Here is a 56526-nt window from a genome sequence, read left to right as displayed (position 1 = left end):
TTGGGCGTTCGATGAAGCCCTTTAAGACGTCAATGTTACACGACTTTGAAAACGGTCGGCCTTTGGAATTGGATCCAATATGTGGCTCGGTTGTAGAGCTAGCTGAACGCAGCGGCGTGGAAGTTCCGCTGATCAAGCAAGTCATGAACCTCACCCGTTACAAAAGTGCAGCGCGGTCTGTTCGGATGGCTGCATAAGCCCAGGTTTGATTGATCGAGGTGCGGCTCGACGCAGCGCGCCGCGGTGACTTCAAAAAAGGCGCGACCTTTTCAGGAAATCGACCATGAGAACGCGGCGCGATCTGAAAACAAGGCCGTTTACAACGGCCGGCTCGATAATCGCGGCTATTATCTGCGCATTGCTGACAATAAGATCGGTTCAAGTCGAGATCGTAAACCACGCGGTACTTGATGAGCTACGTGCTATAGAACTCAACAGTGCGTCCCTGCAGCGCGATGTACTGCGCGTCAGGGCTGGCCAAAAAAATGGTCATATTGCCCTTTCAAATTCTTTGGCATCTCTCCGACAAAATGCAGCTTTTCTAGGACGGCTTTTGCTAAACAGTGAGGGACGATTTCGTAACGAGATCGAGGGCATCCGGAAATCGATTGCCCTAGACGAGTTTGATGTGGAAACGTTCACAACGAAGAATGCATTGCTTTGCGATTCGATCCAGGCGTTCATCGGCTCTTTGAATAGAATTGGAGACAGTTCATCGCGCTTGCAGGGCGATCGCAACGTCGCTCATCTGGCCACCCTAATGATGCAGTATGCACTGCAGAACGACGTCCTCCTGCGAGCCTCGATCGACCGTGAACTCTTGGCGCTGCAGGATGCCGAAAGCGATCCGAATTTGCTCCTGCTGAAACAGCAGGGTCTGATCATACTTGCCGTCTCGCCGCAGGTGGAGACGGCACTTGCAAAGCTTCAAGGCTCTGACGTCAACTCTCGCGCGCGACGTCTTCGGCGCGACTTCGACCTCTACGGCGTCAACATTGGGCTTCTTTCCTGGGGCTCCCTGATTTCCGGATGTATTTCGCTCCTGCTATTTTCATACACCGCTGGCCTATTCTACACCCAACGTCAACAAGCTCACCGGTTAGCAAAACGGCTTGAATTCGAGAAGATGACCAGACGGTTCCAAGCGTACTTCGTGCAGGAGAGGCTTTCGATAGAAAGTCTCGAAGAGGCTACGCGAACTGCCACGGAATGCATCAAGGAATATTTTGGAGCGAGCCGTTTTGGTTTGGCCTTGGTGAACACGGCAACACTGGAAGTCGAGACCTATCTTGGAGATCAAATAGCGGAACTTGTCGACACGCAGAACATGGGCAATTTCTTCGGCGGCGGCGAAACGGCTTTCTATCGAATGCTGCAAGCCGTCGATGCACACGGCGCGGTGCAAGGTGCGAGATTTTTCGGTGGCGCTCTCGGATTTCGGGTATCAGACAAAAGGGCGCTGCTATGCGCCATTGCTTTTCGCGACCATCAGCCTCGTTGCTGCCAAGACGAACCGATATTTCTGGAAGAAGCGGTCCGCCTCCTGTTCCAGACGATCGACGACTGTCGCAAGGATTTGGAGCTCGAAATGCTCGGCCGGCGGCTCGATCATGCCGAACGTCTGCAGTCGGTAGGCGCGCTCGCGGGTGGCATAGCGCATGAATTCAATAATATCCTGGTTGCCATACTCGGCTATGCTGAGATGGTTCTCGACCATACCAAACGTCGACCGACGGTCAGAACGTATGTGGAAGAGATCGTCAAGGCCGCCGAACGTGCGCAACTCAGTATTGAACAAATACTGGCCTTCAGCCGCAAGCGCGAGCGGGCCGTTCGGCCGATCGACCTTGCAGAGGTTATCAATGACTTCGCTGCATTGTTGCAAGTCTCTCTGCCAAAGGGAACCGATCTTGACCTCGGAGAGATTGCCGAAAATTTGATTATCGACGGCAACCCCGTGGAAATCCAACAGATTCTCTTGAACCTTTGCAGAAATGCATCGGAAGCTATGAACGATGGCGGCTCAGTATCGATACGTGCTCGGAATGCAACCATCGTGTCAAAGTTGGCAACATCGCACGGCGTGTTGCCTGAAGGAAACTATGCGGTGCTCTCTGTAGCCGATACAGGCAGAGGTATTCCGACCGAGGTAATGCCCAAAATATTTGAGCCTTTTTTCACCACCCGCAGTACTTCCGGCGGGACAGGCCTGGGTCTCGCCGCCGTACTCGCAAATGTCGAGGCGCATGGCGGACATATTGACGTGATAACTCGACCTCGCGAGGGAACCCGGTTTGATGTCTACCTGCCCAACTCTCGAGCGGGGCAACCCGTTCCCCTGCAAGAGTTTTTCAAGGGCGATCCAGTTCCACTTGGAAGTGGAGAAACTATAGTTGTCTTTGAGCTAGATGATCTGACTCGCGTTTCGTATGAGGACCGGCTCGCAGCGCTCGGATATGAGCCGGTTGGTTTCTCGGATTGGGCTAGGCTGGAGGACTGGCTGTCTAGCAATTTGCGAGATATCGACCTGGTCTTGATCGACGAAAGAATCATCGGTGAAATCCTGCTCAATGACATAAGGCGGATTTTGGGACCAGTGCCGCTTCTGGTTATGACAGAAACTCCTGAGAGGTTCGTGTTGGATGGCTCGATCCGGAGTAGTGAACTTGTACATATCTCCATGGGCTCGAAAGCGCTCGCTACAGCTATCCGTTCAAGCATCGATAATTTTGCCAGGGACGGAAATGTCAGATCGCGGGGCGTAAGATCCACCATCAGCATCCGAAAGGGCGACACGATCTGACGTCGTTGGTTTCCGATGTAACCATCTCCGGCGGGTTCGAAATCAAGGAGTAGAATACGGGGAGCCAAATCCTAAGGTCTCAAGAGAGATCGAGGAAAGGAGTTTCGATGAGAAACGTAATAGGCATTGTAGCCACTTTATTGCTATCTAACAGTGTTGCGTGCGCTATGGAAACACAGGTTACTTCAGTATTTAAATCGGAACTAACCATTTCCGGCCAGCAGCTGAAGTTGCCTGGGGGAGATGTAGAGGTTGCAGTCTCCGTCTACGACATTCCGCCGGGGGCGGCATTGCCGGAACATAGACATGCCAGCCCGCGGTACGGCTATGTCCTCTCGGGAAAACTACGGGTATCAAATAGTGAGACTGGCAAAACTCAGGATTTTGAAGTCGGTGATTTCGTCATTGAGTCTGTTGGTCAATGGCATCGGGGGAGTAATCCCTCAACGGAACCACTGAAGCTTCTTGTTATCGATCAATCCCCGAACGGAGAGGCGAATGTCGAACTCCGGAAATGATCTTACACCAAATCCGGCATCACAAAGCTCGTGATCGGTCTCCAAGAGATTCTGGTTGCCGGCCGCATATTGACGTGCCGGTGGGCGGGATTCCGATAACAATGAAACGTAGTGTCTGTGCATGTCAGTGACGGCTCGGTAGTTGTAAATGACGCGGCCTTCGTTCCGGATGGGGTCCATAAGCAAGGTGCAAATGATCGGACTTCAATTCTCACGTGACGTGCTTCCGGGACCTTTTTCGCAGACATACAATTTATCATCTAACGGATGGCGCCGTTTTGTATTGCGCCATCCGAAATGTTACGGACAGGTTGACAATACCTCAGCCGCCTTGCTGGCCGCCATCCAGCGTCAGATTCACACCATTTGCGGCTCGGTTTTCCATTAGAAACCTGCAACCGTCCACGATATCCGCCATCTGCGGAAAGCGACCACTGCGTATGCTTGGCCGCATCTGCGCGAAAAGGCCCTTATTGTCACGCCAGTGAGGACTGTCCTCCACCATTCCAGGATGAATGGCATTAACGCGGATCGGCGCTAATTCCACGCTAAGCGTTCTCACGAGACCCATCACGGCGTTGTTTACAACTGTGACCGTCGTCGAGCCAGGGTAGGGAATATCTTTTGCCAGACCGCCAAAAATCAGCACCGAACCTAGTGGAGACAGTCGGTCCAGCACAGAGCTAATAGCGGTTGGATATCCAACCGCTTTAGTGGTTGCGAGCTTCATCGCCCCTGCCACGTTATAATTCTTAATGGAATTGGCGTCTCTCACCATGCCGACTAGTACCAGATGGTCTATCGGTTCCACGAGGGCAAGCGATGCCGGAAGTAGTTCAGGAGTAGATAGATCTGCAGCGATGCCGTCTATTGCCCCCGGAGCGTCGATGGAGCTCAGGATCTCGGAAGCCACGCTTCGTGCCCGCTCTGCATCACGGCCCGCTATCGTGACTTTCCCACCATCCTGGTAAAGACTTATAGCAAGCTCGCGGCCGATTCCTGCCGTTCCGCCGATGATTAAAGTATGTTTCATCATTCCACCTTGGCAAATTTTGTTGGACATTCGAACGTCACGACGACGGTTTCGATTGCCGCCAATGAAAGCGACGCAGCTACATGAAGATTGCCGAAAATGACTTTCGGGTTGCATTTGTAACAGAGCTGTTCAAATTGATCAGATCGGTTCAGCATACCGCTTTGATCATTCATTGGGCATTAGGCGCTTGCTCTGATGATTGCCGCCGCTGCGGCTTTTTTTCGCGCCATGGCAAGATGTTTGATGTCGATGCCGGCCGTCCACGATAGCGCGGCGAGCTCATTGAAGTCACAACGGACTTAAGACCGCGGCTTCCCGGCCTGGCTCATGGACGACTTGTCTATGCGCCGGAGCCGAAATCTCACGAACGCCCATGGTTGACCGGTTTTTAAACCCGATGTCGCGAAGCTGGCGGGCGCTCATCGCCGCTCCTCTATCTTTGGCGCAGGCCAGTCAGCCAGATCGAGGTCGCGTTTATCCACTCGCGGAACCTACTATAATGTTCGCCGGGGCGGCTGGTGCGAAGAGGGCTGCTCGACTGCATCAGAACCCCGTAGTCACGGAGGGATCGGTAGAACACGATGATGGCGCAAGGCATGGTCACGGAAGCCCGTGTGATGCCTCGGTTTTGCTTCTGACTGACTTTGGAAGAAGGAGTTCTGCGCGGAATACTGATTGGTTGGCAACATTTGCTGTTTTCAAGGTTGTTGCTTTTCACTAGGCTACCCTTCAGCCTTCGGGTCGCTATTGCGCGCGCGGAATGCCTTGCGGATGTGGTGTGTTTGCGATCTCTGAGACCATCCTGTTGGTTTCGATCTGGGTGTGCGAGTTTCAGACACAGGAGTATCAATGAGTGGTCGGAACCTGACATCGCAACTCCGAGAACTTCTTTCGGATCCCGCTATGCTCATCCTCAGCACTGAAAACTCCACGCTCTGGCCTTCGATCGGACGGGGGTTAGGTCTGCGCGCTTTCGACGACCACACATTGGATGTGTTTTTTTCACAAAGCCGCTATCCAGAAGTCTTCCCAGAACTCCCCCGTAAATCCAGAATGGCAGTGACTGTGACGCGCCTTCGCGATTATCGTTCTTATCAGTTCAAGGGACCTGCTTTGTTGCTGGGGCTGGATCCCGCAGATATTTCTTTCGTGTCAGATTATCGAACAACGATCTCGCATTTTTTTCAGGCTGCAGGAGCTACCCCCAATGCTATCGACGAGTGGATTGGTGGCAAAGCCTTGCTGAAGGCAAGGATAGCAGTCTCAGAGATGTATGAGCAAACGCCGGGCCTGCGCGCCGGGAAGGCCGTGAATCAAATCAATGACGATTACACTTTCTGATATTGCGAGCTGCTTCGAAGGCATCTATCCGTCGATCATCGCCACCCGTAGTGCCGATGGAATGCCGAATATATCATATCTCTCGCATATTCTTCCGGTCGATCTCGAGCGGATCGCTATTTCGAACCAGTTTTTCGCCAAAACTGCGGCGAATATCCGATCGGACCCGCATGTCACTTTTCTCGTCGTGGATCCGCAGAGTGGCCAGCAATACCAACTCCTAGCCACCTGGGAGTCGTCTGCTGATCATGGCCCGGTCTTTGACACGATCGCCATGCAGTTGAAGGTCAGTAGCGCTCAAGCCGGCCTAAGCGATGTGATGCGTCTCCGGACGATTGAGCTATTCAATGTCAACGAGATCGTAACGGTAGGCAACCCGCATTTACCGCGAACGCAGGCCAAGATTAAGCCCGACATTTCGATGGTGGCGGCGGTCACTCACCAACTTGCTGACCTAAGCGATCCCGGCGAAATAGTTGCCAAGTTGCTAGATGCAGTGCTGTCTGTGTTTGAGTTTCAGCACGCGATGATATTGCTGAGTGACGCAGCGCGCGGTGTTTTAGCTGCAGCGGACGCGATTGGGTACAATCAAAACCTCGTTGGTGCGGAAGTTCCTCTGTCCGTTGGGCTGATAGGTCAAGCAGCCGCTTCGGGCTCAACATTACGGATTAATGACCTCAGCCGTATGCGACGCATGGGCGAGGCGATAACTGAAACATCGCCCGAAGACCCTTTCACGCGAGAAGTTCCGCTTCCAGGCCTAGCCGATGCAATGAGTCAAATTGCCATCCCTCTCATCGTGTCCTCAGCCATACAAGGTGTTTTGTTTGTCGAGAGTAAAAAACGCTTTGCATTCGATAATGCAGTGACATCCGGCCTTGAGATTCTCGCTCGTCACGCAGCTTTGTTGCTTGCGTTAAATGAGCTACTCGCCGACGAAGCAGTTGCGTTGCCTTCGCGCCGAGCGCCTGCAACGACAGATACCTCAGACCTCAGCATTGATGCTGTATACCATAGCTTTGACCACAGCATCTTTATTGCTCGGCGCTATGTAATAAAAGGTGTTGCCGCGAGAATTCTACTTCATATGCTGCAGCGCGGGCTCGCATCTACCGACTTCGAATTTACAAATCGTGAGCTTCGGGCCTCCCTTTCGAACGTACTTCCGGAATTCAAAGACAACCTGGAAACACGACTTCTTCTGCTGCGTCGTCGGCTGGATGAGCTTGAACTACCTTTGCGACTTTTGCGTACTGGGCGAGGGAAGCTACTCTTGGAGATCCGAGGCCGGCTTAACCTCGTTGTTGAAAATTAGGAAAGGCGCGAAGACGAAATCGACGACTTAGGAAGTATTTAGTAACCAGCCTGCCTTTTAGGATACAATTAGGTATCGTTTCCAGCCCGCTCGCCTATGCATGTGACGCTCTACAAATCCAAATTGGATCAGGAGGCAGTCATTAAGCACGTTATGGTCGTCGATGACGATGAATCAGTTCGAAATTTCCTCACGGACTATCTTGTAGCGCATGAGCTCCGCGTAACAGCAACGGCAACGGGTCGGGCTGCTACGGAAGTTCTTCGCAATGACGATGTCGACTTGGTCCTGATCGATCTCAACCTCGGGCATGAAGACGGCCTAGACCTAGTAAAGGCCACATCAGAGGCATTTGCAGTTCCGATCATCATCATCAGCGGTTCCCGTCTCGATGAAACCGATAAGGTTGTAGGTCTCGAGCTTGGCGCTGCCGACTACATCACTAAGCCATTTGGAAATAAAGAGCTTCTTGCTCGTATTCGGGTAAGCCTCCGCAGCAGCCTTGAGCCTTCCGTTGGCCGAGACAACCGAGTTTTCAGTTTCATGGGGTGGGCGCTGCTCCCCGCACAGCGGCAACTTATCAGTCCAAGTGGTAACGAGATAAAACTTACCGCGGGAGAGTTCAATCTTCTCGCCGCATTCCTTAGTTCGCCTAAGAGAGTGCTTTCTCGCGAGCAATTGATATCAGCAATTCGAATGCATGATGATGAGATATTCGACCGCACCATTGACGTGCATATTCTACGTTTGAGACGAAAGTTACAACGAGAGTCGTCACCCTCCCAGTTTATAAAGACAGAGCGAGGCGCTGGATACTTTTTCGATGCCGATGTGACGATGAAGTGAGCGACCGGAGTCACACTGACTTCGTCCGTGCGCTGAGGGCATTGAGGCTCGTTACAGTTGTAGGCAAATCCGGGTTCGGATCCACCGATCTGTAACAGGGACTTCATAGCAAGGGACTGCAAAGTCACTTTCGGAGATCAAAATGTTTCCACCCTTGCTGCCTTCAACGTCGACCGGCCAGCCGGTCCACCTAAAACTCGTCATAGACAATAGCAGCGCTTCGGATGTCATCGAGTATGAAAGGCTGCTTACTTACGCAGATTTCTTTCACGTTCCAGAAACCTCGCCCAAGGCGGGATTTATCAGCCGCCTCTGGCAATCGTTCGGACTGGCCGCCGACGCATTTTACGTTGGGGCGATTACGGTTGAGGCAATGGACACCCTATTCGCGGAGCAGGAAACCAGGAAGAGTTCTGCGCAGGCCTGCATTGTGAGCCGCAGATGCGGTTTGCCAAAGTGAGGAACCGTCCCAAAACTGTACGCGGACTTTCCCGCGACGTCGGACCAGCAATTGCTAGGCATCGGCGTCAATCGCCGGACGCTAGACGGGACGCGCAACACATGGCTCCCGTGAACGTATATTTCGAAGCGACAGTCGAGCCATTCAGGATGGCCGAGATTTGTGAGGCAATGTCAGATATGGAGGTGATCGAATTTTTTTGGTCTGGCGTCCGCGTCTATCACGGGAGTTCGCCATCCTTGCATCGGCGCGGAATCGAATGCGAGTGCGATTTCAGAGACATGATTCGTATTGAGGTCATATGCGATGGTGCAACGGCATTCGCTGTGGCTGATCTTATTGATGAGACGGCCAGGGTTCGCTGCCCGGGCGCGGATCGAGCGATAATTCGACCTATCACCGTAACGTTCGGATCCGGGTCGCGATTTCCTGTGGATCAGACCGCTAGCAATCGCATCACCCACGGTTAGCCAACCGTAGAAGCCTCGGTATCAATCATTGTCTTACAGCGGATTTATCCAGTCCGGAATACTTCAGCGGTTCTGCCTAAGGCTTAGACACAGTGCCACAGTTGACAGGCGACTGAGTGCAGGGCCGCCGCGTGGGCCAGGCGTCGAGCGACTACGCTATGTGATGTAACTTTTGAGGTCCACCGCGTCGTTCAGTCTTTACCGGCGCCGACCACAAAGTGGCGGGATATTGCAGATGTAGTCGAATGCCAGAAACAGAAACAAAACGAGAAATTCGCTCCTCCATAATCGACTCGTCCATCCGGGGTGTTTCCCTTGATTCGAACCGTTGAGCAACGTCAACTAACCAACAAAGAGAGTAACATGAAAATTCTAGACGGCATGCAAACCCGTGACTTAATCGTCGATCGACCCTCCGATGAGGGCATAGCAATGACGTCATGGGGTGAGATGGGCCGTATCCGATTGGCGTCAGAAACCGCCACGGGCTCGCTTGTCGTGATGGATTATCGCGCACCGGCAGGTTTCGGTCCTCCACGTCATATTCATCGTAACGACGACGAGATCTTCTTGGTGCAACGAGGCCGTATCGCATTGTGGTCCCCCCATCAGTGCGGGACGGCGCTTCCAGGTGACCTGGTAATGCTGCCGAAGGGCATTGCGCATACTTGGCGCTCCTCCGGCGATGAAGATGTGCAGTTGCAGGTCATCACGTCACCTGGTGAGTTTAAGACCTTCTTTTCTGAGATCGTTCGGCGAGGGCTAACTGCGAGCGATATCGAGGATCTGACAGCCGTCGCCGACAGTGCCGGGATGGACATCGTCGGACCGCCTTTGACCGCCGATGAAGCGGATGCGATCTTCCGTGGCGAGCGGATCGCCTAGCGTCAGATGCACAGAGCATGGTCGAGCCGCATCAGTGGCGGCCGGCCGTCGCAACCATGATCCGTAACGACGAGTACTGAAGGCCGATATTCGCAAGGGTAGGTATTGAATTCCAGCCCCCTGCAGAATATTTTTTTGGCGTCCATATCTAGTGAAGTTGACTTGAGGAGTTGGTAACTTCGACCATCTCCGGCACACGTCGATTTTCAGCTTTCAACAGCCACGCTGGCGGCTTAGCGAACGGTTTGGTGGTACCACGGGTCGTTACCCCGGCCATAGCTTTGTCGCCAATGCTCTTAACCAGCAAGCCCAATCGAATACCGGATCCGCAGGCTGGCGATCATGCGGTTTGCAGTCTGGTGATGGCGCGAGGTCGCTTCTCAATCAAACGGAGAACATGGCGCTCGAGTGTGCGGACAGCTTCATCGAAGTTGCCGGACCGGAGATGCTGGAGCACCGCGTGGTGGTCTGCGTCAAACCTCGGCGCGACGAAATCCATATGCCCCTCCAGGAACAGGAATCGGGAGCCTACCATGTGAAGATCGTCGATCTCGGCGAGCAATCTCGGCATCTCGCAAGGCGTCAGCAGCAAGCTGTGAAACTTTCGATTTGCTGCCTCATGCTGAACGATATCGCTCGCCTGATCGCATGATCGCGCAGCGGCCTCTGCTCGGTCCAGGATATGTGAAGTCAGGTGCGGTGTAGCCTGTCGAAGCGCCAGCCCTTCTAGGACAGATCGCATGCGTGTTGCTTCCTCGACGGCAGCCGAATTGAAAGATGCTACCCTTACACCTCGACGCGCTTCACTAACCGCCAGGCCTTGAGCTTCAAGGCGGCGTAGCGCCTCACGAACCGGAACGTGGCTCACTCCGAACTCGTCGGCGATATGCTCCTGTCTCAGCCGTGTATCAGGCTGCAGAACGCCTGTGACAATCCTGTCGGCCAGGACGCGGCTGATGCGGTATGCGATCGTATCTTCGGTGGTGATCATGTTTCTGTAGATAAATTCTTCCCGTGGCACTGTCGAGCGCCGATCGCGGTCCCATACAACAATCATAAGTCCATTGCCGGATATGGTACGCTAATGGCCGTCGTCACGAGAGACCGTCCAGGCGAGGGCAAGGGTAATATTCTACGCGTGAAGGGCAAAAGCGTTGCGACTTCAGCTTCGAGATAGGTTTTCCGCCCTGTACCACTGAACGTCCGAGGTTCGAGACAGGTATCGATTGCGTTTTTCCAATTTGGCTATCTTCACAGATCAAGAATTAAATGCCTACCCTTAGTCCGTAATCACGTTCGTCGTTAGCGTGGAGAGGTGCCGCTCTGCAACGCCGGTCCAGGCGAAATCGGAAGGTATCTGAGATTTCAAATGAAACACTCTCGAGCCTTCCAGTAATCAAGCTCATAATTCGGCACGATATTGCCCGAACGGAATACCAAAATCTCCGGGTCAACTTAGCAGGACGATCATGCCGATATTTCTTCCCAAAGTTCACAAGATGACTGCCATTATTTTCCTTGCCATATGCACACTACCATCACTTGTGCATGCCACTGGCGATATCAAACGAGGGAAGTATCTCGTGCAGCTTGGCGGCTGCAACGACTGTCATACTCCCGGTTATTTCCTCGGGAAACCTGATACAAGTAGATATCTCGGCGGCTCCGATGTGGGCTTTTTCGTACCCAATCTCGGGACATTTGTAGGTCCGAACATCACTTCCGATGCAGAAACCGGAATCGGGAAATGGTCCGAAGATGACATCGTGAATGCTCTCCAAAAGGGATTGACTCCAGACGGCAGAGAACTTGCTCCGGTTATGCCATGGCCAGCATTTGTCAATTTGACGAAAGCGGACGCTCAAGCAATAGCAGCTTACCTTAAATCACTACCACCAGTTCACAGCGCTGTACCCGGCCCCTTTGGCCCATCAGAGCGCGTCACGGTACCCACTCTAAGAGTTGTGGCGCCGGATCCTTCGGCGAATTAACCGGTGCGATAAACCACGGGCGTCGGGCTGTCTTGCGCGCGAATCTGTGGGTGACGAACGGCAGATGGATGCCCCTCGCGCTCGTCACTCGATGTGAAGTTGAACTAGCCAGTTTGCCCATATTCGACGCGACCCAAGCCCTGATCCCACAATGGGCTTGCGCGCCGATAAATAATAGATAATTTTAGACGGATATCTATTTTGATTCGATTTGTATGAGGATACGTAATGCATTCCACCGAGATGGAGCGAGAAATTAGGTTTCGTAGGCAATCGCCGTTAGAATTCACGTTAGAAGATGCGATAATTATCTACAATTTGCCGTTTGCCGATCTGCTTTTTCGCGCGCATCTGGTTCATCGTGAGAATTCTGATCCTAATGCCATTCAGTTGAGCCGGCTCCTCTCGATCAAGACTGGGGGATGCGCAGAGGATTGCGGTTATTGCAGCCAGTCGGCCCATTCTCCGACCGGGCTCAAAGCATCCAAACTGATGCAGATCGACCACGTCCTTTCGGAGGCGCGGAAAGCCAAGGAGGCTGGTGCATCGCGCTACTGTATGGGCGCCGCATGGCGCAGTCCGAAGGATCGCGACATGGACGCTCTGGTTGCCATGGTTGAAGGCGTGAAGGCGCTTGGTCTGGAAACTTGCATGACGCTTGGCATGCTGACGCCGGAGCAGTCCGCTAGGCTTTACGATGCGGGCCTCGATTACTACAACCACAATATCGATACGTCCGAGCGCTATTACTCGCAGATCATCACCACCCGGACTTTCGATGATCGGCTGGAGACGCTAGCCAATGTCCGGGACGCCGGCATAAAGGTCTGCGCTGGCGGCATTCTCGGCATGGGCGAAACGTTTGAAGACCGGATCTCGATGCTGGTGACGCTTGCTAACCTGCCGTCGCCGCCGGAAAGCGTGCCGGTCAACATGCTGATCCCTATCCCCGGCACGAAACTCCATGACACAGCGCCCATTGATCCGTTTGATTTCGTCCGCATCATCGCGCTGGCACGTATCCTCATGCCGAGATCGTATGTCCGGCTCTCGGCTGGTCGGTCCGGCATGAGCGACGAGATGCAGGCGCTCTGTTTCTTTGCCGGGGCCAATTCCATCTTTGTCGGCGATACGCTTCTGACGGCGGGCAATCCCGGCGAAGATCACGACACCACTCTCTTCCGCCGGCTCGGTCTAAAGCCGATGGAACTGGAGCCGACACGGTGAGGTTATCGGGGCTCGTCCGCTATGAGGACACGCTTGCCGCTCTTGGGCGAAAATCGCGGCTACGGGCGTTGTCGCAGCAGCAGGGGATCGACTTCACTTCCAACGATTATCTCGGACTTTCCGGCTCGCCGCGTCTTGCGGCTGCGATACTGGCCGCCATTGAAGAGGGCATCCCTGCCGGGGCCGGTGGATCGCGCCTATTGAGGGGCAATCATTGGATGCATGAGGCGCTTGAGGCGGAGGCGGCCGCCTTCTTCGGCGCCGAAAAGGCTCTCTATTTCTCGAGCGGGTTTGCTGCAAACGTCGCGCTGTTTTCATGTCTGCCACAACGTGGTGATCTTGTTGTCCACGACGAGTTGATCCATGCAAGTGTCCACGCCGGCGTCTCGGCGGGCAAGGCTGATGCGGTGGCTGCGCGACATAACGACATCGAGGACTTCGACGCTGCCATCCGTCGCTGGCGGACAACCGGCGGCAAGGGCCGTCCCTGGATCGCCGTCGAAAGTCTCTATTCCATGGATGGCGACCGCGCGCCGCTCGCCGGACTTCTGGAGATTGCCGAGCATCATGGCGGGTTCCTCGCCGTCGATGAGGCCCATGCCACCGGTATCTTCGGCCCGGACGGCCGTGGCCTCGCATCCGGTCTGGAAAGTTCCGGCAGCCTGCTCACCTTGCACACTTGCGGCAAGGCGCTCGGAGTTTCCGGCGCACTGTTGGGACTGCCTGCCGTACTCGCCAGCTACATGGTCAATCGGGCCCGCAACTTCATCTATTCGACCGCGCCATCGCCGCTTGTTGTGGCTGGTGTGCGCGAGGCACTGCAGATGGTTGGAGATGAGCCCGAGCGTCGCCTTCGCCTGGGCGCCTTGCGGGATTTCACCGGCGAACTGTTACGCTCAAGGCTCGGCATAACGCCTAGCGGATCGCAAATTCAGCCGGTCATCATCGGTGACAATGCGCGCGCGTTGCGGATCGCCGGCCGCTTGCAGAGCGAAGGTTTCGACATCAGGGCGATCCGGCCGCCGACAGTGCCTAGGGGAACGGCGCGTCTGAGGATGTCTATCACGCTGAATGTCGATGAAGCGCAGATCGCATTGATGATCGAACGGCTGACCGCGATCATCGAGGAGGAAAAAGCATGAGAATTCGCTATGTCGTCACAGGCACGGACACCGGGGTTGGCAAGACGGTTTTCTCGGCTGCGCTGACCGCCGCTCTCGGCGCCCACTATTGGAAGCCGATTCAGTCGGGCCTCGATGAAGAGACCGACAGCAAGACCGTGCTTCGGCTCAGCGGTATTTCCAGCGAGCGGATCTTGCCGGAGGCCTATCGTCTGTCCACTCCAGCGTCGCCGCATCTTGCAGCCCAACTGGACGGCGTTGTGATCGACACCGCCCAACTTGTCCTGCCCGAACAAGACGCGCCCTTGGTGGTCGAAGGGGCAGGGGGGCTTCTGGTGCCGCTTTCCGGGGGTCTTCTTTTCGCAGATCTCTTCGCGCGCTGGCAGATCCCCACTATCCTGTGCGCCCGGACGTCGCTCGGCACCATCAATCACACGCTGCTTTCCGTCGAGGCCATGAAGCACCGCGGAATTCCGCTTCTCGGCATCGCTTTTATCGGCGAGGAAAACCGGGAGACGCAGCGCATCATCGCGCAAATGTGCGGCGCCCGGGTGCTCGGTTGCCTTCCTTGGCTTGCAGAGTTGAGCAGCGACAGACTGCGCCAGGCGTTCAATGAGAATTTCGATTTGTCGGCCTTTTCGGGGGGCTCGCAATGAACCGGTCGACCATCTGGCACCCCTTCACCCAGCATGCTCTCGAACCGCCAATGGCGCGTATTGCATCGACCGATGGCGCATATCTCATCGACGAGGCTGGCGATCGCATTCTGGACGCTATTTCCTCTTGGTGGGTGATCACGCACGGCCATCGCCACCCGAAGATCATGGCGGCGATCCGTGACGCGACCGAAGCCTATGACCAGATCATCTTCGCGGAGTTTTCGCATGCGCCGGCCGAGCGGCTGGCGGAAGGCCTGATCGAATTCGCTCCACCCGGATTGAAACATGTCTTCTATTCCGACAGCGGCTCGACCGCCGTTGAGGTGGCTGTCAAAATGGCGCTCGGCTATTTCCACAATCGGCACGAGCTGCGTGACCGCGTCGTTGTGATCGAGGGAAGCTATCACGGCGATACAATCGGCACGATGTCGATGGGCGACCGCGGCGTTTTCAACGCCGCCTATGAACCGCTGCTCTTCGGCGTCGATCGGCTTCCCTTCCCGGAGGCGGTGTCCGGGCAGGAGACGCTCTACCGGTTCGAGGGGCTCTGTCGCACAGGGCGTGTCGCGGCTCTCCTGATCGAGCCACTGGTTCTCGGTGCAGGCGGAATGAGAATCTATGAGGCTGGTGTGCTGGCCGCGCTGAAGGGCATCGCCGAACGCAACGGTTGCCTCCTGATCGCCGATGAGGTGATGACCGGCTGGGGGAGAACGGGAACGATGTTCGCCAGCGAACAGGCCGGGATCACGCCGGACATCCTCTGCACCTCGAAGGGACTGACAGGCGGCGCCGTCCCACTCGCCGCCACGCTCGCGACAGCCGAGATCTTCGAGGCCCATCTTTCGACCGACAGGCGGAAAACCTTCTTCCACTCGAGCTCCTACACCGCCAACCCGATCGCTTGCGCCGCAGCGGTCGCCAACCTCGATATCTGGCGAAACGAGCCGGTCCTAGGCCGCATCCGGGGCATCGAAACGGCTCATCGGCGCAACCTCGCGCGATATTCCGCTGATGCTCGGTTCGCCCACGTCAGGCAGGCCGGCACAATTGCAGCACTCAACCTCGTGGTGCCAGAGGACGGCTACCTCGCCGAGGTAGGCCCGCGGATGCGCAGGCTGTTTCGCGAGCGAGGCCTGCTCATTCGTCCTCTGGGTAACGTTCTCTACCTGATGCCGCCCTATTGCGTGACGTCGCAGGAGATCGATGGCACCTACGAGGCCATAGACGAGGTGGCCTCGCTCGTTCTGAAGGACGCCGCGTGATGCCGGCGATCTCATCGCGTATGGCTGGGTTTGGCCACGCAGTGCCGGCGCGCTGCGTTCCCAATGCGGAAATCGAGGCAACGCTGGGACTCGATACAGGCTGGATCGAGCGCCGCACTGGCATACGGACGCGTTACTGGGCTAGCGAAGAGGATACGCTGACCGGCCTAGCTGCCGAAGCTGGTCAGATGGCGCTGGAGGAGGCGGAAATTCGTCGCCGGGATATAGGGCTGACTTTGCTTGCTACGTCTACCCCGGACCACCTCCTGCCACCGTCGGCGCCGCTGTTGGCGTTCAAGTTGGGCCTTGAAAACTCCGGCGCGGTCGATCTTGCCGGCGCCTGTTCTGGTTTCCTCTATGCATTGACGCTTGCCGACAGCTTTGTCCGGGCGCATGGTCGCGCCGTGCTGGTTGTTGCTGCCAATATACTCAGCCGACGCATCAACCTCACCGATAAGTCGAGCGCCATTCTGTTTGCCGACGCAGCCGGCGCGGTAGTTCTTGTGCCGGACAGCAACCATGATCGCGGCCTGCTTGCCTCGGAACTCGGTTCGGATGGTAGCGGATATGAACTGATTCAAATACCCGCCGGAGGAAGCAACCGGCCGTTTTCGCCGGAAGTTGACGCACAAGAGTTCCTGATGACGATGCACGACGGGCGCGCGGTATTTTCGCGTGCGGTAAACATAATAACCGAGCTCTCCCAGCGAGTGCTTGATCGAGTCAAGATCACTGCTAGGGAAGTCGACCTGTTTGTTCCCCATCAGGCTAATTCCCGCATTATCGACATTGTCGGTGCAAATCTGGGCGTTGCGCAGGAGAACACCGTACGTACACTTCAACACTACGGGAATTCGTCCGCTGCGACTATTGCTCTCTCGTTGTCGTTAGCGAACCGAGAAGCCAGATTTGCAGAAGGCGAACGTCTGCTAATGTCAGCAGCGGGAGCCGGAATGATCAGTGCAGCACTAATCTTCCGCGTTTAAATGTCTAACAGGAATGTGATGATATGGTCGTCAGCATCTGCTTGTTCATGTCCGCCATGTCGTTCAGGTGGGCATAAGCCGCTATGCGCCAGGACAAGCGGAGCAAAGCGGCGATAACGATCTCGACGCTGTTGGCATCGCGAATGCGTAGGCTCGAGAAGTTCAACAGCTATGAAGCTGGCCGGAGCGGCGTAAGACCGCTCCGGAATGCGATCACCTGCGATTGCCGCGGGCATCGATGCTGCACCGTCCACCGCCGAACGCTATGACGTGAAGCAGGCCGCCGGCCATCGAAATATTCTTGAAGAAGTGGATGAACTGGTTCTGGTCGCTAAGCGCGCTATGGAAAATCAGAGCAGTAGCAAGTGAGAACAGCGCCAGGACGCCAGCGACTACACGGGTGCGATAACCAAGCAGCAGCGCAATGCCGCCGACAATCTCGACGAAAGCCGAAAGGGCAAAAGCAATGGTCGGCAACGGCAGCCCGACCGATTGGATATATCCGATCGTCATTGCTGGAGCTGCGATCTTTGACAGACCGGACAAGATGAAAATCGCACTGATCATCGCGCGCCCCGCGGCTGGTACGATCGCAGGTATCTGGTTGCCGCTCATCGAGGGCTGGACATCGGCGGTAAAGGGTTGGGTATTCATGTTTGAACTCCAGTTTTCTGAGTTAGTGGGTTGTGTCCGAGCATTACTGTAGCGCCGCCGAACCGAACATGCCCGGCAGCTGTGGATACGTTTGACGAGCGCGATGCTAGCGCTGTTAAAATTACCGGCTCGGGAACGAGGCCTGGGACTATTCGCGGCGGATGGTCCGGAATGCTTTGCGCATCTCATCCGTGAAAATCGCTGGCTGTTCGAAGGCTGCGAAATGCCCCCCGCGATCGACCTTGTTCCAGTAGAACAGGTTGGGCCAGAGCGCCTGAGCCCATGCCTTGGTTGTCGTGAATATCTCGTGCGGGAACACTGTCGCGGCCATCGGTAGTTCGATGCGACCGGCATTGGCACCGCGTCCGTTGCGCGCGTTCTCCCAGTAGAATCTGGCCGACGATGCCGCTGAGTTGGTGAACCAGTAGACCGAGATGTCGTCAAGCATTGCGTCCATACTCAGCGCATCTTCGGGCTGGCCTTTATTGTCGGTCCAAGCTTGAAATTTCTCGTAGATCCACATCGCCTGTCCGACGGGAGAATCCGCCAGTCCGTACCCGATCGTCTGCGGCCGGGTGGCTTGTTCGCGGAAGTACCCGTAGCCGTCTCCCGTAAAGCGTTTGACGCCATTAATGGCTATTTGCTCCTCAGGTGTCGGATGTGTGGGCAGCGTCTCGGGCACGACGAACTGCCAGTTGACGTGCGCCGCAATCAGCCCTTCGGGCCGAAGGTGGCCAAGGGCATGCGTGACTCCAGAACCCCAGTCTCCGCCCTGGGCCACCCAGCGCGTATACCCGAGTCGTTGCATCAGCGTGGCCCATGCGCGGGCCGTCCGCTCAACGGTCCAACCGGTCTCGCTAGGCTTGTCTGACCAGGCAAAACCCGGCAACGAGGGAATTACCACATCGAATGCGTCCTCCGCGAGGCCGCCATGTTTCGTCGGATCGGTGAGCGGGCCGATTACATCTAAGAACTCGACGATCGACCCCGGCCACCCATGCGTCAAAATCATCGGGAGCGCCCCTGCATGCTTTGATCGCACATGGATGAAGTGGATGCCAAGGCCGTCGATTTCAGTGCGGTACTGCGGAACAGCATTGATACGCCGCTCGAAGCGCCGCCAGTCATAGTTATCACGCCAATAATCGATAAGCGCCTCGGCCTTTTCCAACGGGACGCCCTGAGCCCAATCGGGCGCAGTTTCCTGCTCAGGGAAGCGCACCATACGGAGGCGCAGCTTGAGATCGTCTATCGCATCTTGCGGGACGGAGACACGAAAAGGAACAATCGCTGACGTGGCAGGGGCGATTGAAGATGACGAGTTCTGTGCGAGCGCCCTCGACGAAAGTCCGCCCATCGTCGCGACTACCAAGCCTTTCGAAAGGCTGAGCAGCACTTGCCTCCTCGAAGCAGATTCGATTTGGTGAGGAAATGATTTCGCGTTCACGGTATAACTCCTTAGAATTGCGAACGACTATTGCCGGGCCGGATGTCGTTAGGGCCGGATTACAAGGTAGATGGTTCACCGCTAGCCCGGCGAAACTCATCCGAGGTCTCGTCGAGGAAGACGTAGAGTGCCGTGATCTTGCCATCGCGGACCGTGATGACATCCCAGCCGGTATATTCAGGCGTCTCACCACGAGGCCCGGAACCCCAAGCCAATCGCCCCGCGTTATGGAGCACTTGAGGATTGCCATGCGGTGTGTAGACGTAGTGGGGATGCGTCTCCCGCAGATCGCCAGCGAACTTATCGATCGCTTCGTGCCCGGTGATTGCACCAGGGGGCACGTAGAGAACGGCGTCCGCTGCCCAAAGCTCGCCGATCGCCGCGCGCCGCCGCACGCCATCGTTTTCGCCGAAAACCTCCTGGAGGTTCCGGTCGAGCAACTCGCGGATCCGCTCCGCAGATTCGTTAGACTGTATCATGACATCTTTCCTTGAGAGGACGCCGAACCTCGGCGACGGGATTGCGCCGAGTTTCTTGGCGACACGTGGCACTTCAGATTTGAGCCAAGCCACCATCGACGAAGAGTTCAATTCCGTTGATGAAGCTAGCGTCATCGGACGCAAGGAACAGCACGGACTTTGCGATCTCTTCAGGTTGGCCGACCCGGCCTGCGGGGATGAGGCCCGCCAGGTAATCTTTGGTTCCCTGCGCCTGCGCGCCGCCGCCGAACAACTGGTCGAGTCCTGCAGTATCGGTCACTCCTGGGCTGATCGCATTGACGCGGATGTGCCGGTCCTTAAGATCGAGCATCCAGTTGCGGGCGAAGTTGCGCACCGCTGCCTTTGTCGCCGAATAGACGCTGAAGGCCGGCGTGCCGGAAATGCTTGTGGTAGAGCTTGTCAGAATGACGGAGGCGCCGTCTTTCAGAAGCGGCAGCGCCTTTTGAACTGTGAAAAGGACCCCCTTCACATTCGAGTCGAACGTCTGCTGATAGTGCTCCTCAGTAATCGCGCCGAGTGCAACCATTTCTCCTCCGCCCGCATTGGCGAACAATATGTCAATCTGTGCATGCTTTTGCTGAACAGCGTCGTAAAGCCGATCGATATCAGCAAGGTCAGCCGTATCGCCACGGACCGCAGTGACTCGGCCGCCAATCTGCTTCACCGCTGCGTCCAGTGCGTCCTGGCGGCGGCCCGTGATGAATACTGACGCACCCTCGGCAGAAAATGCCTTCGCCGCCGCAAGACCGATACCGCTCGAGCCGCCCGTGATCACTACGACCTTGTCTTTAAACCTGTCCGTCATCGTCTTTCTCCTTGAAGTTACGGCGAAGCGCCGTCGTCTTCATATGTGCAGCAAGAACGATGGGGGCTGTAGTCTGCAAATCCTGCACTTAGCGTTCTACAGGACGAACGATGATGGGCGTTGGCTTTGATGGATGGTTGACGGGCGGTGCGTAAGCCGAAGTCGAAAACTCAGTTGAACGGCGGCAGTTCTTGAGCGGCTACGCTTGCAGTCTATCCGCTGGTCGAGCTGTCGGCTTCGGGTGACCGACAACGGCCATACGTTTCACGAGCGATACCAAGCACATGTGAAAGCCAAGCGAAAGAAACCAGTCACAAAGATGAAGGTTTGCGATCTTACTCCGCCAACTGATTTTCGTAACGCAAGGCCCAATCGCGCAACGTCGCGAAGGTCGGCATGAGGTCGATGCCGGCTTGGGATAACGCGTATTCGACCCGCGGAGGGATCTCGGCATACGCGGTGCGAATGACGATGCCGTTGCAAGCAAGGTCGCGGAGCTGCTCGGTAAGCATATGCTGGGTTATACCCGGCAGGGAACGGCGAAGTTCGCCGAAACGCATCGAACCATTGACCAGGCTGCATACGATTTCGATTTTCCACTTGCCGGTGATAGCCCTGATTGCCCGCTGGAAGCGCATAACGTCGATTTGTTCGGGTCCTACGCAGCCTTCACAATCTTCCCCGTAAACTCGTGCCGCTATAGTCTGGTTTTTCATACTACCTCTGCAAAATCATCCTACTTGCCACGTTCAATACGCTTCGCAAGTATTGGCCGCAAGGAAAAGCGGAGGTATGGAAGCAATGCGTGGTTAGGTTTGAGCCTGGAGGTTGCCGTACGCGACTACGGCAAGGTCACGCCGTGCGCGAGGCTACGGTTGAACCGCAACGATCGCATGTCAAATGACGCGATCAACCGACATCGGCTTTTCACCTTCACTCCCGAGTTCCATAAACCCAATTATGCAATCTTTGCTTGTATATTTACCAAAGCACAAGCAGTGAGGAGGATCTCGTGACCTGTCCCACCTGACAATTTACGGAGTAAAATATGCAACATTGGCTGGACAAGCTCATCGACCTTGCTGCGCTTCGGGGCGATGAGAATGTTCTCAAGGACGCTTTGACCCATCTTGCCCATCAAGCGGGTTTTTCCGGCTATGCCTATCTATACATTCGACCGGGCCACACGATCGCCGCATCAAATTACCCTTCCGATTGGCGGTCGATCTATTTCAAAAGAAAATTCGAGGCCGTCGATCCGATCGTAAACCGCGCAAAGTCGCAGAAGCGGGTGTTTACATGGAGCGGGGAGGATGAACGGCGTCACCTATCCAAGGAGGAAAGGGCGTTCTTCAAACAGGCAGCAGATTTCGGGATCCGCTCTGGAGTCACCGTCCCCATCCGAGCGGCCAACGGATCGACGTCCATGTTCACGCTCGCTTCTGACAAATCCTCAATTGACCTCGAACGCGATATCGATCCTGTCGCGGCAGCCGCCGCTGTTGGGCAGCTTCACACCCGCCTGACTCTGTTGCCCCTAACGCCGACGGCACAGTACCCGGCATGGCTCGACCCGAAGGAGGCCGCGTACCTCAACTGGATCTCGGTCGGCAAGACGATGGAAGAAGCTGCCGACCTCGAAGGCGTCAAATACAATTCCGTGAAAAGCAAACTTGAGGAGGCGAGAAAGCGCTTCCAGATCCATACGATGCCGCATCTGGTGGCACTGGCCATCCGTGCTGGCCTCATCTAGCCGGTGTTTAGTTGACCGACACTTTCGGGATGTAGCCGAGAAGGCCTATCAGAGTGCTAACTGCGCTCATCTGCGCATGCATCTCGATCATTGCTTCGATGTATTCGAGATGCTGTTCGCCCCCGACAGATTTTCCAGTCTGATAATCCTCCGGCAACGCCCGGAAAAACTGATCCGCCTTTTCGACGAGCTGTCTGTGCAGCCGGATGGCGTTGATCGCCAAAGTCTCGATGTCCACGCTTGGCAGCCCGCGCGTGAGCCCGATCACCGGGCGCAGTTCACATGTGTCCGACACTGCTGAATCTTTCAAATCCATCGGTGGTCCAACCTTGAGACATTGTCTGCGGTACGCCCCCGCAAACGTCAATCCCTGATCCCAAGCCGGGGGTTGGAAACCGTCCTAGACAGTCCTGAGACCTTTAGCACCGAGGCGCCTGGACATACGTCACAGGCCCCCGGCCAATTGGTCAGAGGATTCTGGCGCCGTATCGGCCGGCGCCAACCGCTAGGAAGGGTTTCCACACCCCCGGGCAGCGCGTACTGCCCTGCCTCGTCTTATAAAAGCACCAGAGCGTTTCCGCTAGGGCATGGAGAAACAATCGGTCTGCAGATCTGCAGAGAGCTCTTGGTCAAGGCCTTGAACCGATCCCCGAAAGATCGATCCTCATGCCTGCCTTGTTCGGATCAGACGCTCCCGTGTCGGTCACGGTTGCCGCGGCGGCGTTATCCTTATTAAGGTCAGTGCGATTTTCAGATTCTTCGGAATCGGCGGTGGCGGGGCGAGCGATTTTGTCCTGCGCCGGATCCTCCGCCCGGAATACCGCTACCCCTTCGAAATATCCCGTCTGCCAGGCAAGGACCGCATCATCCATAACCTGAGGCAGGACTTCTTTCGCGGTGGGATTACCATACCATTTCGAAACGATGCGAACGACCTTGGCAAAGAGCGTCGTCCCCATGCGGATATTCTCACATGGCTCGACCAAATCCGGCTTCAACTGACCGGCCTCGACAATGCCAAGGCCTGCCGGATACTGGGTGATACCCACGCGAACCGTGTTGCGACCGAGATTGTCGCGGATCAGAGCCAGCGCCTCTTCCGGCGTCTTCGGTTTTGGCACGCGCACAACGCGGTTTCCTGAGCGAACCGTGATAGTCAACGGGTCCTGCGATCCGGCCTTCGCGATGAACTGCTCAACGATCGCAGGCTTAAGGGAAGGATCGGCGCATTGCTGGATAAGGGCGGCATCGAGCATCCCAGGAACTCCCTATGTGTTGAACGCCATAACGATGGGAAGGTCGAAGAGCCGAGCCCAAGCGATCGCGCTCGCTTTCTGAATGGCGACGATTGAAGTGTTTTCGGTCCACCAGCCATTGCCAACAGCAACAATTACCTCAGGCGAATACAGCATCGATTGCAGGACCGGCCAGAGAATGAGCTGCTCGTAGCAGATCAGCGGCGCGATCCTCACTCCGTCAACCTCGACCACTGGATTGGCGAAGAAGTCGGCCCGCGCGCCACCGCCCTGCCCGGTCCATTGTAGCCACGGCTGCCACATCGATCCGGGGACTGGCATGCGCTCGCGATAAAGCACATCCGCCGCGTCGATCGAGATCGTCACCATAACATTGTCGTAGCCCCGCGGATCGACGATGGCTGCACCGGCGATGATGGTGAGGCCGGAGCCTCGCAGCCCCTCTTGCCAGACGCGCTGAACTGTCGGCGTCCACAAGCCGAGCGTGCTTTCGGGGAGAATAACGACACGGATGCCGTCTTTATGAGCGGTGGCTTTGCGAACCGTAGCGATCAGGCCACGGTTATACGTGAGCGACAAATCGCGGCCGAGGCTTTCTCCCATTTCGAGATCGACGCTCGTCCATCCGGGTGTTAGCCTGTGGGACGTCCAGTCCGTGGCGGGCCAGACGTAAAGTCCTCCTAGGACTGCGACCGCGATTTGCCATCTTCGACCGGTCATGACGACCAACAGAATCGCGGTCGCGACGAGGCCCCACCACCCCCATCCTGGAAACAATACGCCAGCCGCCGTCAGCGGATGCGCCCATCCGGTGATGCCGAAGGGCGGCAGCCCCGTCAACACCATCGCCAGCAGATAACGCACGGCCCTTCCCGAACCCGCTGCCCTCATCCCAGACGCAAATTCACCAGGACGCTTCGTCAAGAGTGCGGCATGTACGCCAATGAACGACACCGAAGCCGTCACCCAGAGCAGAATGCCAGGCCAGAGATCGGCGGCATAAAAGTTGGCGACGCCCTGCGGCAGGCCCCGTGAGGCGGCGAGGAAATACCCGGCCGAAACAAGTGCTGCGACCCAGCGCGACCGCGACCGCGCCCAAAGCGCCGGGAAGATCATAGCGACCGGGAGAAGATACACGTTTCCACTCCAGCCGAGCCAGCCGCAGATGACGGAGGCGATGACAAGCAGAGCAGACTTCCATCGATCGTCCACTTGGCCACCAGCATTGTCACGGATCGAAGGTGATGATCGGCCGCGCCAGGCCAAGAAGACCGGAATCCGGAACTGGACCAAAATATCGGCTGTCATAGGAGCTCGCAAAGGATGAATGGAGAAACAGGGTTTTGGGCGGCACGACGCCGCCAGGATCGGGCACAAGCAACCTGCCCTCGCCATCCCTGTCGTGGACGGCTGAGCTGGCGAGAACGGTACCATCGATGACGACGTGACCGGTGATTTCAACATGCTGGCCGGGCAACGCCACGACGGACTTGATCAGGGGTGCGACGCCCCCAACGCACAGACCGCGGCGGAAATAACCGCGACGGCGCGCTTGCTCGAACTTCGCGCTCGCCGGCGGGCAAATGAAGACCAGATCACCAACCTCGACAGGGCGATGAATCTGCTCGATCCGCCAGAGCCCGAGCGGTTCACTCGGCGTCATGTTGATCCGGTAGCCACCGACCGCAGCACCTGTCACGAAGGCGCTGATGATGACTGTGGAAGCACTCACGATCGTGATGGCGTAGCGCCGGCTCATTGCTTCATCACCGGAGACTGGCGTTGCGTCAGGCGTAATTCCTCGACCTGCTTCAGTGTCTGTGCCGTGCGCTCGTGAGCAGCAAGCTGCTGCGCTGTCCGCATCACCGGCCAGGCTTCTTTCAACTGCTCCTTTTGCTCCGGCTTCATACCCTCGGAGAGCTTTTCGTACAGCGTTCCCGACGGCTCGGGTGCGGTGTTGGCAAGCAGCGTACGCTCCCCGAACCGCTCGGTAACCGCCTGGTTGAACCCGTCGATCTCCTGCTTGGTTTCCCGGTTGCTGAGCGCGTATCCCATCGCCGCCGGCAGGTCGTTGCGGTCGATAGCATCACGCACTCGCTCCAGCACGACACGCGCCGCTGGTGACAGCGCCGGAATGTCGATGGAAACGCGCTGACGCAATACCTGCTCTTCCGTCTGCAGCTTCTGCGTAGCAGTTTCGCGCATCCGCAGATACTGCTCGAGATCGCGCTTCAGGGCGGGCACGTTGACCTCCGCCACCCGGCGTGCCTCGCGATCTACCTTGCTGGCGAGGATCCCGGTCTTGCCTTTCAGCGGCCCGATCGACGCCGGATCGGTCTCGACCTTCTGCAACGCCTGACGCGCGATCTCCTTGTTGGCGAGAACATCGTCGAAGTTCATCGCCCGGAATGCCGTTTCGGGATCGGCGAAGACGTAGCGGAAGCGCGCGGAGACCTCCTCCCATTGCTGCTTCAGGGCGTGATCGGCGCCGAGCCTGTCACCGACTGTGTCAGCGACAGAACCGGGGAATGTCTTGATGCCTGCGACCATCGGCGCGGTCTCCTTCATCGTTTGAGTGTTTCGGGATTGCTGCAGGCCGAGACGCTCACCGAGCGCCCGAAGCCGTCGGGTGAGATCAGCCAGTCTGTCCTTCTGGCGCAATGTCCAGTCGAGCCGGTCGCGGACAAGCGTACGCGCCACCTGCATGATGTGCAGGCCGCGGTTCTCCGCGAACTGCAGCGCCTGCCGGTAAAGCGTGCCGCGCTCGTAATCGAGCGTGGTTTCCTTGGCATTCCTGCGGGAGAGAACCTTCGAAAGTCCGCCTCTATAAGCAAAGGATCGCTGGCCATAATAAAGCTGCAGATCCTCGCGATGGCGGGTCATCGCCACATAGGTGAGATGCCGGTCGAGCGAGAGCGACGCCAGCACCTTGACCTTGTCGACGGTCGCACCCTGGCTCTTGTGGATCGTCGTGGCGTAGCCGTGATCGAGATTGCTGTAGAAGCGCTGTTCGACAGTGACCTGCCGCCGCTGATCGCCTTCTCCGACCATCGCCACGATGCGGTTCGGCGCGGCCTCGACAACATGTGCGATCATGCCGTTCTTGACGCCGAGCGATCCCTCGTTCTTCAGGAAGACGATCTGGTCACCGACGTCGAAACGGCGTTCACCGTCGGCAGTTCTGAAGACGTGGCCTTCTCCGACGATACCGCGTTCGACGAGCTTTTCTCGGGCCATGACATTGAGCATGCGAACATCGCGGCGCAGATGGGCGAGGATCAGCGTCGTCTTCGTCTGGTCGTGATCGTGGTTCCAGTCGGCGATCAGCGTCTCGACGGCTTCCGCCTTCAATCGCGTGCCCGTGATCCTGACGTTGGCGTCATAAGCCGCCAGCGCCTTCTCGACATTGCCTCGCGCCAGATCAAGCGACGCCTTGCGCATCCAGTCCTCGCGCTGGCGATAGATCGTCTCCAGTTCGGCATAGCCGATCCGATCGACGATAGCGCGGAAAGCCGCCCCCGCCTCGATCGGCTGAAGCTGTTCCGGATCGCCGACCAGCACGATTTTCGCACCGGCCCGAACCACGGCATCCACAAAGCCAGCCATTTGTTTCGATGCGACCATGCCGGCCTCGTCCATGACGAAAACGGTCTTGTCATCCAGGACGTCTCGACCGCTGCCCCAACGCAGTTCCCACGAGGCGAGCGTGCGGGAAACAATCCCTGCTTCCTTCTCCAGACCCTCGGCCGCCTTTCCCGCCAGCGCACCACCGACGACACGGTATCCGGCCAGTCCCCATGCCTCGCGCGCCGCCTTCATCATTGTGGTCTTGCCAGCGCCGGCGCGGCCAACGACAGCGGCGATGCGGGCTGGACCGGCAATGCGCTCGATCGCGGTTTTCTGTTCGTCCGACAGTCGCTCATGACGCCTGAATGTCGCATCCAGTACTGTATCGGAAACGCGGCGCCCCTCCTGGTTCGACAGCCACATCGACTGCCGCGCCATGGTGGCTTCGAGCCGGATCATCGCCCGCGTCGAATAACGCGCCGGAAGTTTCTCTCCGGTCGCGAATTCGATCGTTTCACGCTGCAGGCGCAAGACATCCGGGCTCAGGATGATCCTGATCATTAGTTGCTGGAAGACGGCGGGATCGTCGACATAGCGGTGCAGGACCTTTGCCACGTCGCGCTCGTCGAAGACGCTCTTCTCCCGCGTGATCAGGTCGAGCACGATGGCAGGATTCTTGACAATGCGGCGGGTGTTTTCGGCGCGGCGCGCGTCGTTCAGTTCGACCCGTTCCAGTTCCGGGCGGATACCTTGGCTCTCCGCCTTGCGCTCGATCGCCTTGGCACCAACGCCAAGATGGATGGTCGGTTCGAGATCAATACCCTGCTTTTCGTAAGAGCGGCCATCGATACGGAGATCGATGCCGCCAAGCGCCAGATGATGGTTCAACCGTTCGAACCACCCGTCCCTGAGAACGTTAAAGTCGTCTGCCGACCCGGCCCACAGTTCGTAGAGGATTTTTCCCGTTTTTGTGCGGACAGGCTGGCCATCCTCGCCGGTCACCGCGACCTTCTTTGACCCGAACCCGTCCTCGGTGAGCGGACGCAATGTGGTCATCAGGTGGATATGCGGATTGCCGGGATTGTCATGGTAGACCCAGTCCGCGACCATACCCTTTGCGAGGATATTCTTGTCGACGAAGTCCCGCACCAGCGCAATGTTCTGCTCGGCAGACAGTTCCAGCGGTAGCGCAATCGTCAGGTCGCGGGCGAGCTGGGCATCGGAACGTTTTTCGAAAGCCTCGACTCTGTTCCAGAAGGCTTCCGACGCTCCTGAAACAGAGCGGTCGGCGATGAGCGAACGAACCCATTTCGGGGCAGCGGGCGGCAGGACGAATTCCTCGTGCAGAAGGCCCTGCTTGCGCGTGTAATCGATGGTGCGGGCCTCGCGCTCATATTCCATTTTAGCGCAATGCCGGTAGGCCGCAGACAGCACGACGCTGCGGCCGGAGCCGCGGCTGACAATGCTGGCTGAGAAATGGGCGATGGCCACGGCGAAATGCGCTCCCGGTTAGAACCATGTTCGTCCAGAGCGGCGGCGAAGCCGGGGCCGCCAGGGCTTTGAAGCAACACGTCGCATCGCGACGTATAATTGCGCCCTTGGAACCGCTCCTTCGGAACGGCGGGATCATCCACAAAAGCATCGCCTCTGGCGATCTGCAGATCTGCAGATTTCAATTCAAGCATATCCGGAAGAATCTAGGCGTCGCAAGTGCAACGCCCAGACTTCAAAGGAGCAACCGGAATGAAGAAACCGTCGTCGCGGATCAGGGAAGAGATCGCAAGATTGCAGGATCAGCTGAAGCAGGCCGAGACCCGTGAGGCCGAACGCATCGGCCGCATCGCGCTGAAGGGCGGTCTCGGGGAAATCGAGATTGACGAGGCAGAGCTTCAGGCGGCCTTCGAGGACGTCGCCAAACGGTTTCGCGGAGGCAAAGGCGTTGCGACCGGGAAGAAGGATCCCGGAGATGGCCGAACCGCAAGCGGGACGTCCGCGACGCAGTCGCCTGGCGCGGATGCGGGCGGCCTTGGTGAGGCTTGAGCGGATGGCCAAGGCAATGACATCAGATGCGCGCAAAAAGGACACGCGCGAAAAAATCGAACTCGGCGGCCTGATCGTCAAGGCGGGACTACGCTACGAGAAGCGTTCTTTGCTGCTCGGCCTGCTGATCGACGCCGGCAGGCGGATCAAGGGCGACGAGACGGAGAAGGCTCGACTGATGGCAATCGGCGCGGAGGCCTTCGGCAATGACGGCGAATAAGCTGCTTCTGACAATCCTGCCCGCGGCAATCATGATCACAGCGATGGTCCTGATGTCAGGCCTTGAACATCGGCTTGCCGCGCTCGGGACATCAACGCCGGCAAAGCTGATGCTGGGCCGCGCAGGGCTCGCCCTGCCCTATGTAGCCGCCGCCGCGATCGGCGTTGTTGCGCTGTTCGCGAGCAACGGTTCGACGAACATCAAGGCCGCCGGTTCGAGCGTGCAGGCTGGCAGTGCTGCGGTCATCATCATCGCTATGACACGCGAGGCCATTCGCTTGGCTGGTATTGCCGGCAATGTGCCAGCCGGACAATCGGTTCTCGCCTATGCCGATCCGGCAACGTTGATTGGCGCCGGCATCGCTTTCCTTGGAAGCGTCTTCGCTTTGCGGGTTTCGATCAAGGGCAATGCCGCCTTCGCAACGGCGGCACCAAAGCGCATCGGTGGCAGGCGTGCGGTCCACGGCGAGGCCGACTGGATGAAGATGCAGGAGGCTGCAAAGCTGTTTCCCGAGCACGGTGGCATCGTCATCGGCGAGCGATATCGTGTCGACCGCGATAGTGTTGCCACCATGCAGTTTCGCGCTGATGAACCGCAAAGCTGGGGTGCCGGCGGCAGGTCGCCGCTGCTCTGCTTTGATGGTTCCTTCGGATCGTCGCATGGCATCGTCTTTGCCGGATCCGGTGGCTTCAAGACGACCTCGGTGACGATCCCGACCGCGCTCAAATGGGGCGGCGGTCTCGTTGTGCTGGATCCGTCGAGCGAGGTCGCGCCGATGGTTTCCGAACATCGGCGTCAGGCCGGCCGCAAGGTAATCGTGCTCGAACCAACCGCGTCTGGTGTCGGCTTCAATGCGCTCGACTGGATCGGTCGTCATGGCAATACTAAGGAAGAGGATATCGTCGCCGTTGCGACGTGGATCATGACCGACAACGCGCGCACGGCATCTGCCCGTGACGATTTCTTTCGGGCCTCGGCCATGCAGCTTCTGACCGCACTCATCGCCGACGTTTGTCTGTCCGGCCATACCGACGAAAAAGACCAGACTTTGCGCCAGGTCCGCGCCAATCTGTCCGAACCCGAGCCAAAACTTCGGGCGCGCCTGACGAAGATCTATGAAGGGTCGGATTCGGATTTCGTGAAGGAGAACGTGTCCGTCTTCGTCAACATGACACCGGAGACGTTTTCCGGTGTCTATGCCAATGCCGTCAAGGAAACACACTGGCTGTCCTATCCAAATTTCGCCCGTCTTGTCTCCGGCGACAGTTTCTCGACCGACGATCTCGCAGACGGCGAGACCGATATCTTCATCGCGCTCGATCTGAAAGTGCTGGAAGCCCACCCGGGCTTCGCGCGCGTCGTCATCGGCTCGCTGCTGAACGCGATCTATAACCGCAAAGGCGACGTGAAGGATCGCACACTCTTCCTACTCGACGAGGTGGCTCGTCTCGGCTATCTGCGCATCCTCGAAACCGCGCGCGATGCAGGCCGCAAATACGGCATCACGCTGACGATGATCTTCCAGTCGCTCGGCCAGATGCGCGAGGCTTATGGCGGGCGTGATGCGACGAGCAAATGGTTCGAATCCGCGTCGTGGATTTCGTTCGCGGCGATCAACGATCCTGATACCGCAGACTACATCTCCAAACGATGCGGTGACACCACGGTCGAGGTCGACCAGACCAATCGCTCGTCCGGAATGAAAGGATCGTCGAGGTCGCGGTCGAAGCAACTCAACCGCCGACCGTTGATCCTTCCGCATGAGGTGCTGCGCATGCGCGCCGACGAACAGATCGTCTTCACCTCGGGCAACGCACCCCTTCGATGCGGGCGCGCCGTCTGGTTCCGCCGCGAGGACATGAAGGCCTGTGTCGGAGAGAACCGGTTTCACAAAAACTCTTCCGGCACGCATGAACCGGCTGTGCGATAGATCGAGGACCCAACGGTGAGATATTGGGAAGCATGCGAAGCACAGGTGACAGTGGCCCAGGCGATCGATGAATGCCGCAAGCATGGCATCACGGCGGTGGTACGCGAAGCCGACGGCGCGCTGATCGACAAGGACAGTGGGGAAGTCATTGGCCTTCCTGACGGCTACGGAGAGTTCTATGGCGGCGATGTCCTCGGCTTCCTCGGATATTGATCGGCGACCGTTTGCACTGATGGCGCCTGGCGTTCGCGGGAAGATCGTGACCCGGATGGGCGAAGACCTTTGGGCTTCGTTCGCCCCAGCGGATAGAGCTGAACGCCGTAGGCGAACCGCCCATAGTGTTCACCGGAACTTCACGGAAATGAATCGGTCAGACGCAATCGATTCATATCTCTCGTTGGACGAAAATTGGCGATCGCGCGATTATGCTGGCATGCTCATTCAACCCTACCGACTCTATGTCGAACGCACGGACGAAGCCCGCAACATGGCCCGCTTTTATGCGATGACGATCGAGCCCAATCTGTTCGGCGAGATCTGCCTGACACGTCGCTGGGGCCGGATTGGAGGCCAGGGCCAGATGAAGGTCCAGCATTTTGCCAGAGAGCAAGATGCTGTCGCTACCTTCCTCGATCTTCTCCGCCGGAAGCGAAGCCGCGGATACCGGGTCACCCCTTCGGCAGTCCGTCATTGAAAGTCGGCGATCTCTCGCAGACACTAGCTAACTTCACACATCGACCACGATAAAACGGGAGCATTTTAAGTTTGGCATATTCGCAAGAACCCCGGCTTTTCTTCCGGGAAAGGAGAAAGCAACACGACCTCGCGATCCTCACATTTGTTCTTGGCATCATAAGCGCCATCGCCCTCACGGTCAGTGATCCAACGATGACACTGGCCGCGGCGAACATGGTTTCGGTAAGGTTTGAAAAATGTGCCAACGGTCATCGGATCAGTTGCGTTATCGATGGCGATACACTTTGGATCGATGGCACGAAAGTCCGGGTTGCAGACATCGACGCACCTGAGATCAGCGAACCAAAATGCGCCTCAGAATTGGCTCTTGGCAATCGCGCGACGGAGCGGCTGATCGAACTGGTGAATCAGGGACCATTTCAATTTCGGGCATGGCCCGGTCGCAACATGGACCGCTACGGCCGTGCACTTCGGGTTCTCGTGCGAAATCGCCGTAGCCTCGGCGATATCCTGGTCTCGGAAGGACTGGCCCGGACCTGGACAGGCCGTCGGGAACCCTGGTGCTAGACGGCTCGGCCGGTTAAGGCCGAGCCTGTCGGCGCTCACTTGCGCCGTTCCCATTCGGTCTCAATGTTGAACTCGACGTCTGCGAAAAACGGGATCTTGATAGCGATCTTCAGACCGAGCTTTCCCTTACGGAAAAGGTGACAGACAATCTTTCCGAGGGTGCGAAGACGGCGGCCGGTGGCGGTAAGGAATTTTGCGAGCTGTTGCATCATGGATCTCCGGTTGATTGCGCTTCATTGCGGGGATGAAGGGCGGACCGGGAAGGAGGGCTGCACCCGCAGGGCTGAAGTGGAGCGGAGGACCTGATGGCGACTGAATTTTGGTCCGCGAGGAGCCGGAGGCGGGGGAAATTCTGGCGTTATCAGGTTGCAGCCAGACGCCCGGGACGCACTATCCCTTATGTCGATGAAATGGGATCGACATGAGATCTGCGACAGCGTGTGATGAAGACGCGGTTTGACGCCGCCCCTCAGAACGGTGGCTCCGCATCGACGCGGCCCTCCAGCTCGGCTATCGCGACCGTCAGTTCGGCCTGTGCGAGATCGAGCTCGGCTTCGATCTGGCGGCGCTCGCAAGGCTCCAAAGCATTACGCAATTCCGCACGAAGTTCTTCGATCTGGCATTCGATTTCGTAGGTCATTGTCTGATCTCCTATGTGAAAGACGATCAGCGACGCCGGATAGGGAATGACGATGTCAGGGATCGCTGAAGCGACCGGCAGCGCCGGGGAGTGGGGGAGCCGATTTCGTGTTGGCGGCTCTGCTGCCAATTCGAAATTGGGGGCACCGCTCATCCTTGACGACGGCAATCCCGTCGGCATCATCATCGGATACTGAGCAGGTTTTTCCCTCTCCGTATGGCACCCAAAAAAAGCCAGACCTCGCTCGATGCGTGGTCCGACTTTGACTACCCGATAGAGATGGCGGCCTGGCAAACGCCGAATGCAGGCGAAAGCACGGCTCCCCACATTGACTTTGAGTAAAGGCGAATCGAAAGCTTGACCGCCTAACAGAGGAGAACACTGATGGCTGACGAAACCGCGATTGAGACCCCTGCCACGACCGAAGCGCCGGCCGCAGCCGCCGTTGAGAAGAAGACCCGCAAGCCACGCACGCCGAAAGCTGTCGCAGAAGCTAGCACCGTCAATGCTACCTCTGCACCGGTAGAAAAGCCGGCCAAGAAGACACGTGCGAAGCGCGGCTCCAAAGTGGTTCCGGTCAAGGCGGAAAAGCCGGTTGCCACACCGAAGGCGGCCGCGAGTCGCGCGCCCCGCGTTGGAGCTGCTGCTTCCGCTCCGGTCGCTACCTCTGTTGACGTCATCGACGATATCGCCGACCTCATCAAGCTTGAGGAAGAGAACAAGCAGCTTCGCAAGGAGCTCTCCGAAAAGCTGCGCGCAGAGAATGCAGATCTGCGCAAGCGCCTTGGCAAGGGCTGATTTCGGTTTTTGAGCGGCGCCACCTATTCCATGCGATGGCGCCGCCGATCTTTCGTATGATTGACCCGAGATCAATGCGGTTTTGGTGACAATGAATGACCGCGGCAATGTCCCCGCCGCCATGCTTTGAAGGTAAATGCGATGAGAACACCATGGAGATTTGTGGCTGACCTGGTGTCACGTAAACCGAAACCAGATAGCCATGACGAGAGCCCAGCAGTCGCGCCGAAGACCATTGCTCTCGAATACAGACCCTCCCTCGAAGAGGAACACCCGGACATTGAACCAGCGGTGCCCGACCGCTCCGCGGAGGCCGACTCCGAGGCGCAAGTCGAGGCAAACCTGCGCGACCCAGATACTGACTCGACGGACACCGAAACGGCGACACCAGTTGTAGCGAAAGCTCCTGCGGCCCCAGCCAGAAACGAGGAGCCGGCAGCGCTCCCCACATCGCAACAGCCTGACGAGAAGCCGCCTGCTCCCACGCCGACCCGAGCTGCCGAAACACCGGTCGAGCGAGCGCCGGCACGCCAAAAGAAGATTAAGCCGATCGTGGAGCCGGTGGTTTCCGTCGCCCAAACCGACGAGGTCGCCCCTGCCGTCGCTGCCGGCCCAAAATCTTTCGCGGATGAAATGGCTAACCTGGATGTGGAGGTTGCTGCGCTCCGGCGCCAGCTTGCAAAGAAACTCATCGAGCAGAACGCGCAGTTGCGCAAGATGCTCGCCAGGTTCGACGGGCGCTAATTGCGCGCCGCCGTTCCGATACGGGAAAGGCTCCGCCCGTGGGGCGGAGCCTCGTGATGTCAATCAATCCCGGTTCGGGCGGGACCAGATGAGCTGGAGGCCGTCCTCGCCTTCGACCTCGGCGAGCGTGGCGTAGATCGGGGCCGGGAAGCTCGGATCATCAAGCTTGACCGAGAGGTAGTCGCGGCCCTCACCGGAGGTCTTCTGCCAGGCGGCGCCCAGTTCAACGCTCCCCGCGTAGACGCGGAACTGTGGGCCCTTGTCGGAGGGGTTCTCGACCCGGGCGATGCGGGCCTTGACGTTGAGGGCGAGAGTGCGGATGGAGCCGGTGAAGCCGTTTTCGGTGGAGGTGAAGGTGCCGATGGTTGCCATTGTCGTATTCCTTTTCTCGTACTCGGGCCGCGCCCATCGCGGCCTCGATGGCTGTCGAACAGACCGGTGACGATCGGACCGCACCTGATAAGGCCGCAATGAAATGGAGGGCGGCAAGTCGCAGATTTGTTAGCGGGCGAGGAGGAGGGCGCAGCCTTCCGGGGTAAGAAATCTGCGAATTGTCGTTGCGGGAAGACGATCGAGGCGCAGCCGGTCTCCGGTCAGACATGCCTCATCGAGCCCGCAGATGGGTTGCCGGAAACTCTGACGTGAAGGGATATGGCAGTGGCGTCCCGCCGCAGTTGCCTCGGTCAGGAATGGTAGCCAGCGCCCTGCCCCACTTGCACCGCCGTCGTTGCCTGCTTCAATTGGGGAAACGAGCTCCACGTAGACATCGGCCGGCTTGTCCAAGACGCCTCGTGCGATATCGTTGCACCCGCGAATCGTAGCCTGGAGACCCAATGCGTCAGCAGACCAAGCCGTTCATCGTCGAACGCAAACCGTCCCGTAAACCCAAACCCAACGCCGCAAAACCGTCGATCTGGGGAAGGCTGGATGCTGACATTGCACAAGGTCTCAGGGACCAGCGTGATACGGATCACGCGGCCGCCACCGGTCGTGACGACCGCGCTTGAGCATTAGGCCGCAGCCTGCGCGTCCGTCTCCGACTGCAAGGAATGAAGGAAGCTAACGGCACGCTGTGCGTGAGCCGCCGCCTGGAAGATCGCCCGCTTGTCGTTGGCCAGTACCGATAGCCACGACTGAAGATACGATGCATGATCCGGCCGCGGCTCAAGCTCCGGCGCGATACCGAGGTCAGCGCACAGGAAGCAACTGCCGAGCTCCGCGACCAGCTCTTCACGTGCCCGCTCTGTTCGGTCCCTGGCATAGCGCGACAGGTCACGTCCCACGCGATGTTCTGCCGCCGTCCAGTGCGTCGCCTCATGACTGAGGACGGCCGCGTACCCGGCAGCATCGCGGAACGCCTCGAAGGGCGGCATCTGGATATAGTCCATGACCGGGGAATAGTAGGCCTGATTGCCGCCGTGACGGATGAGTGCACCGGTATTGCGGAAGAAGCGATCGGCACTCTCGATCCGGTCGATCGGATCAAGAACCTTGGCCGGCGGCGCATAGCAGCCATCGGGCAAACCCTCGATTTGCTCAAGGTTGAACACTGAATAGGCCTTCAGGAACGGGATCTCCCGATCGACTTCGTTGCCGTTCCCATCCGCTTCAGACTTGGTGAAACGGCTGGCGAAGACAACGGTCGAGCCGGTCTCGCCCTTGCGCACAGCGCCGCCCAGTTCGAGGGCCTGCTTGAAGGTCATCCACATCGACGACGTGAACCCACGCGACATCTGCTCAGACCACAAAAGAAGCACGTTCATGCCCGAGTAGGGAAGGCCGTTGTGGCGCACCGGCCGGCTAATGCGACCATTGGTGTTGGCGGCGCTCCACGGCTTCATCCAGGGACGCACGCCCTGTTCGAGATCCTCGACAATCCGATCAGTGATCCGCGCATAGATGTCGACGCGGTTGGTATCCGTTTTCCTGCTCATGGGTTTTCTCTCCATCAGGACAGCGCCTATCGCGGTCCGTCACGGAGGTCCGAAGCCAGGGGCCGATGGTGTGGCCATGCACCGGAACGGCCGCAACAGCGTGGAGGACGGCAAAGCCGTTGCATGGGCACCCGGCTCCTGCAGGACCGCCGACCGGGACGGGCCGCGATTAGCGCGTCTCCAGTTTTCTTTTCGGCATGAGAAAAGGCCGGCGCTGTAAGCACCGGCCTTGGACCAGGAAAAGAAGGCGGGGTGCGACCCCGCCAAATGTTTCATCCGAATGCGGCCATCTGAACTTCCGCCGCTTTGCGGTCGAGCGATGCCCCCGGGTGTTCGACCGGCCGGTCGAAGGGCTTCCAGGTCTCGCCGACGACCTGTTCGTAGGCTGCCACCGCGCCCTCGGCTGCCATCCGCAGCGCATGGGACTGGATACCCATGTCGGCTGCGAATTCCCGCTTGCGCTGGGCAGCACTGTCATAGCCGACCGGGCCATCGAGATCCTCGTCGCGGGCATCATTCGACGCCTTGGCTGTCGCGTCGCGTGCCTCGGTGACGGCGCGGGAGTAAAACTGCCCAGCGCCGTGCGCCGATCCGACGAAGGCCCCGACGATACGCTGAAGATGGATTTGCATGGCCTTGTCGCCGAGCCCTTCGGACAGGCTGTCGGCGGTCTCGACGATCAGCCGCTCATGCAGGCTGCGGATGCCATCGCTGTCGACGACTGCCGTGCCGAAGCTTTCGGCGATCTTGAGTGCCTGGGCGGTGTCTGGGCAGGAGAGGCGGACCATTTCGAGAGTTGCTCCTTTGCGAAGTTGCGAGATCCGTGCGTTGGAGCGGTTTGGAGCTGCGGGCTTGGCCATGTCTGTTCCTTTCTTTGCTGCCGAAGCGGTTCCGGCCCGTGCCGGTCTGCCCTTCGATGCGGACGACCAGAACCGGCAAGGGACGGGCGGCTTCACAGGTCCGATCCGGTTGAGCCAGCAGGGTCGGTTTGCGGGCCAGCAGGTTTCGACCTGAGCAGACCGCGAGCCTGCCCTGCGCAGGGAAGCTGGGTCGGCCGCCACGCGGCGCGACAGCGGCCTTGAAGCGCCCGGCCGCCGGTTCAGACCGCAGCGAACAAGAAGGGCAGTCCAGCACCGGTCCGATGCCAATCCCAAGCAACGGGAAGGATCAATGGCCGAGCCCGCCACGCCGATGCCATCGAAGCCCGGCAAGTTCAGCGCCAACGTCTCCGTTTCCGGGCCTGCCTATGTCGCCGGACGATGCAGAGGTCGCTTATCGCGATGCTGCAGTTCACTGATGACCCGCTCTTACGTCGCCAGCCTGCGGTGGATCATGTCGAGCTCGACCCAACGCTCGAAGGTGAGGCGGTCGACGAGCTCCTGATGGCAAGTACGACGACCCGATCGGCGACGCGCTCGGCTCCGGGTTTTCACTGTCGTCGCCTGCCTTCCCGCGCGCGCTTTGATTTGCCGGGTCAGGCATTCCAGATGCCGCTGGATCTCTCGCCGGTCGACGATTGCTTTTGCCAGCGGTTTCGAAGCGCGGACATTGATCATCGCCCATCCCCCGGTCGCCGGCGGCCGATGAAGGAGGACGGTCTGTCGACGGATAAACCGTCCGCACTGGTGGCAAACTCCACCCCCAAAAAATAGGGGGTGGGTGCTGGTGCTGCCATGTTCGACTGGGAGATGGCGGTCACGCTGCCTCCCTCTGATCGAAGCCGGCGTCGTGCTCTTCGTGGTCAGAAAAATCTGCATCCTGCAGATCGTCCCGATCTGCAGCCTCGTCGAAGTGCCCTTCCTGATACTCGGCTGGGTCATCAACATGATCGCCACCGTCATCTTGCGAGGCCGCGCCGACAATATCCGTAGCTGAGCTCGCCCGGATCCAGTCGAGCAACTCGTCGGCTGGCGGGGCGAAGCGCGCCGAAGCATGGACGAAGTGCTCGTTCGCGAAATGCTCGACGAGCGCTGCACGGGTTTCACGAACCTTGGGCCGAGGCTGCACGGATGCCTCGGCGCACGATGCTTCCAGTGTCTGGCGGGACAGGCACAGGAGGAACTCCTCCGAACCCATGTTCGGCAGGAATTTATCGGCGCCGATAGCCTCTCCGGCGATGCGCGAGACCATCCCGCTGTTCGACACACCGCGGCGGCACGAGAAGACATCGATCAGCACCGAGCGAACGGCGACCCTAAGCGTGTCCTTATCGAAGGCGAGCTTGCCATTCTCATCGAACAGGGCGACGGCATGGCGCGAGAAGCGCTTGCCGCCGTAGAAGGTCCCATCTGCACCGGAGTCGACGCGGACGTTCTGCCCGGCAAACGCTAGCACCACCAGGGCCATCAGCATGTCATCCTCGATCGGCGCGCGGCCGAGCGCATCATGGAGCGCGTCGGTGCGGAAATCGCCGATCATGTCATGGCCCTTCTGGGTCACGTCGGGGCGAACCTTCGGCGAGGCAATCGCATCGCCGTCATCGTTGCTTGCGGAGGATCCGTCATCACCAGCGCCCTTCGGCTTTGCCGCCTCGGGCATGCGGTAATGGACCGTCTGTACCTTGCCATCGCGATCGAGATAGAGCGCCGTGTGGTCGGACTTGGACGGTTTGCCGTAGACTTGCGCCGCTTTCTTCGGCAGCTCCGGCTGGCCCCAGCTATTGACCTCGACGATGGCGCCACGCTTGGGAAGGTTGGCGGTCATCCACTCATGCTGGGCGCCGAGAAAGCCCTCGACATTCGTCGTGTACCGCCCGTCCTGGTCAGCCGGCGCGAAAAGGTCCTCGACCCACTCGACCCCGTAGGCTTGAGCCAGATCGTCACCGAAGCTCGCATCCCGGGCATACATGCGCTTCTTCGTGAGCGCGTTGGCGATCTGCCACCACGGAGCCGTGTCGCCCTTCTTCGGCTTATGCGCCTTCCAGACCTCCTTCTGGTCGACCTGACCGGCGGCGGCGATGATCCGCAACTGCTGCTCGGATGGCATGTCGCCCAGCGCCATCTGTTCGAGCATACCCGGCAAGACATTGGCGAGCAGACGCAGCTTGCGGATCTGGCGAACGGGAAGTGCGAGGGCTACCGCGATCGCTTCCTCGGTCCAGCCGAGAGCAACGAGCCGTTCGATGCCCCGCCACTGATCCACGGGGTTGAGCGCCTCGCGAACCGAGTTTTCGACCATCGAGCGCATGGCGCCATTGTCGTTGGCTGCATCGACGACCAGAATTTCGATCTCTTCCAGCCCCGCTGCGATGGCAAGGCGCACGCGGCGATGCCCGGCGTCGATAATATAGCCGTTTCCACCATCGGTTTCGGGGGCAACAACCGGCGGCTGGACGATGCCGACGGCCTTGATCGTTGCCAGCATCAACGCATCGGCCTGCGGCGAGGATTTTGACTGGCGCATCCGGTCGGGATTTTCCTTCAGCGCACGTGGGTCAACCTTCATGATCTGCATGGGATTTGTCCTTATCTCGAGGGATCCGGACCGGCACCTTGCCAGCCCTTCCTGTCTTCATCTTTCTCGAAGACACCTCCCGGACCGCCGAGCGGCCGGACTGCCGCAACTGTGGCCGAGCATCCCTGCTGGGCAGGACAAGCGGGGCTGCCAGCCCTGCGAAGGACAAACGGCCGGGATGACGCAGGCGGCGGTTGAGCGACAGCGTCGGCAGGAGGACCGATCTGCGACGGGTTCTTCCTTCCTGCTTTTCAGTTCTCACTTATCAATTCGAACCTGGGCGCGAAGATAATTGGATGCGGCAGCAGCCGTACGTCGCGAGGATCGCCTAAGCTCGCCGCCCAAGAAGGGCCAGCGCGTCAGCCATCATACGCTTCAAGATGACTTTCCTGCTTTCCGGTGCGGCAGAAGCAGCTTTAGGGATAGCAACGGTAGAAGGCGATGGATTGATGGTTTCGGAAGGTGAGACCGGAAGCGGCTGTTCGACCAGTGCGGCGACAACGACGTGCGTGACCATTGTCTCATCCGATTTAACCGCGACAGTGACCTGGCCTCCGGAACGGAGGCGGTCGACGCCCGTTTGGGCGGCCTCCTGCTCGTCTTGAGCTTCGACCAGCGATGTCTGCGTAACCAGAAAAAACGGCATGTGTTCCCACGCAATGTTTGAGTGCAGATCTCATCCGCCAAGCGGGTGCGGTCAAGATGCAGCACCGGATTTGCGGTCGCCTCCGAAATAAAAAGGCGCTCGACCCGTGAGGGGAGCGCCTTCTTCTGTATCCCGGGACTATGTCAAACGCCGCGGCGATTGCAGCGAGCAGGACATCGTCTCATCGGGAAGTGATGCTCAGATATTGTTGACGAAGAGCAATTTCAAGTCGTGATCTGGGGTCAGAGCCGATCGATTGAGCCAGAGCTGCCGAGACTTCGGATGGGCAACGTGTCACGCGCGCTCGGCGCTCAAGAGCCGATCGGCAAAGTAGCGCGATGGCGTGGTCCCAAGCGCCTTCTTGAACATGACGATGAAAGCCGTGGTGGAGTCGTACCCTAAGTCGCCTGCTACCTGTTGGACTGTCGCACCGCCGGCAAGTTGCCGCAGGGCGATGACCAGATGTAGCTGACGCCGCCAACGGCCAAAGCTCAATCCCGTCTCTTGGACCATAAGCCGCTTCAACGTTCGCTCACTGATGGCGACATGCTCGGCCCATTCGCCGAGCGTGCGCCGGTCGCTCGGGTTTGCCAAAAGCGCCGCAGCGATCAAGGCAATCTTTGGATGGTCGGATACAGGTAGCTCCAGCCTCTCCCGCGGCATCAGGGCGAGCTCATCGAGCATGACCCGCATGAGGCGATCGACATGAGCGTCGGGCGCGTCCCTCTCCGATAAGTCCGCTATCCGGTGGATCATTTCCCGAAGCATCGGCGATACCGAAAGCGTGCAGCACTCATCCGGAAGCTCCGCCGCGCCAGCCTCGACAAACAGGTATGTCAGACGAGCATTGGACGTGACCTGATTGCTGTGCGGAACGCCGCCGGGTACCCATAGCCCACAGTCGGGTGGAACGACCCAGACCCCGCTTCCCGCTGTGCATGTCACCGCACCATGGAGCGCCAGGATCAGTTGACCCTGCGGGTGCTGATGCTGATGCCCCTCGGCTTCATAATCGGCGAAGTCCACTCTGAACGCCATCGCCAGCCCATGCGAGAGGCTCAGATCTATGGCAGTGCTGCAGGTTGGCCTCATCAACGGTTGGCCTGATTTCGAGATCATATGGCATTATCTCCACTTTTGCCCACCAGGCAATCCTGTAAGAATCGGCTCAGCAAACTGTAGGAGATGAGCCATGCGCATTGCCGTGGTTGGGGCGACCGGCAGGATCGGCGCCAGACTGACCGAGAAACTTTTGGCCAAAGGCCATTCAGTCAAAGCTCTGTCGAGAGGAGGGCCCGCCCTCGAAGCACTTGTCGCGAAAGGCGCAGAACCTTTCGTCGGTAGTTTCGATACAGAGGATGGTGAGCTCGGCAGGTTCTTCGAAGACGTGGACGCTGCGTTCCTGATGGTCAAAACCCTTTGGCAGGCGGAGGACTTTCATGGGCATTACCCTGCGGTAGCCCTTCGATTCTTTGATGCGCTTCGGGATTCCCCGGTGAAGTTTGCCGTGAGCCTGACCGCTATGGGATCGGAGGTCAGTGGAAACACCGGCCATTTCCAGGGCTTCCATATCCTGGACCAGATCCTCAACCGACTACGCGACATCAATCTGGTGCACCTGCAGGGTGGCTGGTTCATGGAGGACCTGTCCAGGTGGAGCGACGCGATCGCGCGGCACGACAGGATCGGCTTTACACTTGCCCCCGATGTCAAAGCGCCTTGGGTTTCCATTCAGGACCTCGTGGATTTCGCGGCGAAGGAGTTCGACAGGCCGACCGACCAGCACCGGTCGGTGAAGCAACTGGGCATTGACTACACGATGACCGAGATCGCCGCGCTGATCGGCCGAGCGCTCGGCAGAGAGGTGGATTACCGCTTCGTCGATCCGAGCGATCCCGAGGTCGAAACGGTATTCCGGGAGAAGTTCGGAACGCTCGATCGCTGGGTCTATGACAAGAATACCGCGGCGGCTCTTAACGATGGGCGGGTCAAGTTCCACGATGATCGTCCGGCGCTGACCACCACAATGGGAGACTTCGTCAAGGACAGCCTCAGACCGCTGATCGAGAAGGCGAGGACGGAAGGCCTCAAACCGGAGACCTTCCTGACGTGGAGCTCGCAAAGATAATGCTGCGTTAGATCTCGACGAAGAACAAAAAAAATGGGCCTGCGAGAAACCGCGGCCCATGAAGTGTGGAGATCTAAACCTCCAGAGGGGAACAGCTGCTGCGACGGAACTGGGAGGTGACCGCCATGTGCATCAGCTGAAGGCGTTATGCCTGAATTTTGACCACCACGAAAACATTTATTGTGCAATGCAGCTATGCAGCTGCCGGGACGGTCTCATTGTCCAAATCTGCCAGTTGAGCCTCGATTGCCCGCAGCTTCAGACGCTTTACCTCCAGGTCGTCTGCGAACGCGAAAGTGCCTCCGTCTCGGGAACGGTAGGAAACCAATCGCCGCTCGGCTTCTTCTAAACGCCGGCGATACTGGCGCTGTTCGTCGTCAAAGCCGCTGAGAGCGTGCTCCAGCCGTGAGATGGCGCCAAGCGGCGTGACCGTGATCGCCAGATCGATCTCGTAATCGGCGCCAGTGCGCTGGAGGAGGGTCTCGTAACGATAGCCGTCACCCTTGCCGAGCCGCTCACCCTCATAGACGAGATCGAAACCGCCTATCGTCGCCAGATGAACCTCCTCCTGGTGAAGCTGCAGCAGCGTGAGGATCTCCTTCATCAACGCGCGGCCCGCTTCCTTGCGCTCAGTGTATTCCTGCCCGAGCACCGTCATCGTAAAGGCATCGCCGCCTGTCGGCTTAAGCCGCACGATATCCTGGCCGATCTCACCGATGCGCCGGGTCGAGACCTCGATCTCACGCTCGGCATCACGCATCTGCCGACGGACGGCATACTGATCGTCCTCATGGGCGGCCCGCAGCCGTTCGAGCCGGGCAATGTCCGCCTCAAGCCCAGCCTTCTGCATCAGTCGCTCGTCACCCGAGGCGATGGCCTTGGCCAAGGCGAACTGGTTGGCGGTACCTTCACCGATATCCTCCAGTCGCCTGATCGATGTATCCCCGGAAAGCGCCGCGGCAATGAACCGGGCCTTGCGCTCGTTGTTCTGCCACATCGAGGCGTCGAGCGAGCCTTCGGTAGCATAGGCGAAGATATCGACTTCCTCATGCTGATTGCCCTGGCGGACAATCCGGCCTTCTCGCTGCTCGATCTGCGACGGCAGCCATGGCACATCCAGGTGATGGAGGGCCTTTAGCCGAAGCTGGGCGTTGACGCCCGTGCCCATCGTCTCCGACGAACCGATCAGGAAGCGGACCTTGCCGGCGCGGACATCGCCGAACAGCCTCTGCTTGGCTTCGGTCTTCTTGTAGTCCTGCATGAATGCAATCTGCGACGCCGGCACGCCGAGCCGGACCAGCTCGTCCCTGATGAAGCGGTAGGCCGAGAAGCCGCGGGACTTTTCGACATTGATGGTGCCGAGATCGGAAAAGATCATCTGCGCGGCGCCCGGCAGATCGAAATCCTTCCCATCGGGGCGGCGATAGGTGGTCTTGGCCGTCTCCTTCCAGATCCGATAGGCGTTGCGGATGAGCAGATTGAGCTTGTTGTCCTCCTCGTTGTCGGCGTCAGGTATGACGAAGCGCAGGTCGATCGCCGCATGGCGCCCGTCGGTGATTACCGACAGCAGGATGTCATCGCCCGGCTTGGCCGGTCCCTCGCGCTGTTCGATCGACTTGATGCGCGCGTCGAGCATCTGCTGATAGGTCTTGAACAGAGCGGTTGGCTTGGCCGTCAGGATCTGCCTGCGCCCGGTCGAGATATTGGGGACCTTTACATATTGCCGCAGGTCCTCCGGCATGACGACATCCGCGAAGGACCGGAACATGGCGATCAGTTCGGGAACGTTGACGAAGGAAGCGAAGCGGCTGACCGGCTTGTATTTGCCGGACGGCTGGATTTCGAGTTCGGTGGTCGTATCGCCGAAGCAGGAGGCCCAGGCATCGAACTCATGCAGTCCGCGTTCGGAGAGAGCCGCATGGCCGAGCAGGCGCTGGATCGAGAACATCTCGCCGAGCGTATTGGTGATCGGCGTGCCGGAGGCAAGAACCAGGGCGCGGCCAGGATTTTTCGTCTCGATATACCGGGATTTGACGTAGAGATCCCAGGCGCGCTGCGAGCCATTTGGATCAATGCCCTTCAGCGTCGACATATTGGTCGCAAACGAGAGTTTCCGGAATTCCTGCGCCTCGTCGACGACGATCTGGTCGACGCCGATTTCCGAGATGGTCAGAAGATCGTCCTTGCGGGTGGCGAGACCTTCAAGCCGCTCCTGCAAACCTTCCTTCAGCCGCTCAAGGCGCTTGCGCGAGACGCGGTCGTCGCTGTCGACCTTCGTCAGCAGATCCTCGTAAAGCTGCAATTCGTCCTGGATCATCTGTTGCTCGAAGGCCGACGGCACGGCGATGAAGCGAAACGCCGAGTGAGTAATGATGATCGCATCCCAGGTGGCGGTCGCGGCCCGCGAGAGGAAGCGTGCGCGCTTGTCCTTGGTGAAATTGGTCTCGTCGGCGACAAGGATGCGAGCGTTGGGGTAGAGGGCGAGGAATTCGCGGGCCGCCTGCGCCAGGCAATGGCCGGGAACGACAAGCATGGCTTTGGCGATCAGGCCGAGCCGGCGCTGTTCCATGATGGCGGCGGCCATGGTCATTGTCTTGCCGGCGCCGACGGCGTGAGCAAGATAGGTAGAACCGTCGGCGATGATCCGCCAAATGCCGCGTTTCTGGTGTCCATAAAGAACAAAGGCGCCAGAGGCGCCCGGTAGCTTCAGATGGGAGCCGTCGAATTTGCGCGGCGCGATATTGTTGAAGCGGTCATTGTAATCGCGCGCCAGCCGGTCGGTGCGATCGGGATCGGTCCAGACCCAGTCCTGGAACGCCTGCTTGATCCTCTGCAGCTTGTCGCGGGCGGCTTCCGTATCGACGACATTGAGTACGCGTCGCTCGCCGTCAGCATCCTTGAAGGTGTCGAAGATCTGTGGGACCCGGCTGTTCAGCGCATCAGCAAGCAGCTCGCCGGCATGCCGCCGGCTGGTGCCCCAGTTCGACGTGCCGGCGGCCGAATATCCAAGCTGCCGAGCCTCCACTGTCCACGATCCGAGTTCCGGCATATGGTGGATGCGGATATCGGCGTCCATTGTCTCCTTGACGAAGGCCACGACGTCGGACGCCGGGATCCAGGGTGCGCCGAGACGGGCGGTGATGTCGGAGGGTCGGAGATCGGCCGGGTGAACATCCTGAAGCGCCCGCACGTTGCGCTCATAGGCCGGATCGAGCGCGGCTGCCGCTTGTGCGGCGGCAAGCTTGGTGCGGACTGCTCCCGAGAGATAGGCATCGGCCGTCTGCCATGACCCATTGATCGGGTCGCGAAACACCTCGTTGGCGAGATCGGCAATCACTGTGGACACGTCGAGATGCAGCAGTTCGGCGATATGATCGAGGTCTACATGGCTGCGCTCGTTGAGTACCACCGCCAACGCATCAGCCGCATTGGTGATGACAGCCGACATCGGCGGAGCGATCACGCGGGTTGCGAATATCGGACCCGGCTTCGCCGTGTCGGTCTCCAGGTCATAGTCCTCGATCGAGGCGACCAACCAGCAATCCGGATCGTCGCGGAACGGAGCCAGGTTGGGCTGGCGATGGGTCTCTTTGACCTCGCCGGTCTCGGCATCCTCCTGGATCGAGACGGTGGTATGATTGATCGGACCGAAGTCGCGCACGAAGCTCGACCAGGCGATGCGCAGACGGACCTGAAGATCCTTCCACGGGCGGTCCTGTTCCTGTGCCTTCAGCACCTCGCGCACCGCGTCTCGGATCGGGATCAGCTTCGAGATAATCCGGACATGCTTCTCCGAGATGCCATCTCCGGTGCGCCCCTTGCGCATGGTGACCGGCACGGCCGAACCGTCGAGCATCTGCATCAGACCCTTTGATCGGTCGAGGAAGAAGCTGCCCTCACGGATGGCCCTCTCCCACGGCTGCAGATCGACAATCTCACCGAGCTCGTCCTCCAGATCGATATCGATCGGTGTCGGCTCGCCGTCATAGAGATCGGCTGGAAGGTGTTGAATGGCAGCGGCAAGGGCGGTTTCCAGATCCTCGCCGGCCCGCGGCGAGCAGGTATAGGTCTCGCCAAATGGTCCGGAGGTCAGCGCGTGGCTGCCGAGAACGAAGTCGGGGTGGCGGGCGAACCAGCGATTGACACGAATAGCGCCTTCGTCGTCAGTCGCGGGGCGAATCTCTTCAACGTCGAGCCAGGTCTGGTCGCCCTCCGACTCACCGGCCTTGCGCTTGCGAAAGAAGAGAATGTCGACGACGACATCCGTGCCGGCGTCCCGACGGAAACCGCCCTCGGGCAGCCGGATCGCCGCGATCAGATCGGCGGATTTGGCGATATGTTCCCGCGCCGTCGTATCGGCCTTGTCCATCGTGCCATGTGAGGTGACGAAGGCGGCGAGCGCGCCCGGCTTCAAAAGGTCGATGGAGCGCGCGATAAAATAATCATGTAGGCGCAGGCCAAGTGACCGGTAAGCGCGGTCAGAGCGGACGGTGCGATCGGAAAAAGGTGGGTTGCCGATGGCGAGATCGTAGATCGGCGCCAAATCGGTTCGTGCGAAGTCTCCCTTGATGATCCGGGCCTTCGGCTGAAGCAGGCTTGCGATGCGGGCGGTCACCGGATCAAGTTCAATCCCGGTGACGTAGGCCGCGGCACGATAGGGCTCCGGCATCAGCGCGGGGAACAGGCCCGTACCGATGCCCGGTTCCAGCACCCGGCCGCCGCGCCAGCCGAGCCTCTGGATGCCAACCCAGATCGCTCGGGTGATGAACTCTGGCGTATAATGGGCGTACTGGGTGCAGCGGGCCAAAGACGCATAGTCCGCTTCGGAGACGGCGGTTTCGAGCGAGGAGCCGAGCTCATCCCAGCCCTGTCGGAAATTCACCTCACCCGGCCGCCGAAACATGCCGTTGGCCAGCTCGCCGGCGCCAAAGCCGGTAAAGCGGATCAGTTGTGCCTGCTCCTTAAGTGTCGCCGGCCGGTCCTGCTTGGAGATGTTATTGGCAACGAGGATCGCCGCAACATTTGCGCGGGCACGATCCTTCCAGGACGAAGGTAAGCCGCGATCAGCCTCGAGATAGAAGTTTGCCCGGAGCCTCCTCGGGCGTAACGGAGGCCGCGAGGGTACGGCCTTCGGGAGTGCGGATGCCGGCGCTGGCGCCGGCGGCGGCGTCGGATCTGGATCGTCATCGTTGGCTGGTTCCACGGACGCTTCGGGCGCGAAGCTCCCAAAGGCCGTGACACCGAGGCCAAGCCCGGATGACAGGGCGGTATTGCCGAACATGTCGAGCGTGAAAGGATCGTTGCTCATGATAAAGTCTCCTTCTGAAAGCCCGCGTCATCGCTCCGCCAGGACGATTGGCGGCGAAGGGACGCTGATTGAGATTGGAATCCCGCTAAGGTGGGAACGTTACGACCACTCGATGATGAAGAGTTCCATCGAGTCCAAGTCAAAGGTGATGCCGAGATGCCTGGCGTTGGGAATGGCGGCGATCATTGCCTCCAGCTGCACGGCGTCGATGAACTCGACACCGTCATCGCCGCCGAAGGTCTTCCGCTTCACCTCGAACCAGTCGTCGTTCGTGCGGGGATCGCATTCGAGTGCATAGGCGACGAACGGCTTTTCTCCATCCGGCAGTTTGCCGTTCGAGCACAGGTAGACGCCGTGGTCCCCCACCAGCCAGACACCCGGCTGCTCATCGCGACCGGGATGAAGGCCATAATGGGGATTGCGAAAGCCGCCATTGGCTTCTGCGTCGGCGCGACCGCGGGCGATCACCGCCCGCACGGATTCAATCGGAAAGGAAAGCATGGCACGCATCTCCTCACGCTGCGACTGCAGCGTCGGGAAGATGGCGCAGCTGAACGGGCAGTTTGCTGGCGACCTCATCATCGGTCAGGTCGTCGAGCAGCTTCAACTGGGCAGACCCAGCACCGCTGTAGAGGGCGATAACGCGCTGACCCGGCAGATAGTGTGGGGAGCTTTCATCGGAGTAGCCGCGATAAGCGTCCGCCGTTGCACTCCAGATGTGCTCGAGACGTTCATTCCGCGTCATCGATCGAACCGGGCGCGTCTCCTGTTCGATGATCGCCAGTCGCATGTCTTCCACCGATCGGCCGTCGGAGAGATCGCAATATCCATGGAAGTGACGAATGACCCCGTCGATCCGTAGCGCGAAGAACACCGATGTGACAGATCCGGTCAGAAATTCGCGCATTGCGAACATCGAGCCCCGGATCCAAAGCGGCGGCAGAATCTCGAACATATAGTCGTGTTCGCATTCGGTGATTTCGAACCATTCGCCAGCATAAAGCGCGCTCGTGTCACCGTCGAAACGGTGAGGACGTTGTGCGTGCCGATCGAACAACCTGAACATCTGATGGCGGTCGGCGACGCCCTGGTAGACTTTGCGGATGGAGGAAAGGGTCATGATTGGCTCCTTCAGCCTTGTCCGGGCGAAGCGCGGCAGATCCTCTTGGTCGCCATCGTCTCTTCAGCCCTTCCTGACCCCTCCCCTCAAGCCGCCTCTCCGTCCGGGCGGGTCAAGGGCCGCTGGCAAGCGGGCGAAGCTTCACCCTTGACGCGGCCGGCGGGCATGCGGCAGGCCTCCTCTTCCTGCCCTCATTGTCCTTTCCTTCATTTCTTCGCCCCGCACTTTCAGCGCATCGTTCCAGTCCTCGGCCGGCGGCGTCAGTCGCAACCAGTCGCAGCCGACCTCGTCGGCAATGTCGCGAAGCCGGCCGGCAAAGGTCTCACCCTGGCTATTGGCGTCGGTAGCGGCGACCAGAACAACACCAGGGCGCGCGGCCAGCTTGCGAACGGCCGCTTCTGTCGCCGGCGCCCACCCGCCCCCCGTGCTGAGATAGAGGCTGCTGTCACGCAGCCCCTCAAAAGCCGCAAGGCTCATGGCGTCGATCGCCGCTTCGGTGACGCAAAGACGCGTGGCATCGGAAGAACCAAGGCGAAACAGAATTTTCGAACCGCCTGCGGAAAACCCCCGCCAATTGGGACCGCGCTCCTCCCAGCCGGAGACAGCGCCATCGTCATTGACATGTGCCGCCCACATGCTGCCATAAGGGCCTTCCCGAAGGACGTCATTGTAGATGGCCTCCCGGATGATTGTTGCCGGAAGGCAGCGCCCAGTTCGCAGATAGCGCCAGGTCATCGACCCCTGCCATGGGCTCTGCCGTTTTGCCCAGCGTTCCCGGATGGAAGTGCTGTGAGCGAGGCTTCTCGACGGCCGAGACCAAACAGAATCCGTAGCGATGACGCCGACGAGGTTGGCCACCCGGTCAAGCGCTTCGACAAAGGTGACGTCGTCCAGATGCTCCGCGAGACCGAAGACATCGCCTTTCGCGTCCGACAGTGGATCGAACCAACCTCGCCCCCCATGAATGACGATGACGATTTCCGCGCCGCGCCGGTATTTTAATGCCTTGCGGGTGCTTTCCTTGACGTCGATGGCAAAGCCGGCCTGTTCCAGCAAGGCTGCGCACGGGACACGGTCCCGAAGTTCTTCCAGCTTCTGTTTCTCCATATTTTCCCGGCGCTTTCGCGTCCGCCCTTCTTTCCAGATTCATGTCTCCCGCAATTTGCGGGACCGTTTCCGGCGGCCGCGAAGAGCAAAGGGGGCAAGGGCGCGCCCTGGCAATCTGCTGATCTGCAGATCAACGCCTACCGTCGGTGCCAAAGCGCGGCGAAGCTTCCCTTGCCGCCTGCCGCTCGCAAGCGGCACCAAGGAGAGGTAAATGCCGGCTCAATGAGCCGGCCAGGGATGGAATTCATGCACGATCTCCAGATCGTCTTCGTCATCGAGTTCGTCGCTCGGCAGAACGCCGAACTCGTCGCCGGACCTGAAAAGCGTGACCGGAACCATCAGGATGCGGGAAAGCTGGAAGGCGTGGTTCTGCGCAAGGGTAAGATCGGTGTTCATCGGAGGGCTCCATCTTTGGAGCGGGCCATTCCCGCTCGATGGCTCCCGTCAGTGTCCGGAACCGGTCGCGATCACCGCGAAGGCGCAGCCGAAGCGGCCGCAGCTTGCCTAGCGGACCCCGTCAGCGGGTTGATCGACGGAGATCCGGGGCCGGACCAGGAAGCCATCCATCAAGAGCGGGAATGGGACGCCTCAATAGATCTGCCTCCGGCCAACAAAGATCGTGCTGATGCGGATCTTGTCACGCTCCTCGATACCTGATGCTATCTTCTTTTCGCTCCAGTCATCAGGTCAAGTCGATGCCCACGTCTGCTGGATACGGGTCACATACGACGTGAAGCCCCGGACGTTGGCGATTGGGAGCCATGCGGAGCCGCCCCTTGAAAAGCCGACACGCAACCGATATATATTGGTCATAGTCGAGAGCGCTGATCCGTCGGTGCGTTGAACGATTGTTTCACTCGGCTTACCGAATTGGAGCGGACCGCATGCGGTCCGCTTTTTCGTTTCAGGGGGATTCGTTGCATCTACTATATCTCGACGAGTCTGGTCACTCGCATGATCCAAGCTCCGACTTCTTTGTCCTTGCCGGATTTAGCATATTCGAGCGCCAAACGCATTGGCTGGAAGCCCAGATAGATCCTGTAGCGGCGCGCTTTAGTTCGGCCAATCCTCGAGAAATCGAGTTCCATGGAAACCCAATGCGCTCGGGCAACGGTACCTGGAAAGGTGTGTCTCCCAACGACAGAGTTCAAGCCGTCGTCGATATCTTGTCGCTACTGGCCGACAAGCAGTTGCAGTTGAAGGTTTACGCCTGCGTCATCGAAAAGAAGCTCTTTTCTCCTAACGATATTTTGGCTCGGAGTTTCGAGGAAGTGGCTTCGTGTTTCGATGGATATCTGAAGACACTCTATAAGAAAAAGAACCCCCAACGCGGCTTGGTCATCCTCGACAAAAGCAATTACGAGGAGAAAATCCAGACCCTGTCTCATGTGTTCAAGCACGTGGGGCATGCCAACGGGCAACTTCGAAACTTTGCCGAAGTCCCGCTTTTCCTGGATTCAAAAGCATCGCGCCTCATTCAGATGGCGGACTTGATCGCCTACTGGATTTTCCGTCACTTTCAATCAGGCGACCAGCGTGGCTACAACCTCATAAAGCCGTACTTTGCCCGGTATGGTGTCGGGCCAGTCTCAGGTCTGCGCTGTCATGTCACGCCGGAGACAGAAGCGCGCCTCTCATCACTTCCAGTTCCAGTTCATCCGTTCCCAAAACCATCGGCGAAACCTGTTGTCACGGATGCATCCGAGGTCTCCATACTTGATGACTAGAGCGGCTTTGGAGGTGTAGGCGCCGCTTCCGACTCGCTGGCTTGAGCATTTTAGTGAAAATTCCGCGCCTTCACCTTCAGCGTTTCGATATGAAGATCGGGCGTGAACAAGTCCCGCGGGACAATCGGCCTTGGCCTGTCGCGTGAATCCGGCCCGCCGCCACCATGGGCAAACTCATCCCCTCGCCCGGTTGGCAGCTTGAACTCGACATCCCGGTCCGCCAGGCCGATGAGGTCGCCTGACAGATCGAACAACTGTTGTGCGACCAGATGAACGACCTCCCCTTCCCGCTGGATGCGGCCGTTGATCGCCATCATCGAAGCACCAAGAACGACCCGCCGACGCTTCTCGAACAGTGACGGCCAGACGACGATATTGGCAGGCCCCGTCTCATCCTCGATGGTGATGAACATCACACCCTTGGCCGATCCGGGCTTTTGCCGCACCAAGACAAGCCCGGCCGTATAAACCCATCGCCCGTCCCGCGCATTCATCGCCTCGGCACAGGTTATGATGTTGCGTGCTGACAGGTCCTTGCGCAGGAATGCGACCGGATGCTGTCTCAGCGTGAGCCCGGTATGGCTGTAGTCTTCGATGACGTTGTGCCCGTCCGTCATCTGCCGAAGCGCAACCTCCGGCTCCTGCTGCTCGGCGATCGCCGCCATCTCGTGTTCGGCCGCGGCTGCAAACAAAGGCAACGGCTCGTCGCGCAGCGCCTTGATGGCCCAGAGAGCATCGCGTCTTTCGAGTTTCAGCGATGGGAGGAAGGCATCGGCCTCTGCCAGCTGGACAAGCGCGTCCGTCGGGACACCCGTCCGGCGCCACATATCATCGACAGAGGCGAAAGAGATGTTCATCCGAGCCGTCACGATCCGGGCAGCATCCGCGACCGCCAGCCCCCTCACTTGCCGAAAGCCGAGCCGGACGGCATGCCGGCCGGAATTGCCAATCTGCTCCAGGGTACAGTCCCACCGGGAACGGTTGACACAGACCGGTCGTACCTCGACACCGTGTTTGATCGCATCACCGACAATCTGGGCGGGAGCGTAAAAGCCCATCGGCTGACTGTTGAGAAGCGCTGCGCAAAAGACGTCCGGATAATGGCACTTGATGTAGTTCGATGCGTAGGCGATCAGCGCGAAGGAGGCTGCATGGCTTTCCGGAAAGCCGTAGGAGCCAAAGCCTTCGAGTTGCGAAAACGTCTTTTCAGCAAACTCGGGTGAATAGCCGTTCTTCACCATGCCGGACACGAGCTTGTCCTTGAAGCGTGAAACGCCGCCAGTAAACTTGAAAGTGGCCATCGACTTGCGCAACTGGTCGGCCTCGCCGCCGGTAAAGCCGGCGCAGACCATCGCCACCCGCATGGCACTCTCCTGAAACAGCGGGACGCCCAGCGTTTTGCCAAGGACCGCCTCGAGCTCCGGCGTGGGATATTCGACCGGTTCCTTGCCCTCACGCCGGCGAAGATAGGGATGCACCATGTCGCCTTGAATAGGACCAGGGCGTACGATCGCCACCTGCACGACCAGATCGTAGAAGGTGCGGGGTTTCAGGCGCGGCAGCATCGCCATCTGGGCCCGGCTTTCGATCTGGAACGTGCCGAGCGTATCGGCCTTGCGGATCATTGCATAGGTCGCGGCATCCTCCTGCTTGATCTTCGACAGATCGAGATCGTCGTCCTTATGTTCGCGGATGAGATCGAAAGCCTTTGCCATGCAGGTCAGCATGCCGAGTGCCAGCACATCGACCTTCATAAACTTCAGCGCCTCGACGTCATCCTTGTCCCATTCGATGATTTGCCGGTCTTTCATTGTCGCCGGTTCGATCGGTACGAGATCGTCCAGCCGGTCGTGGGTGAGGACGAAGCCACCAGGATGCTGGCCCAGATGGCGTGGCGCGCCCATCAGTTGCTGCGCCAGTTTCAGCGTGAGCGCCAGACGGCGATCGTCAGGATTGAGATTGAGTTCGCGGATATTTCGATCCGGTACTTCCTCCGACCAGGACCAAATGCCCGATGACAGCGCCTTGATCACATCTTCGGGCAGGCCGAGCGCCTTGCCGACATCGCGGATCGAACCCTTGGCACGGTATCGGGTGACGGTCGCGCAGAGTGCTGCCTTGTCTCTCGTATAGGTCTTGTAGATCCATTGAATGACTTCCTCTCGCCGTTCATGCTCGAAGTCGACATCGATGTCCGGCGGCTCGTCACGCTCCTGGCTGACGAAGCGTTCGAACAGCAGATCATTGGTTGAGGGATCGATGGAGGTAATGCCGAGGATATAGCAGACGGCGCTGTTGGCCGCCGATCCCCTGCCCTGACAGAGGATGCCCTGGCTCCGGGCGAAGCGCACGATCGAAAACACCGTCAAAAAATAGGGGGCGTATTTCATGGTGCGGATGAGATCGAGCTCATGCCGCACGGTTCTCAACACGTCCGGCGGCAGCCCCTCGGGATAGCGGTTGGGCACACATTCCCAGACGTAATGCTCAAGCGACGCTTGGGCGTCCTTTCCGGCGACGATGGCTTCTTCCGGATATTGGTAGGTCAGCTCCTCCAGCGAAAATTTGCAGCGCCGCACGATCTCCGTCGTTCGCGCCAGCGCTTCCGGATATCGCGGAAACAGGCGCTCCATCTCTTCCGGTGGCTTCAGATACCGATCGGCATGGCGCTCGCGCTCGAAACCGACATCGTCGATCGTGGTGTTGTGCCTGATACACGTGACGATGTCCTGCAACTGCCGCCGGCCCGGCTCATGAAACAGCACGTCATTGGTGACCACTGTTTTAACCTTGAACCGCGCCGCCAGATTGGAAATCTCATGCAGACGCAACTGGTCGTTCGGTCGCCGGCGCAGGCACAGCGAAACATAGGCGCGGTCGCCAAATAGCTCAGCCATCTTGCGAAGCTGGATCGCACAGAGATCATCCGGTAGATCCGGCACCAGAATGCCGACCAGGGCTTCCGAATAGGCGACGATATCGTCCCAATGCAGGATGCAGTTGTTCTTGCCGCCGCGCGACTTGCCAAGGGTGATCAACCGGGTCAGGCGCGAATAGGCGGATCGGTCCATCGGATAGACGAGCACTGACATGCCATCCGCCAGATCGAGACGACAACCGACGACCAGCCGGACACCGGTAGCACGGGAGGCTTCCAGCGCCCGGACGATCCCGGCCAGCGAATTGCGATCGACGACGCCGAGAGCATCGATACCGAGCTGTTTCGCCGTCTCGAACAGTTCCTGTGCCGAGGATGCACCGCGGAGGAAGCTGAAGTGGGTCGTGACCTGCAGCTCGGCGTAGCTCATGCGAAGATCCCGTGGCAGAACCAGCGGTGGGAACCGGTCTCCGGATCAACACCATCGCCGGAGCGAAACACCCAGAGGCACTCGCCTGCTTCATCCTCGATGACAAAGTAGTCGCGTACGGCCTCCATTTCGGCGTCGCGCTGCCACCACTCGCCAAAAATACGTTCCGGGCCATCGGCACGCTTGATCTTCCGGCGTTTGCCCCGCCAGACGATCGAAACTGGCGGCCTGTCCGGCATCAGTGCGATTGCCTCGATCAGTTCCGGACGGGCCAGCAGCCGGACTGGCCGGCGCCAATGACTGACCCAGGTCACTGTGAGCGGATCGGCAGCGGCATTGATCCTCTGGACAGAGCGTTCCGGCACATCGGAGGCAACCGGTGCGACACGATAGACCCGCTGGCCGCGGTTTCCATAGATATCGATCAGCGGTGTGACATCGGTGATGTCATCCTCGACCAAAGCCGACGCTTTCTGCGCCTCCTCCAAAGACTCGGCCATGACCGCGACCAGAGTTAGCTTTTCGATCCCGAAGCCCGGCTCGATCTTTTCCGTCCGGTCCCGAAACAGTTTTGTCAGCCAGGCAACGTCGCGGACAGGCTTGGCTGTTCCCGCCCGGATCGCCTGTCTCGTGCCATTGACCTTCTCAACGATGAGATCGGCTCGCCGCACGCCCAGCCCGCGCTTCTGGAGTTCGTTGACGAGTTGGGCGACAAGGCGACCGACATACTTGTTGATCGTCTCGGCCGCGCCGATCGGTTCGGCAAAGGCTTTGGAGACTTCAACCAGCTCTGGCGTGCGGATTGGCTCGATCGGCTCGGCAACACGACAGAGCATCTGGTCAAGGCGGCGGCCGACCTCCGGACCGAAGCGAAGCGTCAACGGCGCGCGTGGCGTGTTGGCAAGCTCGCCGATCGTCCGGAAGCCGAGCGTGCGCATATCGCTGACGACTTTCCCCGGCAGGCGCAGCAGCGATATCGGCAGCTTCTCGACGGCGCGCACCGTCTCGCCGGGCGGAATGACGATCGTCTCGCGACTGATGGCGCGCGCACAGGCGTGAGCCGCGCCCCAGCTATCGGCGACCGCCACGCGGGCGGTCAGTTTCCTTGCCAGGAACTGGTTGGCGATTTTCGTCACCATGGGAAGCTCGCCGCCCTGCAGATGGTCAGCGCCTTCGGTATCCATGACGATGCCGTCGCTCCCATCGACGGCAACGATCGGCGAGTAGATCGTCAGCGCCCAGAGCGTGATGCGTTCAA

57 protein-coding genes (1 of these 57 only partly in view) are annotated in these 56526 nt (G+C 58.9%); 30 read left to right on the top strand and 27 right to left on the bottom strand.

Annotated elements, in window-relative coordinates; translation table 11 throughout:
* From AB8B33_RS38515 to AB8B33_RS38505, 3 genes are all read left to right on the top strand, one after another.
* Nucleotides 1–197: the 3' end of a ketopantoate reductase family protein gene (locus AB8B33_RS38515; protein WP_439019447.1), read on the top strand. The gene continues 910 nt to the left of window position 1, outside the view; only the last 197 of its 1107 coding nucleotides appear in the window; its start codon lies off the left edge, out of view; its stop codon occupies nt 195–197.
* Between the two features lie 86 nt (nt 198–283).
* Complete coding sequence (locus tag AB8B33_RS38510) at nt 284–2803, top strand: ATP-binding protein (protein WP_439019446.1); 2520 nt, start codon at nt 284–286, stop codon at nt 2801–2803.
* Between the two features lie 107 nt (nt 2804–2910).
* A complete protein-coding gene (locus AB8B33_RS38505) occupies nt 2911–3321 on the top strand; it encodes a cupin domain-containing protein (protein WP_439019445.1) in 411 nt (136 codons plus the stop codon).
* Between the two features lie 322 nt (nt 3322–3643).
* Here AB8B33_RS38505 and AB8B33_RS38500 read toward each other — a convergent pair whose 3' ends face one another.
* On the bottom strand, nt 3644–4384 hold the full coding sequence (locus AB8B33_RS38500) for an SDR family oxidoreductase (protein ID WP_439019444.1): 741 nt from the start codon (nt 4382–4384) through the stop codon (nt 3644–3646).
* A 53-nt stretch (nt 4385–4437) separates the two neighbouring features.
* On the opposite strand from AB8B33_RS38500, the gene AB8B33_RS38495 reads away from it, so the two are divergent.
* From AB8B33_RS38495 to AB8B33_RS38470, 6 genes are all read left to right on the top strand, one after another.
* Entirely contained in the window at nt 4438–4626 is a 189-nt protein-coding gene (locus tag AB8B33_RS38495; RefSeq protein ID WP_439019443.1) for a hypothetical protein, read from the top strand.
* A gap of 634 nt (nt 4627–5260) precedes the next feature.
* On the top strand, nt 5261–5698 hold the full coding sequence (locus tag AB8B33_RS38490; RefSeq protein WP_131612065.1) for a hypothetical protein: 438 nt from the start codon (nt 5261–5263) through the stop codon (nt 5696–5698).
* Nucleotides 5679–7013: a GAF domain-containing protein gene (locus tag AB8B33_RS38485; protein WP_439019442.1), complete on the top strand. Its 1335-nt coding sequence runs from the start codon at nt 5679–5681 to the stop codon at nt 7011–7013. Before AB8B33_RS38490 ends, AB8B33_RS38485 begins: the two co-directional genes overlap by 20 nt.
* A 102-nt stretch (nt 7014–7115) precedes the next feature.
* Nucleotides 7116–7859 (top strand): response regulator, encoded by a 744-nt coding sequence (locus AB8B33_RS38480; protein WP_439019441.1) that lies wholly within the window; start codon nt 7116–7118, stop codon nt 7857–7859.
* A 142-nt stretch (nt 7860–8001) separates the two neighbouring features.
* On the top strand, nt 8002–8319 hold the full coding sequence (locus AB8B33_RS38475; protein ID WP_439019440.1) for a hypothetical protein: 318 nt from the start codon (nt 8002–8004) through the stop codon (nt 8317–8319).
* A gap of 833 nt (nt 8320–9152) precedes the next feature.
* Nucleotides 9153–9674: a cupin domain-containing protein gene (locus tag AB8B33_RS38470; protein WP_439019439.1), complete on the top strand. Its 522-nt coding sequence runs from the start codon at nt 9153–9155 to the stop codon at nt 9672–9674.
* A gap of 340 nt (nt 9675–10014) precedes the next feature.
* Here the strand turns inward: AB8B33_RS38470 and AB8B33_RS38465 are convergent, their stop codons facing one another.
* A complete protein-coding gene (locus AB8B33_RS38465; RefSeq protein WP_131612108.1) occupies nt 10015–10665 on the bottom strand; it encodes a GntR family transcriptional regulator in 651 nt (216 codons plus the stop codon).
* Between the two features lie 478 nt (nt 10666–11143).
* Between AB8B33_RS38465 and AB8B33_RS38460 the strand changes: the two genes are divergently transcribed.
* The 6 genes from AB8B33_RS38460 to AB8B33_RS38435 all read left to right on the top strand — a co-directional run bounded on the left by AB8B33_RS38460 (nt 11144) and on the right by AB8B33_RS38435 (nt 16920).
* Nucleotides 11144–11665, top strand: coding sequence for a c-type cytochrome (locus tag AB8B33_RS38460; protein WP_439019438.1), 522 nt, complete (start codon nt 11144–11146; stop codon nt 11663–11665).
* 243 nt (nt 11666–11908) lie between these two features.
* Nucleotides 11909–12892, top strand: a complete 984-nt coding sequence (gene bioB / locus AB8B33_RS38455) for a biotin synthase BioB (protein WP_439019500.1) — start codon at nt 11909–11911, stop codon at nt 12890–12892.
* Nucleotides 12889–14034, top strand: a complete 1146-nt coding sequence (locus tag AB8B33_RS38450; protein ID WP_439019437.1) for an 8-amino-7-oxononanoate synthase — start codon at nt 12889–12891, stop codon at nt 14032–14034. Before bioB ends, AB8B33_RS38450 begins: the two co-directional genes overlap by 4 nt.
* Nucleotides 14031–14669, top strand: a complete 639-nt coding sequence (gene bioD / locus AB8B33_RS38445) for a dethiobiotin synthase (RefSeq protein ID WP_439019436.1) — start codon at nt 14031–14033, stop codon at nt 14667–14669. Before AB8B33_RS38450 ends, bioD begins: the two co-directional genes overlap by 4 nt.
* Nucleotides 14666–15934 (top strand): adenosylmethionine--8-amino-7-oxononanoate transaminase, encoded by a 1269-nt coding sequence (locus tag AB8B33_RS38440; RefSeq protein ID WP_439019435.1) that lies wholly within the window; start codon nt 14666–14668, stop codon nt 15932–15934. Before bioD ends, AB8B33_RS38440 begins: the two co-directional genes overlap by 4 nt.
* Nucleotides 15934–16920: a beta-ketoacyl-ACP synthase III gene (locus AB8B33_RS38435; RefSeq protein WP_439019434.1), complete on the top strand. Its 987-nt coding sequence runs from the start codon at nt 15934–15936 to the stop codon at nt 16918–16920. Before AB8B33_RS38440 ends, AB8B33_RS38435 begins: the two co-directional genes overlap by 1 nt.
* Nucleotides 16921–17133: 213 nt before the next feature.
* Here the strand turns inward: AB8B33_RS38435 and AB8B33_RS38430 are convergent, their stop codons facing one another.
* From AB8B33_RS38430 to AB8B33_RS38410, 5 genes are all read right to left on the bottom strand, one after another.
* Complete coding sequence (locus tag AB8B33_RS38430; protein WP_439019499.1) at nt 17134–17535, bottom strand: DoxX family protein; 402 nt, start codon at nt 17533–17535, stop codon at nt 17134–17136.
* Nucleotides 17536–17722: 187 nt separating this feature from the next.
* Complete coding sequence (locus tag AB8B33_RS38425; RefSeq protein ID WP_245517490.1) at nt 17723–19021, bottom strand: epoxide hydrolase family protein; 1299 nt, start codon at nt 19019–19021, stop codon at nt 17723–17725.
* Nucleotides 19022–19080: 59 nt separating this feature from the next.
* On the bottom strand, nt 19081–19500 hold the full coding sequence (locus AB8B33_RS38420) for a nuclear transport factor 2 family protein (protein WP_439019433.1): 420 nt from the start codon (nt 19498–19500) through the stop codon (nt 19081–19083).
* A 73-nt stretch (nt 19501–19573) separates the two neighbouring features.
* On the bottom strand, nt 19574–20326 hold the full coding sequence (locus tag AB8B33_RS38415; RefSeq protein ID WP_130685661.1) for an SDR family NAD(P)-dependent oxidoreductase: 753 nt from the start codon (nt 20324–20326) through the stop codon (nt 19574–19576).
* Nucleotides 20327–20661: 335 nt separating this feature from the next.
* A complete protein-coding gene (locus tag AB8B33_RS38410; protein ID WP_131612088.1) occupies nt 20662–21042 on the bottom strand; it encodes a winged helix-turn-helix transcriptional regulator in 381 nt (126 codons plus the stop codon).
* A gap of 332 nt (nt 21043–21374) precedes the next feature.
* Here AB8B33_RS38410 and traR point away from each other — a divergent pair, with 332 nt between their 5' ends.
* Nucleotides 21375–22079, top strand: a complete 705-nt coding sequence (gene traR, locus AB8B33_RS38405) for an autoinducer-binding transcriptional regulator TraR (protein ID WP_439019432.1) — start codon at nt 21375–21377, stop codon at nt 22077–22079.
* A 7-nt stretch (nt 22080–22086) separates the two neighbouring features.
* Here traR and AB8B33_RS38400 read toward each other — a convergent pair whose 3' ends face one another.
* From AB8B33_RS38400 to traA, 5 genes are all read right to left on the bottom strand, one after another.
* The gene (locus tag AB8B33_RS38400; protein ID WP_439019431.1) at nt 22087–22395 is read right to left on the bottom strand and encodes a transcriptional repressor TraM; all 309 of its coding nucleotides are present in this window, start codon (nt 22393–22395) and stop codon (nt 22087–22089) included.
* A 313-nt stretch (nt 22396–22708) separates the two neighbouring features.
* Complete coding sequence (locus tag AB8B33_RS38395) at nt 22709–23335, bottom strand: TraH family protein (protein WP_439019430.1); 627 nt, start codon at nt 23333–23335, stop codon at nt 22709–22711.
* Between the two features lie 12 nt (nt 23336–23347).
* Nucleotides 23348–24523 carry a conjugal transfer protein TraB gene (locus AB8B33_RS38390; RefSeq protein WP_439019498.1) on the bottom strand — a complete coding sequence of 392 codons (1176 nt, stop codon included), beginning with the start codon at nt 24521–24523 and terminating at the stop codon, nt 23348–23350.
* 40 nt (nt 24524–24563) lie between these two features.
* Nucleotides 24564–25094, bottom strand: a complete 531-nt coding sequence (gene traF, locus AB8B33_RS38385) for a conjugative transfer signal peptidase TraF (protein WP_439019429.1) — start codon at nt 25092–25094, stop codon at nt 24564–24566.
* Nucleotides 25091–28393, bottom strand: coding sequence for a Ti-type conjugative transfer relaxase TraA (gene traA / locus AB8B33_RS38380; RefSeq protein WP_439019428.1), 3303 nt, complete (start codon nt 28391–28393; stop codon nt 25091–25093). The genes traF and traA overlap by 4 nt, the downstream gene beginning before the upstream one ends.
* Before the next feature lie 252 nt (nt 28394–28645).
* On the opposite strand from traA, the gene traC reads away from it, so the two are divergent.
* The 6 genes from traC (at nt 28646) to AB8B33_RS38350 (ending at nt 32355) form a co-directional block, all read left to right on the top strand.
* Nucleotides 28646–28942 (top strand): conjugal transfer protein TraC, encoded by a 297-nt coding sequence (gene traC / locus AB8B33_RS38375; protein WP_439019427.1) that lies wholly within the window; start codon nt 28646–28648, stop codon nt 28940–28942.
* A 4-nt stretch (nt 28943–28946) separates the two neighbouring features.
* Nucleotides 28947–29162 carry a type IV conjugative transfer system coupling protein TraD gene (gene traD, locus AB8B33_RS38370; protein WP_038496879.1) on the top strand — a complete coding sequence of 72 codons (216 nt, stop codon included), beginning with the start codon at nt 28947–28949 and terminating at the stop codon, nt 29160–29162.
* Nucleotides 29149–31092 carry a Ti-type conjugative transfer system protein TraG gene (gene traG / locus AB8B33_RS38365; RefSeq protein WP_439019426.1) on the top strand — a complete coding sequence of 648 codons (1944 nt, stop codon included), beginning with the start codon at nt 29149–29151 and terminating at the stop codon, nt 31090–31092. Before traD ends, traG begins: the two co-directional genes overlap by 14 nt.
* Nucleotides 31093–31137: 45 nt before the next feature.
* Complete coding sequence (locus AB8B33_RS38360; RefSeq protein ID WP_439019425.1) at nt 31138–31305, top strand: hypothetical protein; 168 nt, start codon at nt 31138–31140, stop codon at nt 31303–31305.
* Nucleotides 31306–31453: 148 nt separating this feature from the next.
* Nucleotides 31454–31786, top strand: a complete 333-nt coding sequence (locus AB8B33_RS38355) for a WGR domain-containing protein (RefSeq protein WP_439019497.1) — start codon at nt 31454–31456, stop codon at nt 31784–31786.
* 71 nt (nt 31787–31857) lie between these two features.
* Nucleotides 31858–32355: a thermonuclease family protein gene (locus AB8B33_RS38350; RefSeq protein ID WP_439019424.1), complete on the top strand. Its 498-nt coding sequence runs from the start codon at nt 31858–31860 to the stop codon at nt 32353–32355.
* A gap of 35 nt (nt 32356–32390) precedes the next feature.
* Here the strand turns inward: AB8B33_RS38350 and AB8B33_RS38345 are convergent, their stop codons facing one another.
* Together AB8B33_RS38345 and AB8B33_RS38340 are read right to left on the bottom strand one after the other, a co-directional pair.
* The gene (locus AB8B33_RS38345) at nt 32391–32564 is read right to left on the bottom strand and encodes a hypothetical protein (RefSeq protein ID WP_439019423.1); all 174 of its coding nucleotides are present in this window, start codon (nt 32562–32564) and stop codon (nt 32391–32393) included.
* A 260-nt stretch (nt 32565–32824) separates the two neighbouring features.
* Complete coding sequence (locus tag AB8B33_RS38340) at nt 32825–32995, bottom strand: hypothetical protein (protein ID WP_439019422.1); 171 nt, start codon at nt 32993–32995, stop codon at nt 32825–32827.
* 52 nt (nt 32996–33047) lie between these two features.
* Between AB8B33_RS38340 and AB8B33_RS38335 the strand changes: the two genes are divergently transcribed.
* The 3 genes from AB8B33_RS38335 (at nt 33048) to AB8B33_RS38325 (ending at nt 34537) form a co-directional block, all read left to right on the top strand.
* On the top strand, nt 33048–33191 hold the full coding sequence (locus AB8B33_RS38335) for a hypothetical protein (protein WP_439019421.1): 144 nt from the start codon (nt 33048–33050) through the stop codon (nt 33189–33191).
* A 188-nt stretch (nt 33192–33379) separates the two neighbouring features.
* Nucleotides 33380–33793, top strand: coding sequence for a SyrB-like regulator (locus AB8B33_RS38330; RefSeq protein WP_439019420.1), 414 nt, complete (start codon nt 33380–33382; stop codon nt 33791–33793).
* Between the two features lie 162 nt (nt 33794–33955).
* Nucleotides 33956–34537 (top strand): hypothetical protein, encoded by a 582-nt coding sequence (locus AB8B33_RS38325; RefSeq protein ID WP_439019419.1) that lies wholly within the window; start codon nt 33956–33958, stop codon nt 34535–34537.
* 63 nt (nt 34538–34600) lie between these two features.
* On the opposite strand, the gene AB8B33_RS38320 is transcribed toward AB8B33_RS38325, so the two are convergent.
* Nucleotides 34601–34909: a DUF736 domain-containing protein gene (locus AB8B33_RS38320; protein WP_003585013.1), complete on the bottom strand. Its 309-nt coding sequence runs from the start codon at nt 34907–34909 to the stop codon at nt 34601–34603.
* Between the two features lie 461 nt (nt 34910–35370).
* Between AB8B33_RS38320 and AB8B33_RS38315 the strand changes: the two genes are divergently transcribed.
* Entirely contained in the window at nt 35371–35544 is a 174-nt protein-coding gene (locus tag AB8B33_RS38315; RefSeq protein WP_439019418.1) for a hypothetical protein, read from the top strand.
* Nucleotides 35545–35547: 3 nt separating this feature from the next.
* Here AB8B33_RS38315 and AB8B33_RS38310 read toward each other — a convergent pair whose 3' ends face one another.
* Together AB8B33_RS38310 and AB8B33_RS38305 are read right to left on the bottom strand one after the other, a co-directional pair.
* Complete coding sequence (locus AB8B33_RS38310; RefSeq protein ID WP_439019417.1) at nt 35548–36471, bottom strand: ArdC family protein; 924 nt, start codon at nt 36469–36471, stop codon at nt 35548–35550.
* A gap of 272 nt (nt 36472–36743) precedes the next feature.
* Nucleotides 36744–37331 carry a hypothetical protein gene (locus AB8B33_RS38305; RefSeq protein ID WP_439019416.1) on the bottom strand — a complete coding sequence of 196 codons (588 nt, stop codon included), beginning with the start codon at nt 37329–37331 and terminating at the stop codon, nt 36744–36746.
* Here AB8B33_RS38305 and AB8B33_RS38300 point away from each other — a divergent pair.
* Both AB8B33_RS38300 and AB8B33_RS38295 read left to right on the top strand, forming a co-directional pair.
* Entirely contained in the window at nt 37330–37485 is a 156-nt protein-coding gene (locus AB8B33_RS38300; RefSeq protein ID WP_439019415.1) for a hypothetical protein, read from the top strand. The two genes, AB8B33_RS38305 and AB8B33_RS38300, sit on opposite strands and share 2 nt — an antisense overlap.
* A gap of 266 nt (nt 37486–37751) precedes the next feature.
* On the top strand, nt 37752–38123 hold the full coding sequence (locus AB8B33_RS38295; protein ID WP_439019414.1) for a hypothetical protein: 372 nt from the start codon (nt 37752–37754) through the stop codon (nt 38121–38123).
* A gap of 43 nt (nt 38124–38166) precedes the next feature.
* Here AB8B33_RS38295 and AB8B33_RS38290 read toward each other — a convergent pair whose 3' ends face one another.
* From AB8B33_RS38290 to AB8B33_RS38280, 3 genes are all read right to left on the bottom strand, one after another.
* Nucleotides 38167–39924: a ParB N-terminal domain-containing protein gene (locus AB8B33_RS38290; protein ID WP_439019413.1), complete on the bottom strand. Its 1758-nt coding sequence runs from the start codon at nt 39922–39924 to the stop codon at nt 38167–38169.
* Between the two features lie 328 nt (nt 39925–40252).
* Nucleotides 40253–40570, bottom strand: a complete 318-nt coding sequence (locus AB8B33_RS38285; RefSeq protein WP_439019412.1) for a hypothetical protein — start codon at nt 40568–40570, stop codon at nt 40253–40255.
* 294 nt (nt 40571–40864) lie between these two features.
* Nucleotides 40865–41689 carry an AraC family transcriptional regulator gene (locus tag AB8B33_RS38280; protein WP_439019411.1) on the bottom strand — a complete coding sequence of 275 codons (825 nt, stop codon included), beginning with the start codon at nt 41687–41689 and terminating at the stop codon, nt 40865–40867.
* 73 nt (nt 41690–41762) lie between these two features.
* Between AB8B33_RS38280 and AB8B33_RS38275 the strand changes: the two genes are divergently transcribed.
* Entirely contained in the window at nt 41763–42698 is a 936-nt protein-coding gene (locus tag AB8B33_RS38275; protein WP_439019410.1) for an NmrA family NAD(P)-binding protein, read from the top strand.
* 193 nt (nt 42699–42891) lie between these two features.
* On the opposite strand, the gene AB8B33_RS38270 is transcribed toward AB8B33_RS38275, so the two are convergent.
* The 5 genes from AB8B33_RS38270 to AB8B33_RS38250 form a co-directional block, all read right to left on the bottom strand.
* A complete protein-coding gene (locus AB8B33_RS38270) occupies nt 42892–48006 on the bottom strand; it encodes a DEAD/DEAH box helicase family protein (RefSeq protein ID WP_439019409.1) in 5115 nt (1704 codons plus the stop codon).
* A gap of 99 nt (nt 48007–48105) precedes the next feature.
* Nucleotides 48106–48507: a DUF3085 domain-containing protein gene (locus tag AB8B33_RS38265; protein WP_439019408.1), complete on the bottom strand. Its 402-nt coding sequence runs from the start codon at nt 48505–48507 to the stop codon at nt 48106–48108.
* Between the two features lie 13 nt (nt 48508–48520).
* Entirely contained in the window at nt 48521–49126 is a 606-nt protein-coding gene (locus tag AB8B33_RS38260; RefSeq protein WP_439019407.1) for a DUF1419 domain-containing protein, read from the bottom strand.
* Between the two features lie 141 nt (nt 49127–49267).
* On the bottom strand, nt 49268–50233 hold the full coding sequence (locus AB8B33_RS38255; protein WP_439019406.1) for a DUF3991 and toprim domain-containing protein: 966 nt from the start codon (nt 50231–50233) through the stop codon (nt 49268–49270).
* 219 nt (nt 50234–50452) lie between these two features.
* Nucleotides 50453–50629 carry a hypothetical protein gene (locus AB8B33_RS38250; protein ID WP_038496918.1) on the bottom strand — a complete coding sequence of 59 codons (177 nt, stop codon included), beginning with the start codon at nt 50627–50629 and terminating at the stop codon, nt 50453–50455.
* 488 nt (nt 50630–51117) lie between these two features.
* On the opposite strand from AB8B33_RS38250, the gene AB8B33_RS38245 reads away from it, so the two are divergent.
* Entirely contained in the window at nt 51118–51960 is an 843-nt protein-coding gene (locus AB8B33_RS38245) for a DUF3800 domain-containing protein (protein ID WP_439019405.1), read from the top strand.
* A 50-nt stretch (nt 51961–52010) separates the two neighbouring features.
* On the opposite strand, the gene AB8B33_RS38240 is transcribed toward AB8B33_RS38245, so the two are convergent.
* Nucleotides 52011–55268 (bottom strand): error-prone DNA polymerase, encoded by a 3258-nt coding sequence (locus AB8B33_RS38240; RefSeq protein ID WP_439019404.1) that lies wholly within the window; start codon nt 55266–55268, stop codon nt 52011–52013.
* Nucleotides 55265–56526, bottom strand: a 1262-nt coding sequence (locus tag AB8B33_RS38235; protein ID WP_439019403.1) for a Y-family DNA polymerase, incomplete at its 5' end; no start/stop codon positions are given. The genes AB8B33_RS38240 and AB8B33_RS38235, both read right to left, overlap by 4 nt.

Source organism: Rhizobium sp. 768_B6_N1_8, assembly GCF_051811225.1.
Classification (GTDB): domain Bacteria; phylum Pseudomonadota; class Alphaproteobacteria; order Rhizobiales; family Rhizobiaceae; genus Rhizobium.
This window is presented reverse-complemented; position numbering and strand designations above follow the sequence as displayed.

What these genes read in the sequence shown, in the direction of transcription:
- AB8B33_RS38345 (WP_439019423.1), bottom strand. Translation starts at nt 32,564, where the DNA reads ATGCAACAGCTCGCAAAATTCCTTACCGCCACCGGCCGCCGTCTTCGC.
- AB8B33_RS38340 (WP_439019422.1), bottom strand. Translation starts at nt 32,995, where the DNA reads ATGACCTACGAAATCGAATGCCAGATCGAAGAACTTCGTGCGGAATTG.
- AB8B33_RS38315 (WP_439019418.1), top strand. Translation starts at nt 35,371, where the DNA reads ATGCGTCAGCAGACCAAGCCGTTCATCGTCGAACGCAAACCGTCCCGT.
- AB8B33_RS38280 (WP_439019411.1), bottom strand. Translation starts at nt 41,689, where the DNA reads ATGATCTCGAAATCAGGCCAACCGTTGATGAGGCCAACCTGCAGCACT.
- AB8B33_RS38240 (WP_439019404.1), bottom strand. Translation starts at nt 55,268, where the DNA reads ATGAGCTACGCCGAGCTGCAGGTCACGACCCACTTCAGCTTCCTCCGC.
- AB8B33_RS38505 (WP_439019445.1), top strand. Translation starts at nt 2,911, where the DNA reads ATGAGAAACGTAATAGGCATTGTAGCCACTTTATTGCTATCTAACAGT.
- traF (WP_439019429.1), bottom strand. Translation starts at nt 25,094, where the DNA reads ATGAGCCGGCGCTACGCCATCACGATCGTGAGTGCTTCCACAGTCATC.
- AB8B33_RS38430 (WP_439019499.1), bottom strand. Translation starts at nt 17,535, where the DNA reads ATGAGCGGCAACCAGATACCTGCGATCGTACCAGCCGCGGGGCGCGCG.
- AB8B33_RS38395 (WP_439019430.1), bottom strand. Translation starts at nt 23,335, where the DNA reads ATGCTCGATGCCGCCCTTATCCAGCAATGCGCCGATCCTTCCCTTAAG.
- AB8B33_RS38300 (WP_439019415.1), top strand. Translation starts at nt 37,330, where the DNA reads ATGTCTGTTCCTTTCTTTGCTGCCGAAGCGGTTCCGGCCCGTGCCGGT.
- AB8B33_RS38440 (WP_439019435.1), top strand. Translation starts at nt 14,666, where the DNA reads ATGAACCGGTCGACCATCTGGCACCCCTTCACCCAGCATGCTCTCGAA.
- AB8B33_RS38255 (WP_439019406.1), bottom strand. Translation starts at nt 50,233, where the DNA reads ATGGAGAAACAGAAGCTGGAAGAACTTCGGGACCGTGTCCCGTGCGCA.
- AB8B33_RS38290 (WP_439019413.1), bottom strand. Translation starts at nt 39,924, where the DNA reads ATGCAGATCATGAAGGTTGACCCACGTGCGCTGAAGGAAAATCCCGAC.
- AB8B33_RS38460 (WP_439019438.1), top strand. Translation starts at nt 11,144, where the DNA reads ATGCCGATATTTCTTCCCAAAGTTCACAAGATGACTGCCATTATTTTC.
- AB8B33_RS38500 (WP_439019444.1), bottom strand. Translation starts at nt 4,384, where the DNA reads ATGTCCAACAAAATTTGCCAAGGTGGAATGATGAAACATACTTTAATC.
- AB8B33_RS38330 (WP_439019420.1), top strand. Translation starts at nt 33,380, where the DNA reads ATGGCTGACGAAACCGCGATTGAGACCCCTGCCACGACCGAAGCGCCG.
- AB8B33_RS38415 (WP_130685661.1), bottom strand. Translation starts at nt 20,326, where the DNA reads ATGACGGACAGGTTTAAAGACAAGGTCGTAGTGATCACGGGCGGCTCG.
- AB8B33_RS38410 (WP_131612088.1), bottom strand. Translation starts at nt 21,042, where the DNA reads ATGAAAAACCAGACTATAGCGGCACGAGTTTACGGGGAAGATTGTGAA.
- AB8B33_RS38260 (WP_439019407.1), bottom strand. Translation starts at nt 49,126, where the DNA reads ATGACCCTTTCCTCCATCCGCAAAGTCTACCAGGGCGTCGCCGACCGC.
- AB8B33_RS38250 (WP_038496918.1), bottom strand. Translation starts at nt 50,629, where the DNA reads ATGAACACCGATCTTACCCTTGCGCAGAACCACGCCTTCCAGCTTTCC.
- AB8B33_RS38420 (WP_439019433.1), bottom strand. Translation starts at nt 19,500, where the DNA reads ATGATACAGTCTAACGAATCTGCGGAGCGGATCCGCGAGTTGCTCGAC.
- AB8B33_RS38470 (WP_439019439.1), top strand. Translation starts at nt 9,153, where the DNA reads ATGAAAATTCTAGACGGCATGCAAACCCGTGACTTAATCGTCGATCGA.
- AB8B33_RS38490 (WP_131612065.1), top strand. Translation starts at nt 5,261, where the DNA reads ATGCTCATCCTCAGCACTGAAAACTCCACGCTCTGGCCTTCGATCGGA.
- AB8B33_RS38310 (WP_439019417.1), bottom strand. Translation starts at nt 36,471, where the DNA reads ATGAGCAGGAAAACGGATACCAACCGCGTCGACATCTATGCGCGGATC.
- AB8B33_RS38485 (WP_439019442.1), top strand. Translation starts at nt 5,679, where the DNA reads ATGACGATTACACTTTCTGATATTGCGAGCTGCTTCGAAGGCATCTAT.
- AB8B33_RS38495 (WP_439019443.1), top strand. Translation starts at nt 4,438, where the DNA reads ATGAAGATTGCCGAAAATGACTTTCGGGTTGCATTTGTAACAGAGCTG.
- AB8B33_RS38510 (WP_439019446.1), top strand. Translation starts at nt 284, where the DNA reads ATGAGAACGCGGCGCGATCTGAAAACAAGGCCGTTTACAACGGCCGGC.
- AB8B33_RS38400 (WP_439019431.1), bottom strand. Translation starts at nt 22,395, where the DNA reads ATGGATTTGAAAGATTCAGCAGTGTCGGACACATGTGAACTGCGCCCG.
- AB8B33_RS38295 (WP_439019414.1), top strand. Translation starts at nt 37,752, where the DNA reads ATGCTGCAGTTCACTGATGACCCGCTCTTACGTCGCCAGCCTGCGGTG.
- traG (WP_439019426.1), top strand. Translation starts at nt 29,149, where the DNA reads ATGACGGCGAATAAGCTGCTTCTGACAATCCTGCCCGCGGCAATCATG.
- bioB (WP_439019500.1), top strand. Translation starts at nt 11,909, where the DNA reads ATGGAGCGAGAAATTAGGTTTCGTAGGCAATCGCCGTTAGAATTCACG.
- AB8B33_RS38305 (WP_439019416.1), bottom strand. Translation starts at nt 37,331, where the DNA reads ATGGCCAAGCCCGCAGCTCCAAACCGCTCCAACGCACGGATCTCGCAA.
- AB8B33_RS38435 (WP_439019434.1), top strand. Translation starts at nt 15,934, where the DNA reads ATGCCGGCGATCTCATCGCGTATGGCTGGGTTTGGCCACGCAGTGCCG.
- AB8B33_RS38270 (WP_439019409.1), bottom strand. Translation starts at nt 48,006, where the DNA reads ATGAGCAACGATCCTTTCACGCTCGACATGTTCGGCAATACCGCCCTG.
- AB8B33_RS38475 (WP_439019440.1), top strand. Translation starts at nt 8,002, where the DNA reads ATGTTTCCACCCTTGCTGCCTTCAACGTCGACCGGCCAGCCGGTCCAC.
- AB8B33_RS38265 (WP_439019408.1), bottom strand. Translation starts at nt 48,507, where the DNA reads ATGCTTTCCTTTCCGATTGAATCCGTGCGGGCGGTGATCGCCCGCGGT.
- traC (WP_439019427.1), top strand. Translation starts at nt 28,646, where the DNA reads ATGAAGAAACCGTCGTCGCGGATCAGGGAAGAGATCGCAAGATTGCAG.
- AB8B33_RS38275 (WP_439019410.1), top strand. Translation starts at nt 41,763, where the DNA reads ATGCGCATTGCCGTGGTTGGGGCGACCGGCAGGATCGGCGCCAGACTG.
- AB8B33_RS38320 (WP_003585013.1), bottom strand. Translation starts at nt 34,909, where the DNA reads ATGGCAACCATCGGCACCTTCACCTCCACCGAAAACGGCTTCACCGGC.
- AB8B33_RS38465 (WP_131612108.1), bottom strand. Translation starts at nt 10,665, where the DNA reads ATGATCACCACCGAAGATACGATCGCATACCGCATCAGCCGCGTCCTG.
- bioD (WP_439019436.1), top strand. Translation starts at nt 14,031, where the DNA reads ATGAGAATTCGCTATGTCGTCACAGGCACGGACACCGGGGTTGGCAAG.
- AB8B33_RS38355 (WP_439019497.1), top strand. Translation starts at nt 31,454, where the DNA reads ATGAATCGGTCAGACGCAATCGATTCATATCTCTCGTTGGACGAAAAT.
- traD (WP_038496879.1), top strand. Translation starts at nt 28,947, where the DNA reads ATGGCCAAGGCAATGACATCAGATGCGCGCAAAAAGGACACGCGCGAA.
- AB8B33_RS38285 (WP_439019412.1), bottom strand. Translation starts at nt 40,570, where the DNA reads ATGCCGTTTTTTCTGGTTACGCAGACATCGCTGGTCGAAGCTCAAGAC.
- traR (WP_439019432.1), top strand. Translation starts at nt 21,375, where the DNA reads ATGCAACATTGGCTGGACAAGCTCATCGACCTTGCTGCGCTTCGGGGC.
- AB8B33_RS38335 (WP_439019421.1), top strand. Translation starts at nt 33,048, where the DNA reads ATGTCAGGGATCGCTGAAGCGACCGGCAGCGCCGGGGAGTGGGGGAGC.
- AB8B33_RS38245 (WP_439019405.1), top strand. Translation starts at nt 51,118, where the DNA reads ATGCGGTCCGCTTTTTCGTTTCAGGGGGATTCGTTGCATCTACTATAT.